Source organism: Virgisporangium aurantiacum (assembly GCF_016863635.1).
Lineage (GTDB): Bacteria > Actinomycetota > Actinomycetes > Mycobacteriales > Micromonosporaceae > Virgisporangium > Virgisporangium aurantiacum.
The window spans coordinates 57,672-114,937 of sequence record NZ_BOPG01000029.1; the positions used below are offsets into that span (position 1 = coordinate 57,672).

At 73.1% G+C, this 57,266-nt stretch carries 45 protein-coding genes (1 of these 45 only partly in view); 28 read left to right on the plus strand and 17 right to left on the minus strand.

Annotation, left to right across the window (positions count from 1 at the left end; all coding sequences use genetic code 11):
- Window positions 1–597 carry the final stretch of a family 43 glycosylhydrolase gene (locus Vau01_RS23280; protein ID WP_239151795.1) on the plus strand. Its footprint begins 912 nt before the window's first position, so only the last 597 of its 1,509 coding nucleotides appear in the window; its start codon lies off the left edge, out of view; the stop codon is at window positions 595–597.
- Between the two features lie 3 nt (window positions 598–600).
- On the opposite strand, the gene Vau01_RS23285 is transcribed toward Vau01_RS23280, so the two are convergent.
- Window positions 601–1,533 (minus strand): aldo/keto reductase, encoded by a 933-nt coding sequence (locus Vau01_RS23285; protein WP_203996288.1) that lies wholly within the window; start codon window positions 1,531–1,533, stop codon window positions 601–603.
- Between the two features lie 106 nt (window positions 1,534–1,639).
- Here Vau01_RS23285 and Vau01_RS23290 point away from each other — a divergent pair, with 106 nt between their 5' ends.
- Window positions 1,640–2,839 (plus strand): M20 metallopeptidase family protein, encoded by a 1,200-nt coding sequence (locus Vau01_RS23290; protein WP_203996290.1) that lies wholly within the window; start codon window positions 1,640–1,642, stop codon window positions 2,837–2,839.
- Between the two features lie 9 nt (window positions 2,840–2,848).
- Here the strand turns inward: Vau01_RS23290 and Vau01_RS23295 are convergent, their stop codons facing one another.
- The 3 genes from Vau01_RS23295 to Vau01_RS65695 all read right to left on the minus strand — a co-directional run bounded on the left by Vau01_RS23295 (window position 2,849) and on the right by Vau01_RS65695 (window position 8,879).
- On the minus strand, window positions 2,849–3,328 hold the full coding sequence (locus Vau01_RS23295) for an excalibur calcium-binding domain-containing protein (protein WP_203996292.1): 480 nt from the start codon (window positions 3,326–3,328) through the stop codon (window positions 2,849–2,851).
- A 180-nt stretch (window positions 3,329–3,508) separates the two neighbouring features.
- Window positions 3,509–6,916: a glycosyl hydrolase family 95 catalytic domain-containing protein gene (locus tag Vau01_RS23300; RefSeq protein WP_203996293.1), complete on the minus strand. Its 3,408-nt coding sequence runs from the start codon at window positions 6,914–6,916 to the stop codon at window positions 3,509–3,511.
- A 97-nt stretch (window positions 6,917–7,013) separates the two neighbouring features.
- Window positions 7,014–8,879 carry a helix-turn-helix transcriptional regulator gene (locus Vau01_RS65695; protein ID WP_203996295.1) on the minus strand — a complete coding sequence of 622 codons (1,866 nt, stop codon included), beginning with the start codon at window positions 8,877–8,879 and terminating at the stop codon, window positions 7,014–7,016.
- 183 nt (window positions 8,880–9,062) lie between these two features.
- On the opposite strand from Vau01_RS65695, the gene Vau01_RS23310 reads away from it, so the two are divergent.
- From Vau01_RS23310 to Vau01_RS23320, 3 genes are all read left to right on the plus strand, one after another.
- Entirely contained in the window at window positions 9,063–9,902 is an 840-nt protein-coding gene (locus tag Vau01_RS23310) for a CPBP family intramembrane glutamic endopeptidase (RefSeq protein ID WP_203996297.1), read from the plus strand.
- Between the two features lie 118 nt (window positions 9,903–10,020).
- Complete coding sequence (locus Vau01_RS23315) at window positions 10,021–11,361, plus strand: cytochrome P450 (RefSeq protein ID WP_203996299.1); 1,341 nt, start codon at window positions 10,021–10,023, stop codon at window positions 11,359–11,361.
- The gene (locus Vau01_RS23320) at window positions 11,361–12,200 is read left to right on the plus strand and encodes an SDR family oxidoreductase (protein ID WP_203996301.1); all 840 of its coding nucleotides are present in this window, start codon (window positions 11,361–11,363) and stop codon (window positions 12,198–12,200) included. Before Vau01_RS23315 ends, Vau01_RS23320 begins: the two co-directional genes overlap by 1 nt.
- A 3-nt stretch (window positions 12,201–12,203) precedes the next feature.
- Here the strand turns inward: Vau01_RS23320 and Vau01_RS23325 are convergent, their stop codons facing one another.
- Together Vau01_RS23325 and Vau01_RS23330 are read right to left on the minus strand one after the other, a co-directional pair.
- Window positions 12,204–12,872, minus strand: a complete 669-nt coding sequence (locus Vau01_RS23325; RefSeq protein ID WP_203996303.1) for a TetR/AcrR family transcriptional regulator — start codon at window positions 12,870–12,872, stop codon at window positions 12,204–12,206.
- A gap of 9 nt (window positions 12,873–12,881) precedes the next feature.
- Entirely contained in the window at window positions 12,882–15,338 is a 2,457-nt protein-coding gene (locus Vau01_RS23330) for a helix-turn-helix domain-containing protein (protein WP_203996305.1), read from the minus strand.
- 121 nt (window positions 15,339–15,459) lie between these two features.
- Between Vau01_RS23330 and Vau01_RS23335 the strand changes: the two genes are divergently transcribed.
- From Vau01_RS23335 to Vau01_RS23380, 10 genes are all read left to right on the plus strand, one after another.
- Window positions 15,460–15,654: a hypothetical protein gene (locus Vau01_RS23335; RefSeq protein ID WP_203996306.1), complete on the plus strand. Its 195-nt coding sequence runs from the start codon at window positions 15,460–15,462 to the stop codon at window positions 15,652–15,654.
- A gap of 4 nt (window positions 15,655–15,658) precedes the next feature.
- A complete protein-coding gene (locus Vau01_RS23340; protein ID WP_203996307.1) occupies window positions 15,659–16,228 on the plus strand; it encodes a TlpA family protein disulfide reductase in 570 nt (189 codons plus the stop codon).
- Window positions 16,225–18,030, plus strand: a complete 1,806-nt coding sequence (locus Vau01_RS23345) for an ABC transporter ATP-binding protein (RefSeq protein WP_203996308.1) — start codon at window positions 16,225–16,227, stop codon at window positions 18,028–18,030. The genes Vau01_RS23340 and Vau01_RS23345 overlap by 4 nt, the downstream gene beginning before the upstream one ends.
- 193 nt (window positions 18,031–18,223) lie before the next feature.
- On the plus strand, window positions 18,224–18,493 hold the full coding sequence (locus Vau01_RS23350; protein WP_203996309.1) for an acyl carrier protein: 270 nt from the start codon (window positions 18,224–18,226) through the stop codon (window positions 18,491–18,493).
- Between the two features lie 29 nt (window positions 18,494–18,522).
- Entirely contained in the window at window positions 18,523–19,407 is an 885-nt protein-coding gene (locus Vau01_RS23355; protein WP_203996310.1) for a hypothetical protein, read from the plus strand.
- A 5-nt stretch (window positions 19,408–19,412) separates the two neighbouring features.
- Window positions 19,413–19,829 carry a holo-ACP synthase gene (acpS, locus tag Vau01_RS23360; RefSeq protein WP_203996311.1) on the plus strand — a complete coding sequence of 139 codons (417 nt, stop codon included), beginning with the start codon at window positions 19,413–19,415 and terminating at the stop codon, window positions 19,827–19,829.
- Window positions 19,822–20,028 carry a hypothetical protein gene (locus tag Vau01_RS23365; protein ID WP_203996312.1) on the plus strand — a complete coding sequence of 69 codons (207 nt, stop codon included), beginning with the start codon at window positions 19,822–19,824 and terminating at the stop codon, window positions 20,026–20,028. Before acpS ends, Vau01_RS23365 begins: the two co-directional genes overlap by 8 nt.
- Window positions 20,028–22,016 (plus strand): asparagine synthase (glutamine-hydrolyzing), encoded by a 1,989-nt coding sequence (asnB, locus tag Vau01_RS23370; RefSeq protein ID WP_203996313.1) that lies wholly within the window; start codon window positions 20,028–20,030, stop codon window positions 22,014–22,016. Before Vau01_RS23365 ends, asnB begins: the two co-directional genes overlap by 1 nt.
- Window positions 22,013–23,023, plus strand: coding sequence for an NAD(+) synthase (gene nadE / locus Vau01_RS23375; RefSeq protein WP_203996314.1), 1,011 nt, complete (start codon window positions 22,013–22,015; stop codon window positions 23,021–23,023). The genes asnB and nadE overlap by 4 nt, the downstream gene beginning before the upstream one ends.
- Before the next feature lie 5 nt (window positions 23,024–23,028).
- Complete coding sequence (locus Vau01_RS23380; protein ID WP_203996315.1) at window positions 23,029–23,637, plus strand: acyltransferase; 609 nt, start codon at window positions 23,029–23,031, stop codon at window positions 23,635–23,637.
- Between the two features lies 1 nt (window position 23,638).
- On the opposite strand, the gene Vau01_RS23385 is transcribed toward Vau01_RS23380, so the two are convergent.
- Both Vau01_RS23385 and Vau01_RS23390 read right to left on the minus strand, forming a co-directional pair.
- Window positions 23,639–25,399: an asparagine synthetase B family protein gene (locus Vau01_RS23385; protein WP_203996316.1), complete on the minus strand. Its 1,761-nt coding sequence runs from the start codon at window positions 25,397–25,399 to the stop codon at window positions 23,639–23,641.
- A gap of 2 nt (window positions 25,400–25,401) precedes the next feature.
- Window positions 25,402–26,499 (minus strand): hypothetical protein, encoded by a 1,098-nt coding sequence (locus Vau01_RS23390; RefSeq protein WP_203996317.1) that lies wholly within the window; start codon window positions 26,497–26,499, stop codon window positions 25,402–25,404.
- Between the two features lie 296 nt (window positions 26,500–26,795).
- On the opposite strand from Vau01_RS23390, the gene Vau01_RS23395 reads away from it, so the two are divergent.
- Window positions 26,796–27,431: a hypothetical protein gene (locus Vau01_RS23395; protein ID WP_203996318.1), complete on the plus strand. Its 636-nt coding sequence runs from the start codon at window positions 26,796–26,798 to the stop codon at window positions 27,429–27,431.
- A gap of 30 nt (window positions 27,432–27,461) precedes the next feature.
- Here Vau01_RS23395 and Vau01_RS23400 read toward each other — a convergent pair whose 3' ends face one another.
- A complete protein-coding gene (locus Vau01_RS23400; RefSeq protein WP_239151796.1) occupies window positions 27,462–30,047 on the minus strand; it encodes an ATP-binding protein in 2,586 nt (861 codons plus the stop codon).
- 151 nt (window positions 30,048–30,198) lie between these two features.
- Here Vau01_RS23400 and Vau01_RS23405 point away from each other — a divergent pair, with 151 nt between their 5' ends.
- Together Vau01_RS23405 and Vau01_RS23410 are read left to right on the plus strand one after the other, a co-directional pair.
- Entirely contained in the window at window positions 30,199–31,068 is an 870-nt protein-coding gene (locus Vau01_RS23405; protein ID WP_203996320.1) for a hypothetical protein, read from the plus strand.
- A gap of 63 nt (window positions 31,069–31,131) precedes the next feature.
- Entirely contained in the window at window positions 31,132–31,953 is an 822-nt protein-coding gene (locus tag Vau01_RS23410) for a HEAT repeat domain-containing protein (RefSeq protein WP_203996327.1), read from the plus strand.
- Here Vau01_RS23410 and Vau01_RS23415 read toward each other — a convergent pair.
- Window positions 31,950–32,933 (minus strand): DUF5937 family protein, encoded by a 984-nt coding sequence (locus Vau01_RS23415; RefSeq protein ID WP_203996329.1) that lies wholly within the window; start codon window positions 32,931–32,933, stop codon window positions 31,950–31,952. The genes Vau01_RS23410 and Vau01_RS23415 overlap by 4 nt on opposite strands.
- 67 nt (window positions 32,934–33,000) lie before the next feature.
- Here Vau01_RS23415 and Vau01_RS23420 point away from each other — a divergent pair, with 67 nt between their 5' ends.
- Both Vau01_RS23420 and Vau01_RS23425 read left to right on the plus strand, forming a co-directional pair.
- Window positions 33,001–34,206, plus strand: a complete 1,206-nt coding sequence (locus Vau01_RS23420) for an MFS transporter (RefSeq protein WP_203996331.1) — start codon at window positions 33,001–33,003, stop codon at window positions 34,204–34,206.
- A 52-nt stretch (window positions 34,207–34,258) separates the two neighbouring features.
- Window positions 34,259–37,333 (plus strand): AfsR/SARP family transcriptional regulator, encoded by a 3,075-nt coding sequence (locus Vau01_RS23425; RefSeq protein WP_203996333.1) that lies wholly within the window; start codon window positions 34,259–34,261, stop codon window positions 37,331–37,333.
- On the opposite strand, the gene Vau01_RS23430 is transcribed toward Vau01_RS23425, so the two are convergent.
- Window positions 37,328–37,816: a S26 family signal peptidase gene (locus Vau01_RS23430; RefSeq protein WP_239151797.1), complete on the minus strand. Its 489-nt coding sequence runs from the start codon at window positions 37,814–37,816 to the stop codon at window positions 37,328–37,330. The genes Vau01_RS23425 and Vau01_RS23430 overlap by 6 nt on opposite strands.
- Complete coding sequence (locus tag Vau01_RS23435; RefSeq protein ID WP_203996334.1) at window positions 37,810–38,022, minus strand: hypothetical protein; 213 nt, start codon at window positions 38,020–38,022, stop codon at window positions 37,810–37,812. The genes Vau01_RS23430 and Vau01_RS23435 overlap by 7 nt, the downstream gene beginning before the upstream one ends.
- Before the next feature lie 267 nt (window positions 38,023–38,289).
- Here Vau01_RS23435 and Vau01_RS23440 point away from each other — a divergent pair, with 267 nt between their 5' ends.
- Together Vau01_RS23440 and Vau01_RS23445 are read left to right on the plus strand one after the other, a co-directional pair.
- Window positions 38,290–38,793 (plus strand): sigma-70 family RNA polymerase sigma factor, encoded by a 504-nt coding sequence (locus tag Vau01_RS23440; protein ID WP_203996335.1) that lies wholly within the window; start codon window positions 38,290–38,292, stop codon window positions 38,791–38,793.
- Complete coding sequence (locus tag Vau01_RS23445; protein ID WP_203996336.1) at window positions 38,783–40,258, plus strand: TolB-like translocation protein; 1,476 nt, start codon at window positions 38,783–38,785, stop codon at window positions 40,256–40,258. Before Vau01_RS23440 ends, Vau01_RS23445 begins: the two co-directional genes overlap by 11 nt.
- A gap of 199 nt (window positions 40,259–40,457) precedes the next feature.
- On the opposite strand, the gene Vau01_RS23450 is transcribed toward Vau01_RS23445, so the two are convergent.
- Window positions 40,458–41,387: an ADP-ribosylation family protein gene (locus tag Vau01_RS23450; protein ID WP_203996337.1), complete on the minus strand. Its 930-nt coding sequence runs from the start codon at window positions 41,385–41,387 to the stop codon at window positions 40,458–40,460.
- 366 nt (window positions 41,388–41,753) lie between these two features.
- Between Vau01_RS23450 and Vau01_RS23455 the strand changes: the two genes are divergently transcribed.
- Entirely contained in the window at window positions 41,754–42,311 is a 558-nt protein-coding gene (locus Vau01_RS23455; protein WP_203996338.1) for a GNAT family N-acetyltransferase, read from the plus strand.
- Between the two features lie 127 nt (window positions 42,312–42,438).
- Here Vau01_RS23455 and Vau01_RS23460 read toward each other — a convergent pair whose 3' ends face one another.
- Window positions 42,439–43,815 carry a chymotrypsin family serine protease gene (locus Vau01_RS23460; protein WP_203996339.1) on the minus strand — a complete coding sequence of 459 codons (1,377 nt, stop codon included), beginning with the start codon at window positions 43,813–43,815 and terminating at the stop codon, window positions 42,439–42,441.
- Between the two features lie 127 nt (window positions 43,816–43,942).
- On the opposite strand from Vau01_RS23460, the gene Vau01_RS23465 reads away from it, so the two are divergent.
- A complete protein-coding gene (locus Vau01_RS23465; protein WP_203996340.1) occupies window positions 43,943–46,741 on the plus strand; it encodes an AfsR/SARP family transcriptional regulator in 2,799 nt (932 codons plus the stop codon).
- A 13-nt stretch (window positions 46,742–46,754) separates the two neighbouring features.
- On the opposite strand, the gene Vau01_RS23470 is transcribed toward Vau01_RS23465, so the two are convergent.
- Window positions 46,755–48,929, minus strand: coding sequence for a DUF6745 domain-containing protein (locus Vau01_RS23470; RefSeq protein ID WP_203996341.1), 2,175 nt, complete (start codon window positions 48,927–48,929; stop codon window positions 46,755–46,757).
- A gap of 146 nt (window positions 48,930–49,075) precedes the next feature.
- Between Vau01_RS23470 and Vau01_RS23475 the strand changes: the two genes are divergently transcribed.
- On the plus strand, window positions 49,076–49,726 hold the full coding sequence (locus Vau01_RS23475; RefSeq protein ID WP_203996342.1) for an adenylate kinase: 651 nt from the start codon (window positions 49,076–49,078) through the stop codon (window positions 49,724–49,726).
- Window positions 49,727–49,735: 9 nt separating this feature from the next.
- Here the strand turns inward: Vau01_RS23475 and Vau01_RS23480 are convergent, their stop codons facing one another.
- Window positions 49,736–53,377, minus strand: coding sequence for an SCO7613 C-terminal domain-containing membrane protein (locus tag Vau01_RS23480; RefSeq protein ID WP_203996343.1), 3,642 nt, complete (start codon window positions 53,375–53,377; stop codon window positions 49,736–49,738).
- Window positions 53,378–53,450: 73 nt separating this feature from the next.
- Between Vau01_RS23480 and Vau01_RS23485 the strand changes: the two genes are divergently transcribed.
- Both Vau01_RS23485 and Vau01_RS23490 read left to right on the plus strand, forming a co-directional pair.
- Window positions 53,451–54,098 (plus strand): VOC family protein, encoded by a 648-nt coding sequence (locus Vau01_RS23485; protein ID WP_239151798.1) that lies wholly within the window; start codon window positions 53,451–53,453, stop codon window positions 54,096–54,098.
- Between the two features lie 11 nt (window positions 54,099–54,109).
- Window positions 54,110–55,624 carry a dihydrolipoyl dehydrogenase family protein gene (locus Vau01_RS23490; RefSeq protein ID WP_203996344.1) on the plus strand — a complete coding sequence of 505 codons (1,515 nt, stop codon included), beginning with the start codon at window positions 54,110–54,112 and terminating at the stop codon, window positions 55,622–55,624.
- Here Vau01_RS23490 and Vau01_RS23495 read toward each other — a convergent pair.
- Window positions 55,578–56,498 carry a hypothetical protein gene (locus Vau01_RS23495; RefSeq protein ID WP_203996345.1) on the minus strand — a complete coding sequence of 307 codons (921 nt, stop codon included), beginning with the start codon at window positions 56,496–56,498 and terminating at the stop codon, window positions 55,578–55,580. The two genes, Vau01_RS23490 and Vau01_RS23495, sit on opposite strands and share 47 nt — an antisense overlap.
- A 199-nt stretch (window positions 56,499–56,697) precedes the next feature.
- Here Vau01_RS23495 and Vau01_RS23500 point away from each other — a divergent pair, with 199 nt between their 5' ends.
- Window positions 56,698–57,186, plus strand: coding sequence for a DoxX family protein (locus Vau01_RS23500; protein WP_203996351.1), 489 nt, complete (start codon window positions 56,698–56,700; stop codon window positions 57,184–57,186).
- Window positions 57,187–57,266 lie beyond the last annotated feature (80 nt).

Sequence of the window (57,266 nt, forward strand, 5' to 3'; positions counted from 1 at the left end):
AACATGCTGGACCCGGTTGCCGACAACACCTGGGAGCTGGACCCCAACATCCTTCAGCTGAACGGCCGGCTCTTCCTGCTCGGCACGTTCTTCACGCCCAACGTCGGGCAGCGCAACTTCATCCGGGAGCTGTCCAACCCGTGGACCGCCGCCGGCACCCGTCGCGTCCTCGCGGAGCTGAGCTCCGGTGAGGGTGGCGTCAACGAGGGCGCCGAGGTGCTGCAACGCAACGGCCGCACGTTCATCATCTACTCGGCCGTGCACTGCAGCAGCGCCGACTACCACCTGCGCTATCTGACCTACAACGGCGGCGAGCCGCTCAACGCGTCCTCCTGGGTCAAGAACCCCAACCCCGTGTTCCGCCGCAACGACGCCGCCAGCGTCTTCGGCCCCGGCCACAACGGGTTCTTCAAATCCCCCGACGGTGCCGAGGACTGGATCGTCTACCACGCCACCAGCACGCCCGGCGGCTGCAACCTCAACCGCTCCACCCGGGCGCAGAAGTTCACCTGGAACGCCGACGGCACCCCGAACTTCGGCACACCGGTGGCGCTGGGCACCACGCTGACCGCACCGTCGGGCGAACCGGCTCCGTAGGACTCAGGCGTCTTCGAGGTTGAGGTGACGCAGTTCGTCGATGGTCAGGGAGAGGTCGACGGCGGCGACCGAGTCGCGGAGCTCGTCGAGGGTGAGCGGCCCGGTCAGCGCGAAGACGTGCGCCGGCTGGCACAGCACGAAGGCGAGGGCGACCTGTGCCATGGGCACGCCCCGCCGCGCCGCCAACTCCCTGACCCGGTCCAGCCGGCGGACGTTGTCGGCGGTGAACCAGACCCGCGCCGGGTCGGTGTCGTCCGAGGCGTTCCGGTCGGTGGGGGAGTACCGGCCGGTGAAGAAGCCGCTCGCCTGACTGGACCAGGCGAACAACGCGAGACCGCTCTGCTCGTACCAGCGGCGGGTCGGCGGGTCCGTGGCGGTCAGGCAGCCTTCCCAGGGCGGTTGGCTCCAGCGGCCCAGGGAGAACTGCGGGCTGCTGGCCGCGAAGCCGACGAGGCCGTGCTCGGCGGCGTAGGTGTTCGCTTCGGCGATGCGCGCCGGTGACCAGTTCGATCCGCCGAAGGCGCGCATCTCGCCGGCTCGCAGGTGCTCGTTGAGCCGTTCCACGAACGGTCCGACGGGGACGGTCGGGTTGTCGCGGTGCATCAGGTAGATGTCGACGTGGTCGGTGCGCAAGCGCCGCAGAGACGCGTGCAGTTCCGTGGTGACCAGGTCCGGCGTGCATTCGGTGGTGCAGGCGCCCTTCCCGATCAGGACGATGTCGTCGCGGTTGCCGCGTTCGGCCAACCAGGCGCCGACCGTGCGCTCGCCGGCGCCGTTGCCGTAGATGGCGGCGGTGTCGACACAGTTGCCGCCGTCGTCACGGTAGCGGTCCAGCAGCGCGAACCAGTGCGCCGACCGCTCGGGGTCGAACATCATCGAACCGAGGACCAGCCGGGACACCGGCATGTCCAACCCGGCGACGGACGAGTACTTCACGACACCTCCCGCTCCGCTGGGGATGCTGCGCGGCATGTCCAGGGTATGCGCGGACCTGCCGGAAATCGTGGTGCGGAAGATCGACGGTTGTGCGCAAGATCTACCGGTGACGAGTCTTGATGACGAACTGATCGAGCTGCGCCGGGAGATCCACCGTCACCCCGAACTGGCCGGTACGGAGCGGGAGACGGCCGGGTTGGTCGCGGAGCAACTACGGGCGGCCGGGCTCGAGGTGACGACCGGCGTCGGCGGACACGGAGTCCTCGGGGTGCTCGACGGTTCCGCGGACGGCCCGACGGTGGTGTACCGGGCGGACATGGACGCCGTCGACACCGAAGTGGCCGCGCTGTCGTTCCCGCGGTCGGGCCGGGTCTTCGATGACGGCTTCGCCTCGCGCGTCCCCGGTGTCGCGCATTTGTGCGGACACGACCTGCACACCGCGATCGGCGTCGGCGTCGCCCGGGCCCTGGCTCAGGGTGCCGAGCCGGTACGCGGCCGGCTGGCGTTCGTTTTCCAGCCGGCCGAGGAGCCGCTGCAGGGCGCGCGGGCGATGCTCGAGACCGGGTTGGTGCAAAGACTCGCCCCGCGCGAGTGCTATGCGCTGCACTGTGCCCCGTTCCCCGCCGGCACCATCGCGGTGTCTCCGGGATACGGTCTGCCCGGGCTGGACCATATCCGGATAGTTCTGCCGGGTGGGGACGATGCGGCGGTCGCCGCCATCGCGTCCGAGGTGGCGAAACTCGACACCGTCGAGTTCCCGCAGTGCTTCGCCGACTATCACGCGCGCTTCAACGCGGTGCTGGATCCCGAGATCGCCGCCTCGATCCAGGAATCCGTGTCCGTCGCCCAGTGGACCGAGCACACGTCCGACGCGCAGCCCGTCGCCAACATCCTGCTGCGGGTCTGGCCGCAGGAGCGGTTTCCCGAGCTACGCGCGCGGGTCGAGCGGCTCGCGGCGGAGGCCGGCGGGCACGTCGAGTTCCCGGGCGACCCGTTTCCCGCCATGGTGAACTCGGCGGAGCTCAGCACGGCGGCCGGCCGGTACCTGAGCACGGCGCTGGGGCAGGAGTCCGTCCTATGGGCGCGGGCGTCCTGGCCCTTCAACTGCGAGGATTTCGCACTGTTCCTCGACGAGGCGCCGGGCGCGATGTTCTACCTCGGCGTCGCCGACGCCGGGACGGGGATGAACGGCGCGCCGCACACCCTCGACTTCGCCGCCGACGAGCGGGCGATCGGTCTCGGCGTGCGCGCCATGGCCGGCCTGCTGACCCACCGGCTGGCGCCCCGGACACACCCGGGCGACTGACGATCCCGGTCAGCTCTCGCAGGCAACACCGTCCTTGTCGCTGTCGAGCGCCGGCCGGTAGCCGGGTTCGTACGAGTACAGCGGTGCGGCGCCCGCCGCCTTCACCTCCGTGCAGTTCTTGTAGTAGACGCTCGTCGGCGGCGTCGTGGTCCCGCCGCCGCCCGCGGGTGGCTTCTTCGTGGTCGTCGTCGTCCGGGTCGGCGCCGGCGGGGTGCTGGTCGCCGTGGCCGTCGGTGCGGCAGGCGCGGTGCTGGTCGGCGTCGAGGCGGGCGTCGGCGCTGTCGTGGTGGCCGTCGTGGTCGCGATGCTGGCGACCGGTTGGGGCTCGGCGTCGTCCTGGTCGTCCTTGTCCAGCGCCGCGCCGATCGCGCCGCAGATCAGGAACGCGGCCATGATCGGCAGTGCGATCCAGAGTGCGAGGTACTTGTTCGGCGGGGTGCGCCCCGGCGGGTAGAGCCTCGGTGGGGGACTCGGTGGGGGATACGTCACGTTGGCAGACCGTAGTGAGTTGATCACTGTTGCGAATCGTCACTTCAGCCGGTCCATGCTGGCCTCACGGTGACGCCGGTTCGTCGACCGTCCGTCGATCTGCACCGCGCGGCGGAGACGGCGGAGATCGCGTTCGGCGACACCGAGGTGCCGATCCCGTACGACTGGCGGCTGGCAAGGTCAGAACGCCAGGCTCTGCCAACGGGTCACGTCGGCTGCCGACAGCGCCCGGGCGAAGATCGCCATGCGGTCGACCTCACCGGTGAGGCGTTGGCCGCCGCCCTGGTCGGCGGCGAACCGCAGTTCCCTGGTGTTGCATCCGAACACCGCCGGGCCGACCTGTGCGGTCGCCGCCACCTGGCCGTCGAGGTAGACGGTGAGGTCGCCGTCGTCGAGGGTGACCACCACGTCGACGTAGTGCCCGACGGGCACCACCGCGTTCGTCGTGACGCCCTGTCCGGCACCGATGACGCGTACCTGGTTCGACGGCGTGAGGTCGATCAGGATGCCGTCGGTGCCCGGGTCGCCGCTCGGTTGCGAGTCGAACAGCCGGCGGTAGCTGCCGCTGGTCGTCACCTTCACCTCGGCGGCGAAGGTGGCCCGGGGCAGGTAGCCGAGCCTGGTCGGTGCGGTGCGCAGGAACCTGTTGCCGTCCAACGCGAGCGCGGTGCCGGTCGGACCGTCGGCCACGTAGCCGGCTCCGCCCTGCACGGTCGCGTCGCGCCGGTAGGTCGACGCGTCGGGTATCACGTCGCCGGACGTCGGATCCCAGGCCACCAACAGCGTGTCGGGGCTCGGGATCGGGCACGGCGGCGGCACGGGCGACCGCACCGTTGCCGCGCCCGACGACGTCCAGCCGGGCCCGGTCCAGGTGCCGGTGAGTTTGGCGGTGCCGGGTTGCGCCGCCGAGGTCACCGTCGTGGTGAACGTGTACGTCTTCGCCTGGCCCCTGCGCAGCTTCGGCACCCGCACGGTCGCCGGCTCGACCGTCCACCCGTCGGGCGCGACGAGCGTCACCGTTCCGGCCGGCACGTCGCCCGCCGCCGACACGGTGACCGCGACCGGCGCGGTGTCACCGACCTCGAGTTCGGCCGGCGCGGCGACCGCGACCGACGTCAAAGCGACGGCGACGTATTTCCGGTCCTTCACAGCCTCGAACGTCACCGTGTCACCGGTACCCGAGGTGCGCACCGCGCGGCCCGTGCGCTCGTCGACCAGCGTGTACCGGCCGGCGAACAGCGGGTTGCGCAGCGTCACCGGTCCCGATTCCCCCGCGGTCACGGCGATCCGTTGCGCCGCACCGCTCGCCCACGCGACGTCGACGGTCAGGTCGCCGCGCGCCTTCAGGCCCGTCACCGAGCCTTTCGGCCACGCGCCCGGCAGCGCCGGCAGCACCTGCACCTCGCCGGTGTGGCTCTGCAGAAGCATCTCGGCGACGCCCGCGGTGGCGCCGAAGTTTCCGTCGATCTGGAACGGCGGGTGGGTGTCCCACAGGTTGGCCAGGGTGCTGAACCGCAACTGCTCGCTCAGCATCTTGTGGGCGTGGTCGCCGTCGAGCAGCCGCGACCAGAAGTTGATTTTCCACGCCTTGCTCCACCCGGTTCCGCCGTCGCCCCGCGCGGTGAGCGACACCTTCGCCGCTTCCGCGAGTTCGGGGTCGGTGAGCGGCGCGATCTGGTTGCCGGGGTGCAGGGCGAACAGATGCGAGACGTGCCGGTGCTGGTCGGTCGGGCTGTCCCAGTCGCCCTTCCACTCCTGCAACTGGCCCCACGACCCGATGCGGGTGCCCGGATCGAGCCTGTCGAGCGCGGCCCGCACCTCGGCGCGGAACGCCTCGTCGTCGCCGAGGATCGTGCCGGCGTCGAGCAGGTTGGTGAACAGACCCCACACGATCTGTTGCGACATCGAGGCGCCGGCGGTGAACTCGCCGTTCTCCGGCGAGAAGCTCGGCGAGACGACGAGCTTGCCGTCGCGCGGGTCGACCACCAGTTCGTCGATCCAGAACTGGGCCAGTTCCTTCATCAGCGGGTAGGCCCGGTCGCGCAGGAACCGCTCGTCCTTTGTGAACCGGTAGTGTTCCCAGTAGTGCTGCGCCAGCCAGGCGCCGGCCTCCGGGAACCAGAACGACTGCGGGTAGTTGTGCAGCCCGGTGAAGCCGTACGGGTTGGTCTCGTTGTTGACCACCCAGCCGCGGTTGCCGTAGATCTGTTGCGCTGTCACACGTCCGGGCGGCACCATCGCGTCGACGTAGTCGAACAGCGGTGCGGTGGTCTCCGACAGGTTCGTCGTCTCCGCCGGCCAGTAGTTCATCTGCAGGTTGATGTTGACGTGGTAGTCGGCGTCCCACGGCGGGTTGGTGACGTTGTTCCACACGCCCTGGAGGTTCGCCGGCAACGAGCCGCCGCGCGACGACGCGATCAGCAGGTACCGGCCGTACTGGAAGTACAGCGCCTCCAACGCCCGGTCGGCCGGCGAGGTGCCACCGGTGTAGGCGCGCAGCAGGTCGTCGGTCGGGAGGTCGGGCATCGCCTGGCCGATGTCGAGCGCGACGCGTCCGAACAGTTCGGTGTGGTCGCGCCGGTGCCGCTCCAGCAGGTCGCGGTAGTGCCGTCGGCTGGCCCGGTCGACATTCCGGGTGACGGACGGGTGCGGGTCGGCGCCGCGGTAGGTCGGATACGTGTCGGCGTAGTTCGTGCCGGCGCCGAGCACCAGCACCGCCGCGTCGGCCCCGCTGACGCTGACCGTGCCGTCGGCGTTGTCGGTCCGGGTGCCGCCGTCGGCCGTCACCTGGAGCTGGCTCTCGTACCTCAACCCGTTGTCGTTCAACGCGCCGGCGAACGTGATCCGGCCCCGGCTCGCTGTGGTGGTCTTCGACCGGTTGCCGGGCGCGGTGACGCCCGCGGTGAACGCCACCGCGCCGCGCGTGTCGGCGCTGACGCGCACCACGAGCACGTTGTCGGGGTTGCTGGCGAAGTACTCGCGGGTGTAGCGCACCCCGTCGTCCACATAGGACACCCGGGCCACCCCGTTGGCGATGTCGAGGCTGCGCCGGTACTGCTCGACCGGGCCGGGGTCGGCCGGCAGCCGCAACGTGAGGTCGCCGAACGTGTTGTACGACCCGAACCCGCTCTTCGGCTGGCCCAGCCGTTGCGCGATCTCGTTGGGGGAGATCCGCAGCCGCTCGTCGAGATCCCGCTGCACGTCGGCGATCGCGGTCGGCCGCGGCGTGGTCCAGTTTCCGAAGTTGTAGCCCTGGGCGGACCCGGGGCCACCGGTCCACAGGGTCTTCTCGTTGAACTGCACGGTGTCGGTGGCGACGCCGCCGAAGACCATGCCGCCCATGGCGCCGTTGCCGATCGGCAGGGCCTGGGTCTCCCAGTCGGTGGCGGGTTCGTCGTACCAGAGCGTGAGCGGGTCGGCGCGGTGGCCGTGCGACCCGGCGGGACCGGCCGGCCGGGCGGGGTCGGCCGAGGCGGCGGGGGAGAGGGCGACGGGCGGCACGGTGACGAGTGTGACCGCGATCCCGGCGGCGGCAAAGCACCGCCACCGGGCGGTCCGAGGAGAGGAGACGGCGGGAAGGTCGGGCATGAGCGTCTTCCTTCGGCGGGCATGCATCCGATGTCTTCCGGTCGACCATACGGACGAAACGCCCCTCGAACAACCCTCCTCGCCTAATACATCCGATCTATGATCCACGCACCGGCGATGGGTCGCTGCCTCCCGGTGTGCCGGGGACGGCCAGGCCGGTTTCGTAGGCGTACATCACCAGCTGGGCCCGGTCGCGACAGCCCAGCTTCAACAGCAGCGAGCTGACATGCGTCTTGACGGTGCCGTAGCCCAGGTTGAGCGCCTCGGCGATCTCCTGGTTGGCGAGCCCGCGGGCCACGGCCCGCAGCAGGTCGCGCTCGCGGTCGGTGACGCTCGCGTGCACCGGCCGCAGGGCCGGCAGCGTGGCGAACAGCTCGATCAGGCGCCGCGTGACGGTGGGTGCCAGCAGTGCCTCGCCGCCGGCGACGACCTCGATCGCGTCGAGCAGGTGCTGCGGGCGGACGTCCTTGAGCAGGAAGCCGCTCGCGCCCGCACGCAGTGCCGCGTGAACGAGGTCGTCGTCGTCATAGGTGGTCAGCATCAGCACGCGGGTCCCGCGGCAGCGCTCGTCCGCGACGATCCGTCGGGTCGCCTCCAGCCCGTCCAGGCCCGGCATCCGCACGTCCATCAGCACCACGTCGGGCCGGGCGGAGCGGGCCAGCGCGACCGCGGCCCGCCCGTCGCCGGCCTGTCCGACGACCTCCAGGCCGGGGTGCGACTGCAGCAGGAGCACGAACGCGCTCCGCACCAGTTCCTGGTCGTCGACGACCGCGACCCGGATCATCGCGGGTCCGCGCCGGTGGGCAGGTCGGCACGGACCCGGAACCCGCCGTCGGCGGTGGCTCCGGCCGTCAGGCTGCCCCCGACGGCCCGGGCCCGCTCCTGCAGCCCCAGCAGCCCGAAGCCCGGCCCGGCCGGCGTCACCCCGGCCCGTTCGCCGGTGCCGGTGGCCTCGACCACCACCCGCAGGGCCGTCGGTGCGTAGCTGATCCGCACCGTCACCGGACGGTCGGGCGCGTGTCTCACCGCGTTGGTGAGGGTCCTCCTGCACCACCCGGTACGCGGCCAGGTCGACCAGGGCGGGCAACTCGTGCGCCGTGCCGTCGACCCGCACGTCGACGCTCAGCCCCGCCTCGCGAACCCCCTGGACCAGGGTCTCCAGCGACACCAGGCCCGGCACCGGGGACTGCGCGTCGTCGCCGCCGCGCAGCAGACCCACCACCGACCGCGTCTGCGCCAACGCGCGGCGGCTGGTCTCGGCGATGACCTCGAGCGCCCGCGCGGCCGCGTCCGGATCGCCGCGCAGCAGGTGCGCGCCCACGCCCGCCTGCACCGCGATCAGCGACATGCTGTGCGCGACCACGTCGTGCAGGTCCCGCGCGATCCGCAGCCGCTCCTCCACGACCGCCTGCCGGGACGCGACCTCGGCCCGCGCGCCGGCGGCGGCCAGGAGGTCGCGCTGATGGGCGCGCCGTTGCCGTACCGCGTCCCCGATCGCGACCACCGCGACGCAGATGGCCGCGCTCGTGGCGACGTCGATCACGGCGAGATCGGGGACGCCCGCGCGCTGCAACGCGACGAACGCGACGACGACGAGGAGCAGGCCGACGACGGCCTCCCGACGGGTGCCGTGGGCCGCGACCGCGTAGAGGGCCAGCATCGTCAGGTACGGCAGCACGCCGGTGAAGTAGGAGCCGCCCGAGACGACGAACGCGGCCACCGCCACCATGGCCAGTCCCAGCAGGGGTCGACGCCGCCGCAGTCCGGTGCCGGCGGCGCCCACCGCGGTCAGCACGACGGCGATCGGGGACGCCGGCCGCAGGGCCGGGTCGATCGCGGCGACGTCGGCGCTGACCAGAACCGCGACGGCCAGCACGGCCGCGAGCACCGCCAGGACGGCGTCCACCCACTCGGGCGCGCGCCGGACCGGCAGGGATAGCACGCCGGTATCGGGCCTGGTCATGCCGCGAATGGTCTGCTCATGCCGCGAATGGTACGGACCGGTGGGGCCGCGGTCCTCCGCTTCGCGGCCAGTACCGCCTCTGTCTGCGGACAGAGGCCCGCCGCTGGTGTCGGGTCTCCCGGCAGAGGCGCCCGGGGCGGGCGGCGCGGGACGGTAAGGGCCCCCGAACAACCGGAGCCGAACGTGTTCACCACCCTGTCAGCCACCACCCGAGCGGTGACGTACTACCTGATGGCACTCACGATGTGCGTCGTGCTCGCCCTCACCTGGCCCAACGGCGAAGCCGCCGCGGTCCTCGCCATGTTCACCCCGATGCTGTCCGTCCTCCTCATGCAACTCGTGGTCACCCGCGACGGCTGGCGCCGCAGCGGCTGGACGCCGCTGGGTCTTGGCCGGCTCGGTATCAGGTTCTGGCCCGCGGCCGTCGGCCTGCCCGCGGCCATCCTGCTCGTCTCGGAAGCGGTCCTCCGACTGACCGGGCTCACCACGTGGCACCTTCCCTCGGGGTCCGACACCGTCCTGACGCTCATCGACCTGCCGGTGATGCTGGTGTTCGTGTTCTTCGAGGAGATCGGCTGGCGCGGGTACTTCGGGCCGCTGCTGGCCTCGACCGGACGACGCCTGCCGCACCTGCTCACCGGGCTGCTGCACGGCATCTGGCACCTTCCCCTGGTCTTCTTCGCCACCGGCGGGTATCTCACCGAGGGAAACCGCTGGATCATCGTCCCGATCTTCCTCGCCGTCTTCACCTGCGCGGGGCAGTTGTACGGCTGGATCCGCGAGGTCAGCGGAAGCGTCTACCCGGCCGTGATCCTGCACACCGCGTTCAACATGGGTCTCACCATCGCCGTCATCGGCACCGCCACGAACAGCCCGGACACCGTGGCGGCGGTGGGCCGCGAGGCCGGCATCGTGACCCTCGTCGCGGTCGCCGCGGCGGCGCTGTGGGTCTCGACCCGGCGGACCGCCGCCCTCGGCGACCCGACGTTCCCCGCGGTCGCCGACCGCGCGAACGTCCTTTGAGGACGATCGAAGCGCGTGGAACTCCCGGCCACTTACATGCGCGCGTGCACGTAAGTATTGACATCGTCATGGTGTCGCTCATACTCGGGACGGAGCTGTCCGAGCATTGGAGCCGCAGATGGCCTCGGCATCGACATGGGTCCGCGCGAAGTCGAAGGTGCCCGTGATCGGCGGCACGCTGGCCTACATGCACGACCCGCTGACGTTGATGCGCCAGTTGTACGCCCGCCACGGCCCGGTGGCGCCGGTGCCGATGCCCGGCGCCACGACCGCGTTCGTGCTGGGCCCGGACGCCTGCGGTGCCGTTCTGCAGAACGGTGACAAGGCCTTCGTCAACGGGTGGACGCTGCTCGTCGGGCCGTTCTTCCACCGGGGCCTGATGCTGCTCGACGGCGCGGAGCACATGCAGCACCGGCGCATCCTGCTGCAGGCCTTCACCCGGGAACGGATCGAGGGCTACACCGCGGCGCTGCACCCGGCCGTCGCCCGGGAGCTGGAGTCCTGGCAGGGCGCATCCGGCTTCCGGGCGTACCCGGCGCTGAAGACGCTGACGCTCAACCTCGCCACCCAGATCTTCATGGGCGGCCACCGGATCGGCGACCCGGCGGAGCTGGACCGGGTCAACCGGGCCTTCATCGACTGCGTGCAGGCGGCCGGTGCGATCGTGCGCAGGGCGGTTCCGGGCAACAGGTGGTACCGGGCGACGCGGGGGCGCGCGCTCCTGGAACGCTTCCTGACCGACCAGCTGCCGGCGGCCCGCGACGCGGGCGGGAACGACGTGTTCTCGGTGCTCACCCGCGTCGAGGACGAGGACGGGGCGCGGTTCAGCGACATGGACGTCGTCAACCACATGATCTTCCTGTTGATGGCGGCGCACGACACGACGACCTCGACCGTGTCGACCGCGATGTACTACCTCGGCCGCGACCCCGAATGGCAGGAACGCGTGCGGGCGGAGGCCCTCGCGCTCGGGCCCGATCCGACGGTGCGGCAGCTGAACGAGCTGCCCGACCTCGACATGGTGATCAGGGAGTGCCAGCGGCTCGTCGCGCCGGTGCCGGTGGTCGCGCGGCAGGCCGTCAAGGACACCGAGGTGGCCGGGCGCCCGATCCCCGCCGGTACGCAGACGGCCGTCTGCCTGCAGCTGTCGCACTACCTGCCGGAGTACTGGACCCGGCCGGAGACCTTCGACCCCGAGCGGTTCTCACCCGCCCGCCGGGAGGACCGCTCGCACCGCTTCGCCTGGGCACCGTTCGGCGGCGGCGTGCACAAGTGCCTCGGGATGGCGTTCTCCGACATCGAGGTGCGGACCCTGCTGACGCAGCTGCTCACCCGGTTCCGCTGGTCGGTACCGGCCGGCTACGTCCCACCCATGAGCAACGTGTCGTTGCCCTTCCCCACCGACGGACTACCGGTCGACCTGCGGGCGCTGCCCGCCGTCAGGACAAGGACATCGTGATGAGCCGAGACATCTCCACCCGCACCGTCGTCGTCACCGGCGGCGCCCGCGGCATCGGCCGGGCGACCGCCGAACGCTTCGCCCGCGCGGGCGCCCGGGTGGCCATCGGCGACCTGGACGGCGACCTGGCTCACTCGGTCGCGGAAGAACTGGGCGTCGTCGGTGACCGGCTGGACGTGACCGACCCGGAGTCCTGGCGGGCGTTCCTCGCCGTGGTCGCGGACCTGGGACCGGTGGACGTCCTGGTCAACAACGCCGGGGTGATGCCGTTGGGTGCGGTCCTCGACGAGCCTGCCACGGTGCAGCACGCGGTGTTCGAGGTCAACGTGCACGGGGTCATCAACGGAACCAAGGCGGTCGTACCGGCCATGGTCGAGCGGGGGAGCGGGCACATCGTCAACGTCGCCTCGGCGGTCGGTCGGGCCGGTGTCGCCGGTGGCGCGACGTACTCGGCGTCGAAGTTCGCCGTGGTCGGGTTCAGCGAGGCGACGCGGCACGAGTTCCGACCGCACGGCGTCGACGTCACCGTCGTGCTGCCGACGATCGTGCAGACCGAACTGTCCGCCGGCGTCCCGTCCGCCAAGGGCGTCAAGCGGGTGACGCCCGACCAGGTCGCCGCGGTGATCGTCGACGCCGTCCGCAGACCGCGCCCGGAACTGTGGGTACCGACCTGGACCCGGGGGCTCACCAGGACGATGTCGGTGCTTCCGCTGCGGGTCCGCGAGGGTCTCGCCCGCGCGATGGGTGCCGACCGGGCACTGCTCGACGCCGACCCGACGTCCCGGAAGGCCTACGAGGACCGGGCGCGTCGCGGGGCCCGGGAGGAGACGCCGAGCTGACGGTCACCCGGCGGGCTGCGAGGCCAGCAGTTGGTCGCGCGCCGCGGGCCATCTCGCCCGGAGCTGGCGCTCGCTCGTCACCGCGCGCAGCAGCCGGAGACCACGAATGGTGGCCACCGCGGTGTTCACCAGCGGCTTGAAATCCTCGCGGCGGACGAGGTCGGGCGCCACCCGCTCGGCGGCGTCCGCCAGCGTGCGGGAGACCCGGCGGTCGAACGCGACGAGGTGGGTGCGGAGCTCGCTGTCGGTGTGGGCGGCGGCGAGGAGCTGCAGGTGCGCGTCGGCCTGTCGTCCGCTGAAGATCTCCCAGAGACTGTCCAGCAGCGCGGCATACTGCGCCCGGACGCTCGCGGCCGTCGGTATCCGGGTGCTCAGCAGCTCGTCGACCATCTCCTCGGTCAGCTGCAGCAGCGCCTCGATGACCAGGTCGGCCTTGGTGGCGAAGTAGTGCGCCTGCGCCCCCCGGGTGACGCCCGCACGGGTGCAGACGTCGGCCGTCGTCAGCCGCGCGTATCCCGAGTCCGCCAGGACGTCGATGGTCGCTCTCAGGAGAGCCTTGCGGGTCACCTCGCGGCGCTCGGCCTGCGTTCGGCGTGTTCTGACCGCCGCGCCCGCGGCCCGGCCGCTTGCCGCCGGTGCCGCCGCCGATGCTCCCGCCGCGCTCCCACCCATGGCGAAAACCTACCCGCTCAGGGCGGCGAGGCGGGCCGCCACGGCGTCGGCGGCGGGCATCGACAGCTCGACGTAGAGCCGGTGGGCGCGACGCAGGAACCGGCGCGCGTCGGGTGCGCCGTCGCGCTCGGCCGCGTCGGCCAGGGCGACCAGGGTGCGGGCCTGCAGCGCCGGCACGTTCTCCCGGGTCCAGTACCGCAGCGCGCGGTGCAGCCGCGCCGGAGCCTCGCGCACGCCTTCACGGACCTCGACCTCGCCGAGGCACAGTTCGCACAACGCGAGGCCCCAGTCGTACCCGCGGCGGCGGAACACGTCGATGACGTCCGTGAACACCTGCCGCGCCTCGGCGGACCGGGCCGGCTCGCGGGCGAGCGCCTCGCCCCGCACCCGCCGGCTCTGCGCGGCGCCGATCGCGTCGCCGACCCGGTCGAACAGCGCCGCGGCCCGGGCCGCCGTGCGCTCCGCCTCGCCCGGCCGCCCGTCGGCCAGGAACACGCCGGCGAGCCCGCGCCCGACGTACGCCTGCGCGAACAGGTCGCCGCAGCCGCGGGCGACCGTCGACGCCGACCGCAGGGTCCGCACCGCCGCCGCGACGTCGCCGCGTTCCCGGCGCACGAAGCCGAGGCTCGACAACGCGATCGCCCGGTTGGCCGGAAGGCCGACGTCCGCGAGGCCGTCGGCCGCCGCCCGGAGTTCGGCCTCCGCGTCGGGCAGCCGCCCGGCGAGCCCGAGCGCGAACCCGAGGTCCTTGCCGGCCAGCGCCCCCTCGCGACGATCGGACACCTCGGTCGCCAGGTCCTTCGCCTGCCGCAGCGTCGACATCGCCCGGTCGAGGTCGCCGAGCTCGACCAGCGCCGCGCCGAGCGACCGCAGCATGGCCGCCGTACCGGTCCGGTCACCGGCGGACCGGCAGCCGGCCAGCGCCGCCTCGGACACGCGCCGCCAGTCGTCGTAGTAGGCGCAGAACTCGAAGAAGTCGGCACCGCGCCCCGCCAGGCGCCGCGCGTGGTCGGTCAGCCCGGCGTCGACGCAGGCCGGCACGAGGGCGACGAGCGCCTCGCGCTCGGCCTCGAACCACGCCACGGGACGCGGGACCTCCGGGCCGGCGGGCTCGTGGTGGTCGTCCAGGTGGAAGTGCTCGCAGTGCAGGGCGGCGCTGGCCGACCTGGCCCGGGTCAGCCAGCCGCCCGCCGCCCGGGCCAGCGCGGTGGTCCACTGTGGACCGTCCACTGTGGACTCCCGGCACTCGCGGGCGAACAGGCGGCTGACGTCGTGGAACCGGTACCGGGGCTGGCCGGCCTGGTCCGGGCCGGTCGGGTCGACCAGCCGGGAGTCGACCAGCTCCTCCAGGGCGGCGGTACCGGCCGACGGGGCGCAGTCGAGCAGCGCCGCGACGGTCCACTCCGGAAACGACCGCACGGGCAGCGCGCCGAGCAGCGCGAACGCCCGCCCGGCCGGCGCGCCCAGGCCGCGCCACACGAACCGGAGCCCGGTCCGGACGGCGAGGTCGCCGTGCCGCAGCTCGTCGAGGCGGCCGCGCTCGTCGGCCAGGCGTTCGTTGAGGATGCCGAGCGTCCACTGTGGACGGGCGGCGAGTTTCGCGCCGGCGACCCGCACCGCCAGCGGCAGCCCGCCGCACACCTCGACGAGCGCCGCCGCGGCCGCCGGTTCGGCCGCTACCCGGGCGGCACCGGCCACCCGGCCCAGCAGGTCGACGGCCACCGGCCCGGCCAGCGGGCCCAGGTCGACCGCGGCGACGCCGGGCAGCCCGGTCAACGGCAGCCGGCTGGTGACGACCGCGGCCGCGGCACCCGCCGGCAGCATCGGGACGACCTGGGTGTGGCTGACCGCGTCGTCGAGCAGGATCAGGATCCGGCGGCCGGCGAGCCGGCTGCGGAAGAGGGTGGCGCGGGCGTCGAGCCCGGCGGGCAGCGCCGACCCGTCGACGTCGAGGTCGCGGAGCAGGTCGGCGAGCACGTCGGCGGGGTCGACCGGGTCACCGGCCGGATCGCGGAGGACGGCGAAGAGCTGGCCGTCCGGGAACGCGTCGGCGACCCGGTTTCCGACGTGGACGGCCAGGGCCGTCTTCCCCACGCCGGGCGGCCCGGAGACCACGACCACCCGGGCATCGCGCAGGGCCGCCTCGATCTCGGCCAGCTCCCCGGTGCGCCCGACGAAGTCGGGCAGGTCGGCGGGGAGCTGGTGCGGGGCGGGCACCGCGGGCGGCGCCGGGGTGCGGCGGGGCCGGTACCGGGCGGTGCCCGCCCGGACGAACTCGTCGCGGACGCCACCGGTGAGGTCGAGCGCCGCCGCGAGCCGCTCCACGCTGCTCGGACGCGGCGTGCGACCGTGCTCCAGTTCCCGCACCGACCGGGCGCTGACACCGGCCCGGTCGGCCAGCGCCTCCTGGGTCAGCCGGCCCGCCAGCCGGTACCGACGCAGCAGATCGGCGAATGTCGCTGGCACGATCGGGACGCTACCGGACGCACCTGAACGTCCCCTCCAACGTCCTGGTGCCGCCCCGGTCGAGGGCCTTCGATGGAGCCGTCCGGCCGCGCCTGCGGCCGGCGGTCACGGGAGGATCCACATGACGGCAACCATCATGGCGTTGTCCGACCGCCTGCTCGGCCTGGTCGTGCCGAAGGCGACGGCGCAGGCCCGCTCCTGCAGTTGGGTGTGGTGCTACTGCTCCGGCATCTGGGGCGTGTACCGCAACTGCTGCTACAGCGGCGGCAACTACACCTGCGGACCGTGCGTGCCGAAGAACAAGTACGAGTGCTGAACCGATGCCCTACCTGGTCGTGTCCGTCGCCCTGTTCGGGCTGCTGACCGCCGTCAACCTGCTGCTCACCATCGGTGTGGTGCGCCGGTTGCGGGAGCAGACCACCGAGCTCGCCGACCTGCGTAGCCGCGCGCCGTTGGATCCGATGGGCGGCGGGACCAGCCTCCCGGTCGGTGCGACCGTCGCGCCGTTCGAGGCGGCCACCGTCGACGGGCGTACCGTCGCCCTCGCCTCGTTCGGCGAGCGGCCGCTGATCGGGTTCTTCTCCCCGTCCTGCACGCCGTGCGGGGAGCGGCTGCCCGGGTTCGTCCGGCACGCCGCCGGCCGGCCCGGCGGGCGCGACACCGTGCTCGCCGTCGTCGCCGGCGGGGGCGGGGACGACGGCTACGTCAGGGACCTCGACGCCGTGGCCACGGTCGTCGTGGAACCGGAACTGGGTCCGGTGCAGAAGGCGTTCGGCGTCACCGGATACCCGTCGTTCCTGCTCGTCCGGGACGGCGCGATCGAGGTCACCGACCACGACCTCGCCCCGGTCCTCGAGCGCGACACCGCCGTCGCGTCCGCGGCCGGTTGACCACGCGGGCCGGGCGCGCGCTCGGGCTCGCCGCGCGGGCCGCGCCCGGGCACGTGACCGGGTATCTGCTGGTGTCGATCGCCGGCGCGGGCGGGCCGCTGGCCACCGCCTGGCTGATGAAGGCCGTCATCGACCGGGTCGTCGCCGGACACGTCCCGTGGACCGCGACGGCGCTGCTCGCGGTCGCCGGTGTCGTCACCGCGCTGGTGCCGCACGCCATCCGGTACCTGCGCACCGGGACCGGCCGGCGCACCCGGCTCGCGGCGACCGGCGAGCTGTACGCGGTTGTCAACCGCTTCGTCGGCCTGCGCCCGTTCGAGGATCCGGAGTTCCTCGACCATCTGCAGGTCGCCCGCACGTCCGGAACCGGTGCGCCGGTCACGGTCGTCGACTCCGGGCTCGGTGTGGTGCGCGGCGCGCTCATGATCGCCGGGTTCGCCGGCACGCTGCTCCTGCTCGGGCCGTGGATCGCGGTGGCGGTGCTGCTCAGCGCCGTCCCCTCGGTCCATGCCGAACTGGCGCTGAGCCGGCGCCGCGCGGCGATGGTGGCCCGCGTCGGCCGGGCGCAGCGCCGCGAGATGTTCTATTCCAACCTCCTCGTCGACGTCGACACCGCGAAGGAGGTGCGGTTGTTCGGCGCCGGCGGGTTCCTGTTCGGGCGGATGCTGGCCGAGTTGCGCGCCATCGACACGGAGAACCGCCGGGTCGACCGGCGCGAGCTGGTCGTGCAGGGTCTGCTGGCGGTGGCCGGCGCGTTGGTCGCCGGCGGTCTGCTGCTGTTCGCGGTTCGGGGGACCGCGACCGGTGCGCTGACCGTCGGCGACGTCGCGCTCGTGGTCGCCGCCGTCGCCGCGGTGCAGACGGCCCTCGGCGGGCTGGTCACCGACCTGGTGACCGCGCACCAGGGGCTGCTGCTGTTCGGGCACTGGACCGCGGTCGTCGACGCCGGGTCCGACCTGCCGGTGCGGCCGGACCCGGCGCCGGCGCCGCTGCTGCGGACCGGCATCGAGCTGCGCGACGTGTGGTTCCGGTACGCCGACGACCAGCCGTGGGTGCTGCGCGGTGTCGACCTGACACTCGCCGCCGGCCGCACCACGGCGGTGGTCGGCCTCAACGGCGCCGGCAAGAGCACGCTCGTCAAGCTGCTCTGCCGGCTGTACGACCCGGTGCGCGGGGCGGTGCTGTGGGACGGCGTCGACATCCGTCAGCTCGACCCGACCGACCTGCGGGCTCGGATACGCGCCGTGTTCCAGGACGCCGTCGCCTACGACCTGACCGCGCACGAGAACGTCGCGATCGGCGACGTGCCGACGGACCCCGACCGCGGGCGCGTCGAGGAGGCGGCGCGGGCGGCGGGCGTCGACGCGACCCTCGCCGGGCTTGCCGCCGGCTACGACACACCGCTCACGAGGATCCTGCTGCCCGACGCCGGGTTCGACGCCCTGTCTGAGAGGGCGCTGTCCGGGGTGACGCTGTCCGGCGGCCAGTGGCAGCGCGTCGCCATCGCGCGCGGCGTCGTCCGCGACCGGCCCGACCTTCTCATCCTCGACGAACCCAGCTCCGCCCTCGACGCCGAGGCGGAGCACGAGGTGCACCGGCGGCTGCGGGCCCTGCGCCGGGGCCGCACGTCGCTGCTCATCTCGCACCGGCTCGGTGTGGTGCGCGAAGCCGACGTCATCGTCGTCATCCGGGACGGCCGCGTCGCCGAGCGCGGCAGCCATGACGGCCTGATGGCCGACGGCGGCACCTACGCGCACCTGTTCGACCTGCAGGCGGCCGGATACCGGGAGGTGCTCACGTGACAGGGCTTGTCGTCGGGGCCGGTGCGTCCGCTGTGGTCGGCCTGGGCCGAGCGGGCCGCGCGGAGGCCGTCAAGGCCGAGGTTTTACGGCCGATCGTCCACAAACTGACAGCCGAAGTTGCTTGTTCCGGTGCGCCGACACGAATGTATGCTCCGCTGGCGCTTCGCAGACAACAGGCAATGGAGCGGTATACGTGGAAACTCAGGTACGCACGGAACTGTTCGACTTCGTCGTCGACAACTATCTATTCGGTGACCTGTCGAGGGCCCCCCGCGACGAGGACTCCCTTGTGGAGGACGGCATCATCGACTCGACCGGTGTCCTCGAGCTGGTCGAGTTCCTCGAATCGCACTTCGGCATCGAGGTCACCGAGATGGAGACCGTGCCGGAGAACCTCGGCAGTATTTCCAGTCTGACCAAGTTCGTGCTGGGCAAGAAGGCCGGCAACGGATCGGGTCAGTAGGCCGCTCCGCCGTTTCGAGAATGCCGGCCATGGACTTCCGCACCCGACGCTGGTGGCGCACCGGCCGGCTGGTCGTCGTCGGTGCGGTCGTGGCGGTGGCCGGTGTGGTGGTGGGAGGTCTGGTGCTGCTCGACGGTGATGCGGGCGCCGTCGCCGCGGACGAGGTGACCGGCGGCGTCGGCGTGTCCGACGTGTCCGCGGCCGACCTGCACAAGGTGGCGCGCACGAGGGTCTACTTCGGACACCAGTCGGTCGGAAACAACATTCTCGACGGCGTGCCGGCGGTCTTCGCGGCCCACGGCGTCCAGGCGCCACCGATCGAGCAGCGGCGCGCCGGTCCCGATGCGGTGGGCGGCTTCGTCGCGCACTCGCCGATCGGCGAGAACACCAAGCCGATCGGGAAGATCCAGGACTTCGCCGCCGTGCTCCGCGGCGGGATGGGCCGGCACGTCGACGTCGCCGTGATGAAGCTCTGCTACGTCGACATCACCCCGGACACCGACGTCGACGCATTGTTCGCGGCCTATCGCGACACCATCTCCGCGCTGGAGAAGGACTTTCCGGACGTCACGTTCGTGAAGGCCACGGTGCCGCTGACGACGCAGCCGGGCCGGGTGGGCCGGCTCAAGCTGTGGTTGAAGAGCGACGACGGCTACGGCTCGGCCGCCAACGCCACGCGCGAGCGGCTGAACGAGCTGATCCGCACGGAGTACCGGGGCGGCAACCTGTTCGACGTGGCCGCCGTGGAGTCCACCGGCCCGGACGGCTCGCGGGTCTCGGGGCGTCACGACGGTCGCCCGTACTTCGCACTCGTCGACGAATACGCCGCCGATCCGGGCCACCTCAACGCGAGCGGCGCGCAGCGCGCGGCGGCGGCCTGGCTCGCGGCGGTCGCCAAGGCGTCCGCGAGGTAGCGGCGGTGTGCGATGGCGTCGGCACGGACATCGTCGCGGTCTCCCGGATCGCGGCGTTGATCCGGGACAGAGGGTCCGCGTTCCTGCAGCGGTGGTTCACGCCGGTCGAGATCGCGTACTGCACGGCGAAGGCGGTGCCGAGCCGGCACTTCGCCGCCCGGTTCGCGGCGAAGGAGGCTGTCGTGAAGGCGCTGCCCTTCGCCTGGGAAGGACCGCTGCCGTGGCGGTCGGTGGAGATCGTGAACGAGGCGGGGGGCAAGCCGGTGGTCCGGTTGTCCGGTGGTGTGCTCACGGCGGCGCGGAAGGCCGGCGTCGACGCGGTGCGGATCTCGTTGTCCCACAGCGACGAATTCGCGACGGCCATCGCCATGGTGACGCTGACTTCGGCTGCGGGGCCGACGAGAGGTGGGGACCGTGAGTAGGGAACAGGCCGAACAGGCCCTGGACGAGTGGCGGGCCACGCGCGATCCGGACACCGAGCCGGAACTGGAGGCGATCCGGCTGGCGATCCTGCTCGAGGACGTCCTCGGCGTCCCGCTCTCCGACGACGACATCGACCTGGCGGTCCTGTCCGACCCGGACGCCGTCGCCGACCTGCTCGCGCGTAAGGGCGGTCGCTGATGTGCGGCATCGCCGGGATGGTGTCCCTCGGCTCGCCTCCCGACCGCGACGTGCTGCTGCGGATGATGGGCCAGTTGACGCACCGGGGCCCGGACGGCTGCGGGTACTTCCGTGACGGGCACGCGGCGCTCGGGCACGTCCGCCTCGCCATCATCGACGCCGCCGGCGGCGCGCAGCCGCTGTGCAACGAGGACGGCACGCTGTGGGTCACCTTCAACGGCGAGATCTTCAACTACGTCGAGCTCCGCGAGGAGCTGCGCGGCCACGGCCACACCTTCCGGACGGCCAGCGACACCGAGGTCGTCGTGCACGCCTGGGAGCAGTGGGGTGCGGACTGCTTCCGCCGGTTCAACGGGCAGTGGGCGCTCGCCCTGTGGGACCGTCGCGAGCGGCGGCTGGTGCTGTCCCGTGACCGCCTCGGCGTCCGGCCGCTCTTCCTCGTCCGCACCCCCGGCGCGGTGCGGTTCGCCTCCGAGGTGAAGGCGCTGTTCGCGGACCCGTCCGTGAACCGGTCGTTCGACCCGGCCGGGCTCGACCAGGTGCTGACGTACTGGTCGACGGTGGCCCCGCGAACCGTGTTCCAGGGGGTCGAGCAGTTGGAGCCCGGGCACTACGCGGTGCTCGACGACAAGGGGTTCCGCACTGCGTCCTACTGGAGCATCGACTTCCCCACCCGCGGGCGGCCGGGGCCGGACATCAGGGAGAGCGCGGAGGCGTTGCGGGAGAAGCTCGTCGAGGCCGCCCGCCTGCGGTTCCTGCGCAGCGACGTCCCGGTGGGCGCGTACCTGTCCGGCGGACTGGACTCCTCGATCACGGCGGCGCTGGTCGCCCGCTACACCGATGCCCCGCTGCACACGTTCTCCCTGCGGTTCTCCAGTGCGGAGTTCGACGAGGGGCGGTACCAGAAAGAGATGACGGCGGTGCTCGGGACGCAGCACCGGGAGATCGTCGTCGGCCCGGCCGAGATCGCCGAGGTCTTCCCCGAGGTGATCCGGCACACCGAGACGCCGATCCTGCGCGCGGCGCCCGCACCCCTGTTCCTGTTGTCGAAGCTGGTCCGCGACGACGGCTACAAGGTGGTGGTGACCGGCGAGGGCGCCGACGAGGTCTTCGGCGGATACGACATCTTCCGGGAGGCCCGGGTCCGGCAGTTCTGGGCGTCGGACCCGGACTCGGCGAAGCGGGCGCGGGCGGCCGAGCTGCTCTACCCGTGGCTGGTGCGGTCGCCGAGCCGCACGCCCGCCTTCGCCCGCAGCTTCTTCGGCCGCAACCTCGACCCGGCCGACCCGGCGCTGTCGCACCGCCCCCGCTGGGACTCCACGGCGGTCCTCAAGGGAATGCTGACCCCGGACCTGTTGGCGAACACCGTGGCGGACCCGGCCGGCCTGGTCGCCGCGATGCCGGCGGGAAGCGCGGACTGGGACCTGCTGGGGCGCGGCCAGTGGCTGGAGATGGCCACCCTCCTGCCCGGCTACATCCTGGCCTCGCAGGGCGACCGCATGCTCATGGCCCACTCGGTCGAGGGTCGGTTCCCCTTCCTTGACGCCAACGTCGTCGAGTTCGCCAACGCGCTCCCGGCCCGGCACAAGCTCTTCGGCCTCGAGGAGAAGTACGTGGTGAAGCGGGCCTTCGCCGACGTGGTCCCGAAGAGCATCCTGCGCCGCCCGAAACAGCCCTACCGGGCGCCCGACGCGGCGAGCCTCTTCGCCGACGGCACGCCCGCGTGGTTCGACGACGTCACGTCGGAGCGGGCCGTCCGGGCCGCCGGCGTCTTCCGGCCCGAGATGGTCGCCCGGCTGATCGCGAAGGGCGTGCGGGCCGGCGGCGAGAACATGACCAACACCGACAGCATGCGCATCATGGCGGTCGTCTCCACCCAGCTCACCCACGCGACGTTCATCGCGGGTGTGCCGGCCGGGGCCGCGCTGCCCGAAATCCAGGTCGCCGTCGACCTGACCCGGGACGACACCAAGGAGGGCTCGTCATGACGATCCCAGACCGATCCTTCGGGCCGCAGAGCCTGCGGATCGACGCGGAGCAGGAGATCAGCCGGATCTCGGCCAGTCTCAAGTCCTACCTGACGGCGACGAAGCGCCGCGGCATCGTGGTCGCGCTGTCGGGTGGCATCGACTCCAGTGTGGTGGCCGCCCTGTGCGTGGCGGCCATCGGCAAGCAGCGGGTGTTCGGCCTGCACATGCCCGAGCGTGACTCGTCGTCGGACACGCTGATGCTCAGCCGCCTCGCGGCCGACTCCCTCGGCATCAACTCGGCGCTGGAGGACATCTCGCAGATCCTCGACGCCGCCGGCTGCTACCGCCGGCGCGACGAGGCCATCCGGCTGGTCTGTCCCGAATACGGCGACGGGTACAAGTCGAAGATCGTGCTGCCGAGCGTGATCGACTCCGACAGCTTCCGCCTCTTCTCCGTCGTCGTCGAGTCGCCGGACGGCGTGCAGACCAAGCACCGGCTGACCACCGAGTCCTACCTCGGCATCGTGGCCGCGACGAACTTCAAGCAACGGGTGCGCAAGATGCTGGAGTACTACCACGCCGACCGGTTGAACTACGCGGTCTCCGGCACGCCCAACCGGCTGGAGTACGACCAGGGCTTCTTCGTCAAGCTCGGTGACGGCTCGGCCGACGTCAAGCCGATCGCCCACCTCTACAAGACCCAGGTCTACCAGCTGGCCGAGCATCTCGGGGTGCCGCACGAGATCCGGTCCCGGCCGTCGACGACGGACACGTACTCCCTTCCGCAGTCGCAGGAGGAGTTCTACTTCTCCCTGCCGTACCAGCGGATGGACCTGTGCCTCTTCGGCAAGAACCACGGCGTGCCGATCGACGACGTCGCCGCCGCCACGGACCTGACCAGCGAGCAGGTTGTCCGGGTCTACCGGGACATCGACCGCAAGCGGCAGACGTCGGCCTACCTGCATCTGGCGCCCGAACTCGCGGCCGGTGTCCCCGAGATCGCCCACACCCGAACGGATCGGTGACGGGAATGCCGTTGTTGCAACGTCCGGTGGCCGTCGGCCGCAGCGGAGAGCAGAAGAGCGTCGGCAGCGCCCTCGCGCGCGCGGTGCTCATGACCCGCAACGACCTCGTCACGGCGGCGCGGTACTACTACCTCGTCCGGTTCGCGGGCGCCCGCCTGGTGCCGCGCGTCATGCGCTACGTCCTGTACCGCATGGCGGGCATGCGGCTGCAGATGAACAGCATCGCGCCCGGCCTCTTCGTCGGGGGTCCGGCCTCGAACCTCACGATCGGACCCGGCACGAGCATCAACGTCGACTGCTTCTTCGACTGCCTGGCCACGGTGACGTTCGGCAGCGGCGTGATGGTGGGGATGGGCGTGACGATCGTGACCAGCGACCACCCCATCGGTCCGGACGGTCGGCCGCAGGGCGAGCCGGTCGGCCGGGAGGTCGTCATCGGGGACCGGGCGTGGCTGGGGGCGCGGTCGATGGTCCTTCCCGGGGTGACCGTCGGCGAGGGAGCCATCGTCTCCGCCGGCTCGGTCGTCACGCGCGACTGCCGCCCGTTCGCCGTCTACGCCGGCGTCCCCGCCCGCATGGTGGGCCAGGTTCAGGCCCAGCCGACCGAGGAGTGACCTACCGCGCCGCGCCGAGCAGGTTGACGAGGAACGCCACCGTGGTCGGCTGGGCGGGCACGGTGCCGGCGAGCACCCCGTCGAGCCACTCGGTGCGCAGCGCCGGCACGTCGTAGAGCGCCCGGCACGCCGCCGGCTCGGCCCGCCAGTGCGCGAGTACCAGGGCGGCGGTCTCGGCGGCTCCGAGCTGTGCCCGCCGGCCCCGGGTCAGGCGCTGACGCACCTTGCGCACCATCTTGCGGGCGGTGACCGCGCGGGTGGACAGCCGGGTGAGCGTCGAGCGGTCGGCGAGCCGGGCCGGCACGAGGCCGGAGTCGAGCGGGATGCGGGCCAGGTCCGGGTCGAGCCGGCGCATCAGCCGGCCGAGGAGCATGGAGTCGCGTTTGTCCCCGGGCGCGACGGCGAGCGCCAGCTCGATGAAGCGCCGGTCGAACATCGGGTTGATGTAGTGGCGCCGGATCGCGGCGACGGTGCCGTGCGCGCCGGCCCAGCGGTGCATGCGGTGCATGAGATAGAAGTCGTCGGTGGCGCGCAGCCAGTCGCCCGGCGCGAAGAGGCCCTGCAGCGTCGCCGTCGTGGTCTCGCGGGCCTGCGTGAGGAACGCCGGATCGAGCGCCTCGGCCTCGACGGCCTCGTTGCTGAACAGCCGCCACCGGGCCAGCCGCTCGACGAGCTGTGGCGAGGTGGTGGCGCCCGCGGGCTGCCCGGCGTAGTAGAAGCCCCGGGCGACCTCGCCGCCCAGCCCGGCGAGGCGGTGACCCTGCTCCAGCCGGGCCTCGGCCAGCAGCAGCGGTGCCAGGGCCAACGGGCTCGCCGCGCACTCCAGTTCCCGGGCCGCGGTCAGCGTCAGTGTGTGCGCCTCGGCGGGCGTCGGCGGGAGCTGCTCGTCCTGTCGGTGCACCTCGTGGACCATGCCGAAGCGCGCGGCCAACCGGGCGGCGATGACGACGTCGGGGGTGCCGGGGTCGCCGAGGGTCAGCGCCCGCAGCCCGGCCCGCTGCTTCTCCGGGATCGCCGCCAGCAGGATGCGCGAGTCGTGGCCGCCGGTGAGTTGGAGGATCGCGTCGGGGTGGTCGTCGACGTAGGCCGCCTCCCATCGGCAGAGGATCTCCGCCATTTCCTCGACCGCGCTGTCGAGCGACGGCGCGGTCGCGGGCCGGGCCGGCGCCTCGGCGTAGCGGCGCAGTTCCAGGACGCCCCGGTGCAGGGAGGCGATCGTCGCCGGCGCGAAGGTGTGCACGCCCGCGAAGATGGTGGCCTCGCCGACCTGCCAGCCGATCAGCGCCTGCGCGCCGAGGCCGACCGGGTCGAGCGCACCGCCGGCGAGCACCGACAGGGCCCGGGCGCTGGTGGACACGGCGGCGACACCGGGTCCGCGCCACCAGTACAGCTGATGGAAGCCGAGCCAGTCACCGGCGACGACGATCGGGGCGCCGGCCGCCGGGCGGTGTGCGGCCGCGAACGGCGGAAGAAACGCCGTCAGTGACCCGCCGCCGTCGGTCAGCATCCGCGGCAGGTCGGCCGTGGCGACGTCGCCGGTACCGGTGCGGGAGGCCCGGCCCAGCCGCACCGTGAACGCGGCGCCGGGGTCGACCTCGTCGCCCGCGTCGGGGCCGGCGAAGGCGATCCAGCCGTCGGCGGCGTGACCGAGCACCGGGTCGACGTCGGCGGCGCTGCGCAGGCAGGCCACCGCATCCCGGTCGACCCGGCGCACCGCGTCGGCCGCGTCGGGCCCGAACGTGACGGCCAGGAAGGCCTTCAACGTCAGTTCTCCGACCGCAGAGGGGTCCCGTCGTCCCAGCGGTTGTTCTCCCACCGGTTGCCGGGCCGCGACGGGTCGAAGCTCGTCACCGCACCCCAGTAACCGCACTTCTTGTTCTTCCCGCGCTGGACCACGTTGTTCACGAAGACGATGGTGTTCACGCCGCTGGCGTACTCCTTCTTCGACGAGCCGCCGTAGACGCAGTACGAGATGCCTTCGTTGGCGCCGAACAGGTTGTCCCGCAGGGTGATGTTGGAGATCGGGCCGAAGTCGGGGTAGAGGTTGATGTCGCCGGAGCAGCCACCGCCCTGCTCGTTGCCGGGGTTGTCGCAGATGATCGTGTTGTGGATCAGCGTCGCATTCGTCTTGCCGTCGGTCGAGACGTCGTTGGCGAGGAACGCGCCCAGGTGCCAGTCGGAGCCGGCCGGCATCTGCTGGCCGTGCAGGTAGGAGTCGCGGATGTCGCAGTTGCCGGCGCACGCCACCGACGTCTGTCCACCGTGGATGTTCGAGCGCCGGATCGTGATGTTCGTGCTGCCGACCGCGGCGCGCCCGACGAGGCCGGCGTTGACCTCGGAGTCCTCGAGCGTGAACGAGAACGACTGACGCTCGGTGGTCACGAGAATGCCGTTGATCTTGCTTTTGCGGATGACGACGTTCCTGGCCCGCACCTCGAAGGTGTCGCAGTTGACGGTTTTCGCCTCGACGACCGTGCCGGTGACGGTGATGGTGCACGGCCCGCTGTAGTTCGAGAGTTTGGTGCCGGCCGGAACGCCGGTGTTGCTGGCGTCGGGGTAGCCGTTGTAGCGCGGGGAACCCGCGGCCGAGGACGAGGGGTGCGCGCTGGCCGACGCGCTGGGCGAGACGCTGGGGACGCTGCTGGCGTCGCTCCCGGCGGGCTGCGCCGCGGCGCCGCCGGCCGTCGACGAGTCTGCGCCACGGGGGGAGCCGGCCGACGCGTCGGCGGATGTCGTGTTGAGCCGCACGACGCCGTAGCCCGTCACCGCGACCGCCACGACGGCGACCGAAGCGGCGGCGGCCACCACCTTGCCCCGCGACCAGAACGTCCGTCCCGACGACGGTTGCGCGTCGTCTAACACGCTTGCCCCCTCCATGCCGGTCGGTCGCTCACGACCGAACCGGACAATCTCTTGTCGCCAGCTGCAGGTGCGCCGCCCGCGAACATACAGTGCCCACGCGGAGCCGACAGTCGGCCGAGCGACCAAGACTGCCCCGCGACGCATGGCCGTTCCGGTGCTCTCGAGCAACCGTGTGGCCAACCGTCACACGACGGACAGCGCCGCGAGCGCCGGAAGTCGGCCGAACAGGTCGGGGAGGTCGCGCACGCCGTTGCCCACCGACTCGTGCGACACCCCCCGAGGTAAGGTCCCGATCTGTGACAGCACCCGGTTTCGACCTGTCCAGGATCATTGCGGAGCGCATCGCCGGGTTGCCGGTCGACGCGCAGCGGCTCATCGGATTGGGAAGCCTCCAGCGGTGCTATGCGACCTTCGTACGCAGTGTGGAGTTGCATCCGCACCGGGCGGCCTACCGGCCGGCGATCGAGGCGGGGCTGGCACTGGCGTGGGCCCGGGCCGAGGGCCAACCGGTCGACGAGGACGAGTGCCGCACCGTGGCGGCGGAGTTGCGATCGTTCGATCCGTCGAACCCGGAGGCCCCGGAGCACCTCGGTGACGACTCGTGGGTCGTTCTGACCTACGGCGGCCTCTCCGACGAGCTCGACCTCACCACGTTCGCCACGTGGGCCGAGTATGCCAAGGCGATCCGCCCGACCGCGGCCAACCTCATGTTCGCCATCTACGGCCGGGCCGAAGCGCGGGCCGGCCGTTCGGCCAGGTTGGCCGAGAAGACCAGCGCCTCGGGGTTCCTTCTCGACCTCGCCACCCAGGTGCGACACCACGAGTGGCTGCGGTTCCGGACGGTCGACAACGAGATCGTCCGGCGCATCCGCGCCGACTCCGAGCGGGTCGGCCTCGAACTGGCGAGCATCGTCGACGGGTGGCGGGCTTAGGGCCGGTGTCGAAGTCCTGACCGGGCTGCGTCAGCCGGTGAGGAGGCCGAGGTCGCGGGCGCGGGCCACGGCCTCCTTCCGGGTGCGGCTGCGCAGCTTGGTCATCGCCGCCGCGACGTGACTGTCCACTGTGCGCACCGACACCACGAGGCGGCCGGCGATCTCGGCGTTGGTCAGGCCGCGGGCGAGCAGCCGGACGATCTCGGCCTGGCGTCCGGTCAGCCCGGCCGGGTTGACCCGGGTGGTGAGCGTCGGACCGCGCGGGATCCGGGTGCCTTGTTCCCGCAGCCGTTCGCGGACGAGCCGGGCCAACGGTTCGGCCCGGAGCGTCTCGAGGACGGCGAGGGCGGTCAGGTGGTCGTCGGTGTCCGGGCTTTCGGTGAGGGCGAACGCGTACTCGTAGCGGTAGCCGGCCACGCGCCAGGCCTCGGCCGCGTCGCGCCAGCGGCCATCGGCCAGCAGGGCGTACGGGTGGGTCAGGCCGTGCCGGTCGACGGGGCGTCCGGCCCGACCCAGCCAATACGCCAGTTCGGCCCGGACGCTGGCGGAGCCGAATCCACGGGCAAGCTCGTAGGCCTCGGCCAACTCGTCGGTTGCGCCTCGCTCACCGACAGCGGCGGTGAGCATCGCGGCCTCGGCCAGTGCCGCGGCCGGCGGGCCGAGCCACTGGGCCTCGCCGAGGGGGACGGCCGTGAGCCAGGCCGCGCGCAGCGTCTCGACCGCGCCCGGTTCACCGCGACGCAGCCGCGTACGGCCGATCACCGTCAGCGCGGCGCAGCGCACGGGTGGCGACGCGTCGAGGGCGTTCGCGGCGGCCGACTCCGCCTCGTCCCAGTCGCCGGAGGCGAGGTGCACGCTGCCGAGCGCCACCTGGAGGTACCGCCAGTACATCAGGAACTCCGTGCGTTCGGCGAACTCGATGCCGTCGGCGAGGCGGCGCCCGGCGGTGTCGAGCCGCAGCAGTTCGAGGTCGTGCAGGATGAGGTTGACGTACGCGCGGCAGGCGTGCTCGGTCTCGTCGGCGGCGAGCGCGACCCGGAGACTCTGCTCCAATGTGGACAGTGAGGCCGCCTCGTCGATTCGCCGGAGCGCCATGCCCCGGTTGTTGAGCGCGTGCGACAGCGTCGCCGGGTTGTCCTTCCCGAGCGCGATCGCCCGCTCCGCCGCGACGATGGCCTCCGCGTCGCGTCCCGCCAGTGCGTGCAGTTGCGACTTGTTGCTCAACGCCATGGCCAGCAGGTCGTCGTCGCCGGTGGTGGTGAGGACGGCGATGGCCTCGTCGGCGGCGGCGTTCCCGGTCTCCGGATCCCCGGCCCACCAGGAGATCCGCGAGAACCAGCGCAACGACGCGCCGTAGGCGCGCGGGTCGCCGCCGTGGCGCAGGTCGACCGCCCGCCGCTGCGCCGCCTGGACCTCGCCGGCCGGCGCGTTGATGGTGTAGCTCTCGACGGCGAGACTCTCCCACAGGTCGGCCTCGGCCGCCCGATCGAGCACGGGATGCTGGTCGAGCACCAACCGCAGGTGCGCCACCGCCTCCCGGTGCGCACCGGCGGCCGCCGCCTCCCGGGCCGCGACCGGCCCGTACACGACGACCACGTCGGAGTCGCCGGCCTGCGCCGCGTGGTGCACCACCCGCGACACGTCGATACCGGGCCGGGCCAGGATCGCGGCGAGCACCCGGCGGTTCGCCGCCATCCGGCGGGTGGCCGGCATCGAGTCCGCGATCGCGCGGCGGGTCAGTTCGTGGCGGAAGCTCACCTGCTCCGGTGTGACCGTGAGCAGGCCGTGCTCCTCGGCCGGGGCGAGCACCGCCGGACCTGCCCCGACCAACGCCTCCACGAGCCACCGCCGCACCGTCGACGGGACCACGGCGAGATGTTCCAGGGCGTCGGTCGTGGCCGGGTCGAGCTGCGCCAGCTTGGCCTGTACCGCGTCGGCGATCGTCGTCGGCACCGCGGTCACGTCGCCGGCGGCGAGGATCTCGGCGACGAAGTACGGGTTGCCGGCGGTGACGGCGAACACCTCGTCGGCGTCGGCGCCCGTCGCGGCGCTCAGCCGGCGTACCGCCGAGACGGTCAGCCGGGCCAGGCGCAGCCGGCGTATCCGGCTCGACCGGGACGCCAGCCCGAGCAGGTGCCGGAGCGGGTGGTCGGGGCGCAGTTCGTCGTCGCGGTAGGTCAGCACCAGCACCAGCGGCAGCCGCGCGGCGCGGCGCACCAGGTAGCGCAGGACGTCGAGGGTCGCCTCGTCGGCCCAGTGCACGTCTTCGACCACGAGCACCGTCGGCTGGTTCGCCCACCCGAACTCCTCGCGCAGCGCCTCCAGCACCTCGCCGCGGTCACCGCGCCGCAACGCGGCGGTCAGCGCCGGCCCGACGGCGCCGATGAGGTCGCGCAGCGGACCAAGCACCCGCGGCGTGGCGAGGTCGTCGCAGTAGCCGACGAGGAGACGCGTCTCCGCCGGCAGCACACCCCGGACCGCCTCGACCAGACTCGACTTCCCGATACCGGCCTCGCCGCAGACGAGCAGCACGCAACCGGCTCCCTGTGCGGCGTCACGGGAGGCTTCGGCGAGGGCGGCCAGTTCGTCGTCGCGTTCCAGGATCGTCCTGCCCACGCCGCCATTCTGGCCGGAGACGGTAGATCGCCGGTCGCTTAAGTCGGTAATGCGCCGCACGGTTCGGTAGTCCGTCGCCGATGCGCCCGGTGGGCGGCCGCCCGTAGAACTTTCTCCGGCACATTCGTTTCCGACGGAAGGAAGAAGCACCGTGCAAACACTCAGATCGGCCGCCGTGGTGGTATTGCTCGCCACGGCGGCGCTGTTCCAACTACCCGCCGGCCCGGCCGCGGCGAGCGTACCCATCGGGGCCCTCGACGTGGAGGAGAGGACGATCTCGGGAGCCACGGGCTCCACCGTGCGGGGCACGGTCTCGTGCCCCGAGAACACGTTCGTCATCAACGCCCAGGCCGATTCGGGGTTCCTCGGGTCCCTGTCGACACAGCCGGATCAGCGGACGGTCGAGGTGGTCGGTCGGATCATCAGCGGCCATCCGTTCAACTTCATGTTCGTCCGGGCCACCTGCCTGCCGGTCGGCTCGATCCCGGGCATGTTCCCCATCTCGCAGCTGTTCCCGGCCGGTCCCGCCAACACCCTGCGCACGGGGGCGATCTTCTGCCCGCTGGGTTTCATCAGCTTCGCCGGTGGTGGCCGCTTCGTCCGGCCCGACGGGTCGACGAGCACCGACGCGTCCAGGATGGTGTCCAACGCGCCGTCCGGCTCCGAGAACGGCCGGGGCTGGACGTTCGGCGCCCAGACCGCCAATGCCGGTGACAGGTTCGAGATCAGGACCATGTGCGCGCCGGCGCAGGGCGGGTTCGTGAAGCAGAACCACCGGGTCCCGCCACGGGGCGAGTCCGCGCTCGTGCGGGTCGAGTGCCCGAGCGGCTTCTTCGCCATCGCCGGTGGCCCGTACCTGTCGAAGCCCGACGGCACCGAGTCGCCCGGGGAGACCTTCGTGTCGGAGCAGCCGGATCTGCTCAGCCTGCACGTCTGGGACGTCGGCGGCACACCCGACAGCCAGGCGGTCCCCGGAACGAAGGTCGTGTCCGTCGCGAACTGCATGCCGTCCCGGCAGTAAGGACGTAGCTCCACCGGGCGCCGCGCATCGTCGCGCGGCGCCCGTCCGGCGGACAATGGAAGGGTGACCTGGTTCACCGCCACCGTCGTCACCGACGACGGCGAGATCCCGTTGCGTGACCTCCCGGTCGGCGAGGTGGTCTCGGCCGCGCTCACCGCCGGCCCCGACGACGGGTGGCAGTACGTCAGCTTCCTGCACCTGCGCGGCGACCGGGAGACGTTCGACGCGGCCCGGGCGCTCTGCCGGAGCGACGAACCGGCGCGGCGGGCGCTGGGCGCCGACATCCTGGCGCAGTTGGGCGCGGTCACGGTGACGTCCGCCGAGGAGACCGCGAGCGTCCCGGTCGAACAGCGGCCGTTCCGCGCGGCGTCGATCACTCTGCTGCTCGACGTCATCGCCGACGAGACCGACGAGACCGTGCTGCCCTCCGTCATCGGCGCGCTCGGCCATCTCGGCGATCCGCACGCCGTCGGCCCGATCGCCCGGCACCGCGAGCACCCCGACGTCGAGGTGCGGTGGATGGTGGTGCAGTCCCTCACCCACTTCGCCGACGAGGACGACGCCGCGCTGGCCCACCTGATCGAAATGACCGCCGACCCGGCGAGGAGGATCCGCGACTGGTCCTGTTTCGGCCTGTACCAGACCGGCCGGGACACGCCGGAGGTGCGGGAGGCCCTGCTCGCCCGCACCGACGACACCGACCCGGTCACCCGCGGCGAGGCGCTCCGGGCACTGGCCGCCCTCGAGGACCCCCGCGCGGTCGAGCCGCTGCGCGCCGCCCTCGCCGCGCCGGCGAACCCCGCCGACGACCCGTCGGGCGAGTCGGCCGCGTTGCTCGAGGAGGCGCGGGAACACCTCGCCGGGTACATGACGGACCCGCGCTAGATCACGCCGTCGAGAAGGGCCGAGCCGAGGTCCGTCGTCAGGTAGAGCACGCCGCGTCCGGTGCGGTCCGCGGCCACCAGGCCGCTGTTCTTCAGGACCCGCAGATGCTGCGACACCGCACTCGGCGACACCCCGAGTGCGCGGGCGAGGTCGGTGGTGGTCGCCGGTGACCGCAGGGCCTCCAGTAGCTGGGCGCGGGGACGGCCGAGCAGCCGCACCGTGCTGCCCGGCGCGGGCCGGGTGCCGACCGTCCACAATGTACCGACGCCGCGGGCCGGGTAGCGCAGCGTCGTCCGCGTCGTCGTGTGCTGCTTGACCATCACCCACGGCGGACCGAGGACGACGGGCAGCAGCACCAGCCCACCGGGCGCCGTGACGACGCGGTCCCGGCCCGGCCAGCGCGCGATCGTCAGCCGCCCGTCGTGCCAGTGCAGATCGGGATGCAGGTCGGCGAACAGCCGCGCCGCCCCGCCCGCGGCCAGTTGCCTCGCGCGGTAGGCGATGTCGGCGTCGAGAACGGCCCGGATCCGCGGCCAGTGCGGCGCGATCAGCCGGTCGTGCGCCTCCCGCAGTTCGGCGGCGATCGCGCGCAGCCCGGCGGCCGGCCGCGCGGCGAGGTCGGCCGTGCCGGGCGGCGGGTCGTCGCCGAACACCCGTCGCAGGCTCGCGCGGACCTGGCGCGCGGTGGTGCGCCGCATCGCCGCGAGGTCGTCGTCGATCGTCGTGCCCGCACCGGCCGGGGCGGGCAGGAGGAACTGCGGCCAGCCCGGCCGGTCGTGGACGATCAGCGGCCACGTGCGGGCGAGGGCCAGCGGTCGCACGGCCAGTTCGTCGGTGGCCCACCGGATCCAGCGCAGGTTGACCGCCTGCCGTCCCCGGTCGCCTAGCTGCTGGAGCCCGGAGATGGTCTCCGACATGGGCGACACGGCGAACCGCGTCCCGGCGAGATCGGAGACGCTGAGATCGAGGGTGAGCGGCACGCGTCCCATTATTTAGCGCACGGCTACATGGTGTCGCCGTCGGTGGCCGGCCGTGACGATTCCCCTCATGTCCGAAACCGTTGCCGACGAACGCCTGCCGGTCGCCTACCGGCGGCTGTGGGGGGCGTCCGTGGTGAGCAGCGTCGGCGACGGCGCGTTCGTCGCGGCTGTTCCGTTGCTGGCCGTGACGATCACGCGGGACCCGCGCCTGGTCTCGCTCGTCGCGGCCGCGACCTACCTGCCGTGGCTGCTGCTGTCGCTGCCCATCGGCGCGCTCGTCGACCGGCACGAGCGGGTCGGCCTGATGTGGCGGTCGCAGGCCGCGCAGGCGACGGTCGTCGCGGTGATCGCGGTGCTGGCGCTCACCGGGACGGCGAACATCCCGCTGCTCGTCGCGTTGGTGTTCCTGCTCGGGACGGGCGAGGTGCTGTTCGGCAACGCGGCGCAGGCGGTGCTGCCCGACATCGTGCCGAAAGCGTTGCTGCACAAGGCGAACGGCCTCCAATCGGCGGCGACGACGGTGGGCCAACTGTTCGTCGGCCCGCCGGTGGGCAGCGTCCTGTTCGCCGTGGCCGTGGCGCTGCCGTTCGGCGTCGACGCGGTCTCGTTCGCGTTGTCGGCCGCACTGCTCGCGACGCTTCCGCGTCGCCGTCACGCCGCCCCGCGCGTGCCGATCCGAACGGCCATTGTGGACGGTCTGCGCTGGCTTCGCCGGCACCGCCTGCTCCGCACGCTCGCCTGGCTGCTGGGCGTCAACAACTTCTGCTTCCAACTCGGCAACGTGACGCTCGTGCTGCTCGCCACGCAGACGCTGGGTCTGAGCGCACGCGGCTACGGACTGCTGCTCGCCGGCGCCGCCCTCGGCAGCGTGCTCGGCGGCCTCGCCAACGCCCGGATCATCGCCCGCGTCGGGCCGCGTGCCGCGCTGCTGGCCGCGCTCGTGACGAGCGTGGTCGTCTTCCTCGCCATCGGCGCCGCGCCGAACGCGGTCGTGCTCGCGGCCCTGCTGGCGGTCAACGGCTTCATGATCACGATGTGGAACATCGTCACCGTGAGCCTGCGGCAGGAGATCGTGCCGGCCGGGCTCCTGGGCCGGGTCAACAGCATTTACCGGATGGTCGGCTGGGGTCTGATTCCGCTGGGCGCCCTGGCCGGCGGCTTCATCGCCTACCGGTTCGGGCTCCGCGCCGGCTATCCGGTGGCCGGGGTGCTCCGCGGGATCGCGCTGTGCCTCGCCCTGCCGGTGCTCCGCACGGCCGCACCCGGGCGCTGACCCGCCCGGTGGAGACGATCTGGTGGACGGCGACGGATAGGCTGCGGCCGTCATGGAGTTTCGGGTACTCGGTCCGCTAGAGGTGCTGGGCGGCACTGAACCGATTGCGCTCGGCCGACGCCGGGGCGAGCGTTGCCTGCTCGGCCTGCTGCTGCTCGACGCCGGCGCCGTCGTGCCGCTCGATCGGCTGCTCGACCTGCTCTGGGACGGCGACCCGCCGGAGGCGGCGCGGGGCACGGTCAAGACCCATGTGGCCCGGCTGCGGTCGGTGCTCGATCCGCACCGCGACGGGCGCCTCGGCGTACGGCTGCAGCGCCGGGGCGAGGGATACCTGGTCGACGTCGACCCGGACGCGGTGGACGCCCACCGGTTCCGGCAGCTGAGCGCCCGGGCGATGCGCGCCAGCGGAGCCGAGGACCGGTCGACGATGCTTCGCGAGGCGCTGCGGCTGTGGCGCGGTCCGCTGCTCGCCGACGTCGCGTCCGACCGGCTGCGCGACCGCGTCGGTACCGGTCTGGCCGAACTGCGTCTGTCGATGCTGGAGGAGTGGGCCGAGGCCGAGCTGGATCGCGGCCGGCACCGCCAGTTGATCGCCGAGCTGGTCGATCTCGTGCAGGCGCATCCGCTGCGGGAGCGGCTGGTCGGTGCGCTGATGCTGGCGTTGGGGCGGGACGACCGGCAGGCCGACGCGCTGGCCCTGTACCGGCGGACCCGCGACGCGCTGGGCGAACAGCTCGGCCTGGACCCCGGGCCGGAGCTGCGCGGCCTGCACGATCAGATCCTGCGCGGCGATCCGGCACCCGCGCCGGCGCCGACCGGCTCAACGCTGACCGGCCCGGTGCCGACGGCGCCCGACGCGGAGCACGTCCGGCCCGCCCAGCTGCCCGCGCACACCAGGCATTTCACCGGCCGGGGCGGGCAACTGCGGGAGCTGGACGCGGTCCTGGCCGAGGTCACCGGCGGCACCGGACCGGCCGTCGTGGTGATCTCCGCGGCGGCCGGTACCGGAAAGTCCGCGCTCGCGGTGCACTGGGCGCAGCGGGTCCGGCACCGGTTCCCCGACGGCCAGCTCTACCTCGACCTTCGGGCGCACGCCGCCGCGCCCGCGCTGCGACCGATCGAGGCGCTCGCCGCGCTGCTGGCCGCGCTCGGACTGCCTGCCGAACGGGTCCCGACCGAACCGGACCAGGCCACCGGCGTCTACCGCAGCCTGGTCGCCGATCGCCGGCTGTTGATCGTCCTGGACGATGCGCTGGACCCGGAGCAGGTACGCCCGCTGCTACCCGGTGGCCCGACCGCGATGGTGGTCGTCACCAGCCGCCTGCGGCTCGGCGGGCTGGTCGCCATCGAGGGCGCCCAGCGCCTGGCGCTCGACGTGCTGGACCGGGACGAGGCCGTCGCGCTGATCGGCGCGGTGGTCGGCGCGGACCGCATTCGAGCCGAGCCGGACGCCGTGCACCGGCTGGTCGAGGTGTGCGACCGGCTGCCGCTCGCCCTGCGGATCGCCGCGGCCAACCTGGCCGACGAGCCGGACACGGGCGTCGCGGCCTTCGTCGACCGGCTGGCCGGCGCCCGGCTCGCCTCGCTCCGGGTGGACGGGGACGACCGGGCCGCGGTACGGGTCGCGTTCGAGCTGTCGTACCGCCGGCTGGACGCCGCCGTCCGCCGGATGTTCCGACTGGTCGCCCTGGCGCCGGGGCCGGACGTGACCGCCGGTACGGCCGCCGCGCTCGCCGCGGTCCCGCCCGGCCGGGCCGCGGCACTGCTGGCGGTGCTCACCGACGCGCACCTCGTCCACCAGGTCGCCGCCGACCGGTTCCGCATGCACGACCTGGTCCGGACGTACGGGCGGGAGCGCGCCTCGGCCGAGGAGGGAGACCGCGGGCGGGACGCGGCCACGGCGCGGCTGTTCGAGTGGTACCGGATGGCCGTCGACGAGGCGGCCCGCCGCCTGTACCCGGAAAAGCTGCGCCTGCCCCCGCCCGAGGCGGAGACCGATCCGGGGCGCGTCCCCGCCCGGCATCCGCCGCGGTTCGGCACCGAGCCCGCGGCGCTGGCGTGGCTCGACGCCGAACGGCCGAACCTGGTCGCGGCCGTGGTGGCCGCCGCGGACACCGGGCCGCACCGGTACGCCTGGCTGCTCGCCGACGCGTTGCGCGGTTACTTCTGGCTGCGGATGCATCTCGTCGACTGGAAGACGGTGGCCGAGGCGGGCCTGCGCGCCGCCCGTACCGCGGTCGAGCCGGCGGCGGAGGCGGCCGCACACCTGAGCCTGGCCGATCTCGACACCTTCCGCAGCCGGTATCCCGACGCCATCGCGCACTACGAGCGGGCACTCGCCTTCACCCGGGCAACCGGCTGGCTGATGGGTCAGTCAGCCGCACTGGGCAATCTCGGCAACGTCTACTGGCGGTCCGGGCGGCTGGCGGAGGCCGCCGAGCACTACACGAGCGCACTGGACATCGATCAGCGGACGGGTTGGCGCGCCGGACAGGCCGTGAAGCGGGGCAACCTCGGCAGCGTGTGCCGGGCTCTCGGTCGGCTGGACGAGGCGCGCGAACACTACCTGGCGGCGCTGGCGCTCGACGTCGAGGTCGGGTCCCGCAATGCCGAGGGCGTCGACCTCGGCGATCTGGGCGACGTGTACCGCGCGCAGGGCCGGTTGGACGAGGCCCTCGATCACGCCACCCGCGGGCTCGCCGTGCTGCGGGCGGTCGGTGACCGGGGCAGCGAGGCGGAAACGCTGCGCATCCTGGCCGAGATCCACCGCGACGCGGGCCGGCACGAAGCCGCGCTGGAGGCCGCGACGGCGGCCCTCGCCCTCGCTCGGGACACCGGCGAGCGCCGTACCGAGACCGACTCGCTGAACACCCTGGCCACCGTCCACACGCAACTGGGCCGTCCTGCGGCGGCGCTCACGCTCCACGAGCAGGCGCTCCAACTCGCCCGGGAGACCGGCACGTACCCGGAGGTGGAGGCGTGCCTCGGCCTGGCCGCCGCGCACCGGCGACTCGGGACGCCGGACCGGGCCGACGAGCACCTGCGCCGGGCCGCCGACCTCTCCCACCGTTACGGCTACCGCCTTTTGGCCGAACGGGCCCGCGACGCGCTCGACGCCACGTCATGAGCCGCTGCCGACGACCACTCCGAGCACCCGGTCGTGCGGGAGGAAGCCGAATTTTCGGGAGTCGTTGGGGTGGCTCAGGTTGTCGCTCAGCACCGTGAGGACGCCCGACGGCACGCGACCGTCGACGGTGCGGCACCGCTCGGGAATCCCGGCCGGCACCGGATCACCCGCCGCCGCCGTGCACCTCTTGATCATCCAAATACGGCGGTCCCGCGCCTGTATCCGGTATTTCCCGTCGGCGTCCGGGTGTTCCAGGACGACGATCTGGCCGCGCCGCACCCGGGCGCCCGGCGTGCGCCGAACCATCACCCGATCTCCGTCGCGGAGGGTCGGCGCCATGCTCGCACCGCGGACGGTGACCACGACGAGCCGTCGGCGCGCCGTCCACAGCGCCGCGCTGATCGCACCCACCAGTCCGATCGCCACGAACGGGCCGGCCCGGCTCGCCACCGACGGCGAACCGGGCCGGCGGACGATCAGCACGCGCCGCCGGCGTATGCCCAGTACTGGCGGTAGACGTAGCAGCCCTCGAACCGCTCGGTGTAGCAGTTCATCAGTTTCTGCGCCTGGCCGCCACTGCACCTGCGGGCGCCGGTGTCGCAGCAGCTCCCACAGCACGCCGCCTGCGCGTCCAGCTTCGGCACGAACCTGCCGAGCAGGCGTTCACCGATGCGCTCCAGACCCTTCATGCCCTCCCCTTTCGGTCGCCCGCGAAGCACCCCCGTGGCGCTTCCCGATCGCACGAGCGTGCGGCATCACGGTTGACACGCCTTGGACACGATCCCGTGCCCGGCGTCAGGTGCCTGTGACGGGCTGGCGGGCCGAGATGCCGTTGGTGGTGATGAGGATGCCGGTCGTGGCGCCTCGGTCGACGACCCGTTGATGGCGGCGATGGGGCTGGCGTGGTGAGGTGGTCTTGCGGGTGCGGAGGGAACCGATCCGGCCGGTTGTGCGCCATGCAGGATGTGGCGGTGGAGTTGGCGGCGCGTCGGGACGAGGCGTTCGATCGGGTGTATGCGGCGCAGTACTCGACGTTGGTCCGGCTGGCATACCTGACGACGGGTAACGCGGCGACGGCCGAGGACGTGGCGCAGGACGCGTTCGCCGACTGGTTGCGCCGTTTCTCCGAGGTGCGCGACCCGGCCGCGTACCTTCGCCGGGCGGTCGTGTCCCGCTGCACGTCCTGGGTGCGGCGGCGGGTGCTCGAACGCCGCCACGGCTCCGTACCGCCGATCGGCGCGTCCGACCGGGCGGCCACCGCGCCGGACGCGGACACCGCGGCGGTGCGGGCCGCCCTCGGCAGGCTCAACCCACGCCAGCGTGCTGCCGTGTTCCTCCGCTTCTACCTCGACCTGCCGGAGGCCGAGATCGCGGCCGCGCTCGGCTGCCGTCCCGGCACGGTGAAGTCGCTGCTGCACCGTTCCTTCGGCGTTCTCCGGGAGCACCTCGATGAGCACTGACCTGAACCGCCGCATCGCCACCGCGGTCCGGACCATCGTCGACGACCTGCCGGTGCGCCCCCCGGCCGCGGCAGCGGTCCGGGCCCGCGCGGCGCGCCAGGCCGCCGGCCCGGACGAGCCGTTTCCGGTACCTGGGGAAGCCCGGCGCCGTGTCGGTTGGGCCGCGCCGGCCATCACCGCCACCGCGGCGATCATCGTGCTCCTCGCGATCGCGGTGCTGCTGCCGGCGCTGCGCCCTGGTCCGACCGGGGAGCGGGCGGGCGCGCCGGCGGGTGCGGCGAACCTGCCGAGAGAGTTCGCCGGCATGTCGTTGCTGACCGCGCCGGTGTCGGACGCGCCTGCCGGTCCGGCCGTCGCTCTGTACCGGCAGGGCTCGCTGGGCACCCGCCTGGGCACCGTCCAGGTGGTCGTCCTCGGCGTGGACGGGCGCACGTACCGCCGCCTCGACCTGGCCGAACGCCGGGGTGCAGACGGTCCCGACGGCGAGTACGAGCCGGCGGACGCGCTGCTCGCGCCCGACGGCTCGAAGGCCGCCGTCGCCGACCCCACCCGGGTGCGGGACTGCATCGAGGTGGTGGACCTGCGGACCGGCCGGACCACCCGGTACGGCCTGGACCCGCCGGTCGCGGTCCGGCTGCTGGACTGGTCGCCGGACGGCCGTTGGCTCGCGCTGGTCGTCAACGACGACCCGCCCGACGGGTTGCGGGCTCCCGGCAACCCCGCGGTACTCGACACCACGACCGGCGCGCTACGCCGGTTCGACCGGCTCCGGTCCACGGAGTCGTGGGACGGCGCGTCCTTCTCGCCCGACGGTACCCGGATCGCGCTGGCCACCACCGCCGACGATGGCCCGGTCAGCGAGGGCGGCGGCCGCGTCGTCCCGGCGATCAGCATCGTCGACCGCACCGGGACGGTGCTGCGGACCCTGCCGGTGCCGGCCTCCGCCGCGTTGCTGTCGGCCGCCGCCTGGTCACCGGACGGCCGGCTCCTCGCGATGTCGGAGTCGACCCCGCAGGGCTACCGGCTCGCGTTCGTCGATCCGACCGGCGAGCGCGGACCGGTGCCGGCGCCCATGCAGAACTCCGCCGTCCCCGTGGGCTGGCGCTCACCGTCCACGCTCCTGGCCGTTGCCGACAGCGCCGGCGACGCTCTCGACATCGTCGAGGTGCCGGTCGACGGCGGTCCGATCCGCCGGCTCAGCCGCGTCTCCGCCGGGATCGGCGGCCTGGCCCGGCCGGGTCAACTCCAGGTCGCCGAGGCGCTGGCGGCGCAGGCGCGGGTGGGCGACGCCGGCCCGGCCCGGCGGGGGCCGTGGCCATTGTGGTGGTGGCTCACCGTGGCCGCCGCGGCGACGTTCGTCGGGTGGCGAGTGGTGCGCCGGGCCCGTGCACGCCGCAGGCCGGCGATGACGGCGTCTACTTCCGCGCCGGACTCGATCCGTTCCACGTCCCGACGCCGATCGTGAACACGATGTCGACGGCGACCCGCTCGGCGACCGGGGCGCCCGGGACTGGGCAGTCCGCGACTACCGCACCGACCTGGCCGCTGCTGCCGTGCGCGGCGCGGCGGGCGGCGACGCACGGTCCTCGCCCTGAGCGTCGCCGCCGGCCTGTCCCGCCGCCGTGGCACCGTGATCTCCCTGGGCCCGCTGCCCTGACCGCGGTTCAGCGGATCAGGATGCCGACGTCGCGCAGTCCTGAGTTGGCGGCGTGTACCTCGACGATCTCGGCGATCGCGTCGCGGCCGAGGAGGCGGTACCCGTCGGCGCGCAGCCGGCGGGCGACCTCGCGGTCCTCGTCGCCGGCCAACCAGTGCAGCTCCCCGCCGACCGCGAGGGCCAGCGCGGGCCGCCCGGCCGCCAGTTCCGCCTCGGCGTGCGCGATCCACGCCGCGGCCTCGGCCCCACCCGCGCGCAGCTCCTTGAGGCGGGCGCGGGAGCGGCCGAGCTGCGGGTCCCCGGCGTCGCCGGGCAGCTGCGGAAAGACCGAAACCGCAGTGTTCTGCCGCTGGAACCCGGCCCACCAGACGGGCCCGTCCGCCTCGACCGCCTCATTGTCCGCGTCGACGAACCAGTCCAGCGTGTCGAGCAGCGACCGCATCTCCGCGGAGGCCTCGTCGCCGTGGTCTTCCAGCACCGTCCTGGTCAGCCCGTAGAGCTCGCCGAGCAGCGTCCGGTACCCGCTCGTCCAGGTCTCGGCGCTGTCCCGGGCGTAGTTGTGCACGATGAGGGTGGGCACCTCGGCCGGGTCGTCGTACCAGAGCCCGTAGTGCAGCCCGTCGCTGCCGCCGCTGAGGACGGTCACGAACTCGGGTGGGTCGCACAGGTAGCGGCCGTGCAGGCGCTCGTCGAGCCCGTCGCGCGCCCGCAGCCCCAGCCCGTCGTCGGCGAAGTACTCGGTGAGCCCGAACGGCCAGACCATCAGGTCGTTGAGGGCCGCGCGCTCGGCGTGGTCGGCGCTCTCCCAGAACGCGCAAAAGACGGCCAGGTGGCGGGGGAGGCGGAGGCCGTAGACCCGCTGTACCCGCTCGGCCACTGCCGGGTGCCGCTCGTACATCTTGTTCAGCGCCGCCCGGCGCCGCGCGTCATGGTCCACGACGCATGGTAGAGCCGAGCCCGGCATCCCTGGTACGGGTGCAGGCCATCGGCACCGTCCGGGTCGGCAATGCGGCCTGTTACGGCGCCTGCTGGACGTGGATCGCGTTGCGGTGGCCGGTTCGACGTCGCCCGGTGCACGGTCGGGCGGATGATGCGCCAGGCCGGCCTCGTGGGCGGAACGTCGCGTAGGATGATGCGCGAGGTTCGATCTTCGGACCGATCTCCGGACGTTGCCCTGGACCACGGCGGCCCCATCTCGAACCCATTTCCGAGGGGTGGATGCCGTGGCGCTCCCCGATCGACCCTGGCCGCCGGCAGCACCAGCTACACACGCGACACCGCAACGCAACCGGACCCACCCTCGATGACCGGTCGGCGGAGCGGCGGCCAACGCCCACAGCCGGACCGGGGGAGTGGTGAGCTGCTGCTCACCGATGGCACGCCGGCCCGGCTGCGGGCGTTGGCGGTCACCGACCGTCAGGTGTTGCAGGATCTCTACGCGGCGCTGTCGCAGATCTCGCGGCGGGGCCGCTTCCAGATGGCGCCGCCGCGGCTCAACAACCGGATGCTGGACCGCCTGGTCGGCGACGTCGACCAGCGTGACCATGTGGCCGTGCTCCTCCTGGCACCCGCAGGTCGCGACGAGACCGCGGTCGGTGTCGGCCGCATGATCCGCTACGCCTCGGACCCGACCACGGCCGACATCGCTATCGCCGTGGCGGACGACTGGCAGGGCAGGGGTGCCGGTTCGGTACTGGCCCACGCTCTCGCCGCGAGCCGGCCGGCCGGCGTGGTACGTCTCGCCACAGTGGTATCGGTGGGCAACACGGCGTCTCTGGCGACGTTGGCGACGCTCGGCACCGTCGCTGTGGTCGCCGTCGGCGGCGCCCAGTACGACGTCACGGTGACGCTGGATCCGTAGCCGCCCGGAGGGTTCATCTCAAGTGAACCGAGGATGTGTTCGCCTCGGCGGCCGGGCCGGTTCGGGCGGGTGGGGCCGCGCACGTAGGCGGGGTCCTACGTGCGCGGGCTGCCCGGGACTCGCCGGTTCAGGTGGTGTTGATGTGTACGCCGACGAGCGACATCGCCGAGCGCAGGTCGGCGAAGAACACGTTCATCGAGCACGTGCGGCCGGAGGGGACGTAGCCGACGCACGGCCGTTCGTATGCGCCGGTCCGCATGCCGCTGATGATGCCGCGCGCCGCCAACCGGCCGTCGCTGCGGACGCTGACGACCGGCCCGCCGCTGTCGCCGTTGCCGTTGATGGCCTGCCCGAGGGCGTGCTCGGCGTCGGCGAGGTTGGTGACCCGGCCCACGCCCTGCGACGGCGGGTCGTACGTGATGGTCTGGTTGAGTCGGCGGATCCTGATCAGGTCGGCATTGGACGGGCAGATCGTGCCGGAGTAGCTGCCGGACAGGCAGATCCGGTCACCGACGTTGTTGGAGCTGTCGCCGCCGATCGACGCTCCGATGTAGGCCCCGGGGTCACCTGTCGGCGGGTTGATGTGCGCACCCCAGTAGATGGCGCCCTGTGAGCCTTCCGGAGTCTGGATGAGCTGGACGTCGCGGTCGGTGCGGCGGCCGGCGGCGATGGTGGATCCGTAGACGAACTGGGCGATGCTGTTGTTGGCGTCGAGGTACTCCCAGCTGCCCCAGGTGCCCTCTCCGCAGTGGGCGGCGCTGAGCAGGTACGTCGACGCGCCGTTGTTGCCGGTCACCGCGAACGCGGTCGAGCACCGGTAGCCGGAGGCCCGGTTGAGCACGACGCTGCCGCCCCAGTGCGGGAACGGGTCGTACATCCGGGTGGTGAACGCGACCGGAGCCGATTCGGTCACGTCGAGGGCGTAGGCACTGTCCAGGGCGGGAACCGCGGACCGGGCCGAGACCGCGGCGGTGCCCGTCGGCAGGCCCGAGATCTCTGCCGACAGCCCGCTGCCGTCCGGCTTGGGACCCAGCACCATCGACCGCTGGCCGGTGCGGGCGCCCCGGAACAGCGGCTGGCGGGACATCCGGTCGACCTCCGCGAGCAGCTCGGCTTCGGTGTATCGGGACGGCTCGACGGTGACGGTGAGCCCGTCGGCGCCGGCCCTGGCGATGCGCGCCGAGACCGCGGCCGGGACGGTGCCCCGCCAGTACAGGCGCAGCGCCCGGTGCTCGGCCTCGACGATCAGGCCGCCGAGTCCGGTGTCGCGCCGTGACGGCGCGGCGGCCCGGATGTCGTCGGCCAGCCGGTCGAGGTCCTCCTGGACCTTCAGCAGGGCGCGGGACCGGTCGGTGAGCCCGGCGAGAATGGCGTCCGCCGCGTCACGTTTCGCGCGGTCGGGGCCGTCGGCCGGGCCGCCCGGAGCGGCCGCGGCCGGGGAGGCGGTGGCCACCAGCACGACGGCGCCCACCGCGACGAGGGCATGACGAATCCGCGCTGACATCGGCACTCCGATGATCGACAAGGTGTCTCCTTCCCATACATGGGCATCGACTTCGCCGTATCGTGACGGCAGCGACTGGTCGACAGACTGGTCAGTTACCTTGAATCGCAGGTCACGGGGGAGATCGATGCAGGAGCATCGCGTCCTTGGATCGGTCGATCTGGTAGTGGACGGCGCCGACGTGGATCTCGGCCCGCCCCGCCAGCGATGTGTGCTCGCCGCGCTCTACCTCAGCCACGGAGAGCCGTTGTCCGCCGCACGACTGATCGAACGGGTCTGGGGCGAAGAGCAACCGCTGCGCGCCGACGAGGTCCTCCACACCTACGTGTCGCGGCTGCGCCGGATCCTCCGGCGACACATCACCCACCCCATCGAACGCGACGCACACGGGTACCGGCTCGCCATCGACCGCGACCTGATCGACTGCTGGCGGTTCCAACGGCTGCTGGCAGCCGGCCGCGACGCCGCGGCGCAGGACGCGGCGGGCGCCGCCGAGCTGTACCGCCACGCGTTGGCGTTGTGGCGCGGCGAAGCGTTGACCGGCGTCTCGGGAAGCTGGGCGGCGCGCGCCCGTGATCACCTCGAACGGCTGCGGCTGGCCGCCTGGAGCGAGTACTTCGACCTCGAACTGCGGGCCGGTCGGCACGCCGACGTCGTCGACGAGCTCACCGCTCTCACGGAATCCAATCCCGACTCCGAACCGCTGGTCGCACAGCTGATGCTGGCGTTGTGTCGCACCGGGCGCCGCGCCGAGGCATTGACCGCCTATCGGCGTCTGCGCACGGCGACGGTCGAGCTGCACGGCCTCGAGCCGGGCGAGAAGGTACGCGCGCTGAAGGCGGCGATCCTCCGCGACGACCCGGACCTGCACCGGACCGGGGCGCCGCCGCGCCGCCCGGCGGCGGCGGACGCGCCCGTGCCGGCCCAACTGCCGCTCGACCCGGTCGGGTTCGTCGGGCGGCGCGCCGGCCTGGCCTGGCTCGACGAGGTCGCCGCCAGCAGCGCGCGGCACCCGACCTCGGTGGTGATCGCGGCATTGTCCGGTGCGGCCGGCACCGGCAAGACCACGCTCGCGGTGCACTGGGGACACCGGGTGACGGACCGGTTCCCGGACGGCCAGCTCTGCATCAACCTGCGCGGGTTCGACCCCGCCGGCCCGGCCCTCGCGCCGTCGGACGCCATCCGCCGGTTTCTCGACGCGCTCGGCGTTCCACCGTCCCGGATCCCGTCCAGCGTCGAGGCACAGGCCGACCTGTACCGGAGCCTGCTGGCCGGTCGACGGATGCTGGTGCTGCTCGACAACGCGCGGGACGCCCAGCACGCCAGGCCGCTGCTGCCCGGCGCACCCGGCTGCGTCGTGGTGGTCACCAGCCGCGACCAGCTGGCCGGCCTGGTCGCCACCGACGGGGCGCGTCCGCTGCCGATCGGGCCGATGACGGCCGTCGAGGCGCGGCAGCTGCTGACGGCCCGCCTCGGCCCGGCCCGGACCGGTACGGAGCCACGCGCGGTCGACGACATCGTCGACGGCTGCGCACGCCTTCCGCTGGCGCTGGCCATCGCGGCCGCCCGCGCGCTCGTCCAGCCCGACCTGCCGTTGTCGACATTGGCGGCGGAGCTGGGCGATCGTCGGCACGCGCTCGACGCCCTGAGCATCGACGGCGGCGGTGCCGACGTGCGCGCGGTGTTCTCCTGGTCCTACCACGCGCTGAGTACGGGCGCGGCACGGCTGTTCCGCCTCCTGGGCCTGCATCCCGGTCCGGACACGTCCGCCGCGGCCGCGGCGAGCCTGTACGGCGGCCGACCGGCGCAGGTGCACGGCCTGCTGGCCGAACTGCACCGCGCCCACCTGATCACCACTCCCGCGCCGGGGCGGTTCGCCATGGCCGAGCTGCTGCAGGCGTACGCGATGGAGCTGGTCGAACGGGCCGAACCCGACACCGGGCGGTCGGCGGCCACGCGCCGGCTGCTCGACCACTACCTGCACACGGCCGACGCCGCCATGTCCCGGCTCGATCCGCACCGGCACCGCGTCGACCTCGATCCGCCGGCGTCCGGGGTGACCGTCGACGACCTCGCCGACGCGGCCCAGGCACATGCCTGGCTGGCCGCGGAGCACCAGGTGCTGGTCACCGCCGTCCACCACACCGCCGCGGCCGCGATGCATCCGTACGCGTGGCAGCTGGCCGCCGTGGTCGGCCGCTACCTGGACAACCGTGGCGACTGGCACGCGTGGATCGCGGTCGAACAGGCCGCGCTGTCGGCGGCCGAGGCAGCCGGAGATCGGGCCGCGCAGGCGTACACGCACCGGATTCTCGGCCGCGCGTATGCCCAGACCGGCGCCTACCCGACCGCGCGGACCCACTACGACGCGGCGCTGCGCTCGTACGGGGACCTCGGCGACCGGTCCGGTGCGGCCGCCGCGTCGTTCAGCCTTGCCTGCGCCCTGCACCTGGAAGGCCGGTTCCGGCAGTCGGTGCCGCACGCCCTGCGCGCACTGGAGCTGTACCTGGCCGCCGGCAACCGGGCCGGCGAGGCACGCAGTCGAAACCTCGTCGGGTACACCCATGCCATGCTCGGTGACTACCACCGGGCCCTGGCCGAGTGCGAGGCGGCGCTGGCGATGGTCCGCGAAATGGACGACCGGTACGGGCAGGCGGCGACGCTCGACAGCATCGGCTACATCCACCACCACCTCGGCGACCATGCCCACGCCGTGTCCTGCTACCGCCGTTCGCTGGCGCTGTACCGCGCGGCCGGCGACCGGTTCAACGAGGCCGACGTCCTCAACCACCTCGGTGACGCGTACACCGCGACCGGCCGCGTCGACCGGGCGGCCGACACGTGGCGGCAGGCCCTGCGCATCCTCGACGAGCTGGACCATCCAACCGCGGAGGACCTGCGCGCGAAGCTGCGTGCCCGGTCCTAGCCACGCGCGTGGGTCACATCGTCGAGGGGACCGACCACAGCCGTGCGGAACCCCTGTCGTGGGCGGTGGCCAGCCGTAGCGAACCGTCCACCACGCCGAGGTCGGCGGACCGGACATCGCCGGCGTCGGCGGAGAACTCGGCGACCGTCCGGTGCGGGGGCCGGTAGATCCTGAGCCGGGTGCGCCTCAGGTGGTAGTGCCAGGTCTCGGTCGCGGTGGCCAGGTAACCGGTGCCGTTCACCGTCGCCATGGCCACCGGTCGCTCGTTCACCGTGAACTCCGTGCGGGCGACCTCGGCCGAGGTTTCGACGTCCAGGTAGACCACGAGAAACTCGTCGTGATCGGGGCCGTGGGAATCGGCCCCGCATCGTTCCGTCAGGACGGCTCCGAGCACCGTTCGCCCGTCGACGACACCGTGCAGCAGCGGCGCGGTGAACGCCGCGAAACGGTCGCCCTGGCAGGTGTCGCTGGCCGCGCCGGCGTCCTCGCCGCCCCAGGTCTGCAACTGTTCGCCGGTTGCGACGTCCCACAGGCGCACGGTGAACCAGTGAGCGGCGGCGAGCGCCGTCCGGCCGCCCACCCGGACCACCGCCAGGCCCTTGACATCCTCCTCGTCGTCCCGGTGGAGGGTTCGCACGTGCTCGCCGGTGGCGGCGTCCCACAGGTCCACCCGACCCAGCCGCCAGGACCGCTCGACGGAATTGGACGCGGTGGCGAGGACGTCCCGGTCGGCCGCGGAGCCGACGAAGGCGATGTCGACGAAGGCGATGTCGACCACCGTCCCGTCGTCGACGGTGACCGTGGTCATCGGTGCGCGGTCGGCGAGGTCCCACACCGTGACCACCCGGTCGTGGCCGCCGCCGGCCAGCACCGGCCGACCGCCGACCCGGCCGAACGCCAGGACGGCGACGCCGCCGGAGTGTCCCCCGAGGACGAACAGCCGGCGTGGTCCGAGCGGATCCCACAGCACGACGGTGCCGTCGGCGCCGTCGGTGGCCACCACCGGGCGGCCGTCGAGCTCACCGAAGGCCACCACGTTCGCGTGTTCCGGCCCGGTCAGGCGGACCGACGACTCCCGCCACCACTGCCGGCCGGAATCCGCGTCCTGCCGCGTCTCCGGGGGCCGCCCGTGCGTGTTCGGCCGGCGCGGTCGATAGTCCTCGCCCCGCCGACGGACCCATTCGGCGGCGTCCTCGACGGTGGGCCGGCCCGGTTCGACCCGCCACACGGCCGCCTCGCGCGCCGGGTCGCCGCCGGCCAGTTCCACCATCCAGATGTCCTCGGGATCCACGGCCGACTGCGTCAGGTGGTAGTCCGCCTCGTATTCGCGGATCCGCCACAGCGTCCCGTGGTTGTCGGTGTCCAGCCGTTCCGCCGGCACGTTGGCCAGCATCCACCGGTATCCCATGCGTTCCGCGATGGCCTGGCGTACCTGCGATCTCTCTTCGTCGAGCCAGTCCGCGCCCGTCAACTCGCCGGTGCCGACCCGCCGCGGTACCCGGACACCGTGCCGGGCGTACACGGCGAACCCGTCCGGATAACGCACCGCCGGCCCGTCCGGGTTGTGCGCCCGGCCGTGCCGGTCCCGGACCAGCGTGTCGGGGCGCTCGGTGAGCACGACCGTGCCCCGGAACACCCACCACCAACCGACGCGCGAGGCCACCCGCATCAGGTCGACCGGCGGTTCCGCGCCGTCGACGCCGAGCCGGGCGAAAAGATCCTGGACGCCCAGCTCCGACACGTCGTGCTGGCCCCAGGTCGGGTAGGGCAGGACGGCCGAGTGGTCCCGGAGCTCGTCGCCGATCAGGTCGTGCCAGCGTTCGCCCCAGTGCCTGAGCGGAGTGGAGACCTCGCGGTGGATCGTGTCCAGGGTCGGTTGCGACGCCCAGCCCGTCGCCCGGTGGTCGAACCGGTTCTGTGCCCGGCGGATCACGTCGGCGACGGGGGACGTCAGGTTGTGTCGCCGCATGGCGACGGCCGCGGCCAGTGGCGAGTCGAACCACAGGACGCGGGACGGGTGCGGTAGGCCCGCCCGCCGGTAGGCCGCCCGCACACCGGCGAGCGCCTCCTGGCGATCCGCCGGACCGGTTGCGGTGCCGACGGCCATCCACTCCTCCCGCACCACCCGCAGCAGCGCCTCCTGCTCGGCGGACAGGTTCACGAGACGGAGCGGTTTCTTCCCGGTCACCGCCGGAACCTACCGCCCGGCGCGGGTCGGCCGGTCGCCGGTAGGAGGCCCGGCGGTGGGAAAGCGTCTACGATCGGCGCAGTCGCGGCGCGGGCAGGGCGGTCGGCGCGGTAGCGGCGCCGGCCGGCGCCGGAGGGAGGCGCGTGATGCGGGTGCTACTGGTGGCCCCTCCCGGGGCCGGCAAGGGAACCCAGGGCGCGCTGATCGCGACGCACTTCGGCATCCCGCACATCGCCACCGGCGATCTGTTGCGCGACCATGTGGCCCGGGAAACCGAGTTGGGTCGGGCGGTGCGCGATCGGCTCGACCGGGGTGAGCTGGTTCCCGACGAGGTCGTGCTGGACATGGTCGCCGCCGCGGTCGCCGAGGCGAAGGCCGCCGGCGGCGGTTACGTGCTCGACGGCATGCCGCGCAACATGACGCAGGCGCGGGCACTGTACGAGATCGGCCTGAGCATGGAGATGACCGCGAACGTGGCCCTGCACCTGAAGGCCGACGACGAGGAGCTGATCCGCCGGCTGCTGGCCAGGGCGGCCCTGGAGGGCCGGTCCGACGACACCGAACCGGTCATCCGTCGACGGTTGGCCCTCTATCACGAGGTGACCCATCCGATCGTGGGCTGGTACGCCTCGCGGGGCATCCTGGTCTCGGTCGACGCCATGCGGCCGATCGACCGGGTCGCCCGGCAGATCCTCACCGCCCTGGAGGCGATGCGGTCGCTGGTCGAGTACGTGCCCGAACACGCGCGACGCCCCGTCGACCTGACCGGTCTGGGTGCGGCGTTCGGCCGGAACTGACCCGCGCATTCAGTGCATGCGGCCGACGGCGCCCACCAGTCTGGCCAGGTCGCGGCGGCGGCGTTCGTAGGTCGTCGCCACGGCAACCAGGGCCAGGCCGGCGGCGGCGAGCGGGGCCCAGCGCGGGATCAGGTCCCACACGAGGGCCACCTCGTGCGCCGCGACCACCGCCAGCACGGCACCGCCCACCACGAACGGTGCCCGTAGCCGCCACCGGGCACCGATCAGCACCACCGCCACCGCGGCCACACCGAGCGCGAGCCGGCGCAGCGGCATACCCGGTCCGGGCAGGACGACGGCCACGCTCGGCGCGAACGCCGCGATCAGCGCCGGCCCGTACGCCGTCCAGCTGGACAGGCCCGGCCGGCGCCGCGCGGCAAGCCAGCCGGCCAGCCCGGCCACGGCCGCGGCCGGCACCGTGTAGGCCTCGATCAGCGACACGTCGTTGTCGGCCAGCAGCAGCCAGTACGCCACGAGTTCCACCGCGGTCGCGGCGACGACGCGGTAGCGGCGCGCGTCGGCGCTCTGGCCGCGCACCAGTGCCCGCAGTCCGATCGCGAGTCCCCACAACACGCAGACGCCGGCGGCGGCTCCGATGTGGCCGATGGTCAGCAGGACGGCGACGGTCGCGGCCGCGTGGGCGGCCGCCTCCAGGGCACGTGCCTCGATGACGCGCGTGGGCGCGGCCGGTTGCCGCCACGCCTCCAGCGCCGCGGCGATCGCGAGCGCCGACGCCGCGGCGAGCAGCACCCGGTAGGCGATCAGGTGGGTCGCGAGGTCGACGGCCGCGCCCGAGGCGTAGGCCAGCGCCGTTCCGCTCGCCGCGGCGGTCAACCACCCGGCGACGCGTGCCGCGCGCGTCCGGCCGGCTCCACCGCAGACGGCGGCGACCACGACCACCGCGCCCAACGCGGCGAGGGTCATCGCCCGGGTGGCCAGCGAGCCGGCCAGGCCGGCGCCGACGCCGCAGACGGCCAGCACCCCGGCAACCGGCGGCCACGGCCGGCGGGCCGGCGGCATCAGCGCGAGCAGCAGCAGCGAAGCGAGACCGCCGGCGAGGCTGATGATCGGCACGGTCGGCCAGGGGGCGTCGAGCGCGGTGGCGGCGGCCAGCGCGGTGAGAGTCGCGGGCGGCAGGGCCACCCGGGTCACCGTCCACAGTGGACCCGCGGCGGGGCCGGATCCGTACGCCCATCCGAGCAGGGCGGCCGCCACGGTCAGGATCCCGAGGGCGACGGCCGCCGGTCCCGGTTCGAAGGCGGCGCCGGCGTCGAACCACGGGGTGGACCGGCCGGGTGCCAGCCCGGTGCCGGTGACGGTGCCCGTCCACACCTCGGCGAGCCAGCGGTACGGACCCGCCAGCACGGTCAGCACGGTGGGCGTCACCGCAACGACCGCGACCGCCGCGACGGGCACCGCGGCGGTGAGCAGCCGCCGCGCCGCCGCCCGTCCGGGCGCCCGTGCCACCACGACGGCGCACAGCACGGCCAGCGCCGCGACCACACCGAACGGGGCGTCCGGAACGGCGATCGCGGCCGCCGTCACGCCGAACCCGGCCGCCACCGACGCGTGGGCGGCCGCGCCGGCGAATGACGACGCCGCGACCCGCGGCACCAAAGCAGCTGGTTTGTCGCCGAGTGAGGCGACGACCAGCCAGCCCACGGTCGCGACCAGCCCGGCGACGGCGCACGCGAGCGCGACCGGGGTGTCGAGGATCCGGACCGGTCCGGCGACCACCTCCCCGAGCGCCGCCGCCAGCCCCGGCACCGCCAGGACGGCGACCGTCACCGGGACGGTGCGGACCACCGGCACCCGCGCCAGCGCCGCGGCGACCCCGCAGACCACGACGACGAACCCGAGCACGGCGGCGGTGCTGCCGGCGCGTCCCAGGCCCGCCGGGACCGCGTGCGCCACCAGGACCGCCGCACCGGTGCCGAACACCGCCGCCGACCGCGGCCGCGACACGCGGGCGGCGATCACGAGGACCGCGGCCAGGACGCAGTCGACGAGCGCGGGGGTCCACCACGGCAGGGCGAACACGGCCGGTCCGGCCAACCCGACGAGGACGCCGGTTCCGACGCCTAGGGTCACGAAGTGACCGGGTGCGGTGTACCGACGGACCAGAATCGCGACCGCGGCGGCGACCACGACGATCGTGGTGGGGAGTTGCCAGTCGGAGACGGTGGGGGTCCGGAGCGCGGCGTGCCAGGCCGGGAAGCCCCGGACGGCCGTCGACGCCGCGGCGTGGACGACCAGGCCGGCGATGACGAGGCCGACCCAGCCGGCGACGACGAGCGCTCCCACGGAGGGCCCGGTCACCAACCAGCCCGACCGGGTGGCGTCCGGGCCGGCGGTCGCGTCCGTCCGGCGGGCGATGACCGGGCCGGCGGTGGTCAGGGCGACGGCGAGCGTCACCAGTGCCGTTGCGGTCAGGCCGTGGTCGGGCCAGGCGAGCGCGGCCGCCCACACCGTGGCGCCGGCCCAGCCGACCACGGCGAGCGACGCCAGCAGGGCGGGCACCGTGCGGCCCGGGGTCCGGGCGGCCGCGAGCATGACGACGGCGGCGACGACGGTCGCGGCGCCGGCGGCCCGGAGCGCGTCCGGCGGCGATTGGGCGAACGAGAGGGCCAGCAGGGTGAACAGCGCGGCCACGCCGCCCGCGACCGCGGCGAGGACCCAGCCGAGGACCCGCCGGGCCACCGTCACGCCGTCGTCGCCCACCGGCGGTGCCTCAGCCGGTGCCACCACGCCGCGCGCGCCGATGCTCGCGGCCATGATGTCGAGCGCCGCGAGCACCGCGAACACCACCGCCCACGCCGCGAGGCCGGGTCGGTGCGTGGCCACCAGCAACGGGACGACCGGCTGGGCGACGAGGAGGGCCGCGAACCTGGGGCCGGCCAGGCCGGTCACCGCGGCGTATCCGGCCGCGACGACCACCGTGCCGGCGGCGACGAGGCCGGCGTACGTCGTGGGGTCCACCGCGTCCGCCAGGCCCGCCAGGTTGACGCGATGGGCGGCGTAGCCGTCCAGGACCACGAGGAGGAGTCCCAGCGCGGCGAAGGTCTCGGCCGTCGCGGTCAGGCGCCGGCGCAGGACCAGCGGGGGCACGAGCATCGTCAGCACGGTGACGGTCGCCAGGATCGCGGCCCTCCCGCCGACCCCGAAACTGGCCCAGGCCACCGCCGTGAAGACGATCGCCGCGCTGCCCAGGAGCAGGCCGCCGAGGATGAAGAGCAGGTTCTGGACGGTCCGCGGCGATACCTCGGGCGTCGGCCCGACCTCGTGCCGGCCCGGCCACGCCTCCGTGCCGACCGGTACCGTGCCGGCCGGTGCCGTGCCGGCCGGCGCCTGAGCACGTCGGGACCGGGCCGCGCCCAGCAGCACCTGGTACCGGCCCTGCGCCGCCCGAACCTCGCCCACCAACTGGACGTGGTGACGGTAGGCCGCATCGGCCGAAGCGGTCAGGGTCCGGATCCGGGCCGACAGGTCGGCCAGTTCCCGCCCCTCCGGCTCGGGCGGACCGCCACAGTTGCCGCACCCGAGCACGACGTCGGCGACGGCACCGCATCGCGGACACGCGTACGCCGTCGAGAAGTCACCAGCAAACCCCACCATGGCGACCAGCTTCGACGGTTCGGGCTCGGCGGGCATCGGTACGGATACTCAGATCCGCCGGCCTTGTACCTGACGAAGGTCTTGAATGTCTGCTCGGCCGAGGGGCACAATGCGCGCGACACGACGCAGGGAGGTCGCCAACATCATGTCCGCGAACGGCACCAGCGCCCTGAAACTCGAAGTGGTCACCATCCCCGTCGCCGATCTCGACCGCGCGAAGGCGTTCTACGAAGGCCTCGGGTGGCGGCTCGACGCCGACTTCCCGCTCGGCGGCGGGCGGGCGATCCAGTTCACGCCGCCCGGATCCGGTTGCTCGATCCATTTCAGTCCCGCGTCGGCGGCGAACCCGGCCGGTTCGGCCCAGGGTCTGTTCCTGATCGTCACCGATCTCGACGCCGCCCGCGCCGACCTGGTCAAGCGCGGGGTCGAGGTCAGTGACGTCTTCCACTTCACGCCCGACGGGCGCGAACCGGGACCGGCACCCGAGCGGGCCACCTACAACTCCTACGCCGGGTTCACCGATCCCGACGGCAACGGATGGCTGCTCCAGGAGATCTCCACGCGGCTGCCCGGCCGCATCGATCCGGGGACGACGTCGTACGCGTCGGTGAGCGAGCTGGCCGCCGCGCTGCGCAGGGCGGCGGAGGCGCACGGGGAGCATGAGAAGCGCCACGGCGGCGAACGTGACGAGAACTGGCCGGACTGGTACGCCGAATATCTGGCCAGCGAGCAGGCCGGCACCGAACCACCCGAGTAGGGATTCCGCGAATGAGCGCGTCGGTCGACCCGGACCGCACCGAGTGGGACGTGATCGTCGTCGGCGGCGCGGCGGCCGGCGAGGTCGCCGCGCAGTACGCGACGCAGTTCTCCGGCCTGTCGGCGGTCATCGTCGAGAAGGAACTCGTCGGCGGGGAGTGCTCGTACTGGGCGTGCATGCCGAGCAAGGCGCTCCTGCGTCCGGTCGAGGTCCGAGCCAACGCGGGTGACCTCTCCGGGTTGGGCGTCGGAGCGGTCGACGCCGCGGCGGTCCTCGGCCGCCGCGACGTCGTGGTGAACCACCTCGACGACGCCTCGCAGGTCCGGTGGGCGCTCGGCGCCGGCATCGACGTCGTCCGTGGCCGGGGACGCCTCGACGGTGCCCGCGCCGTGGTGGTCACCGGGCCCGGCGGCGGCGAACGCCGGCTGACCGCGCGGCACGCCGTCGTGCTCGACACCGGCAGCACGCCGCTCGTGCCACCCGTACCCGGGCTGGCCGAGGCGCGGCCGTGGACCTCCCGCGACGTCACCAACCTGCACGAGATCCCCGCCCGCGTGGTGCTGATCGGCGGGGGTGTCGTCGCCTGCGAGGCGGCGACCTGGCTGCGCGGGCTGGGCGCCGGGGAGGTCACGATCGTCCATCGCGGTTCGCGGCTGCTGGCCAGGAACGAGCCGTTCGCGGGTGACCTCGTCGCCGACGCGCTCCGCGCGTCCGGGGTCGACGTCCGGCTCGGGGTCTCGGCGGTGAAGGTACGCCGCGACCGGGTCGACGACCCGGGAATCGGGCACGTGCGGGGGAGCGAGGTGACGGTGCACCTGAGCGACGGCGGAACGGTGGTCGCCGACGAGGTCGTGGTGGCGACGGGTCGCACCCCGAACTCGGCCGGTCTCGGCCTGGAATCCGTCGGCCTGACGCTCGGCCCGGGCGAACCGGTTCCGGTCGACGACCACCTGACCGTGCCCGGCGTCGACGGCGACTGGCTCTACGCGATCGGTGACGTGACCGGACGCGCGCTGCTGACGCACATGGGCAAGTACCAGGCGCGCATCGCCGGCACCGTGATCGCCGACCGGGCGGCCGGACGACCCCTCGACGACGGGCCGTACAGCGTCCACACCGACGTCGTCGACGACGGCCGGGTTCCGCAGGTCGTCTTCACCGATCCCGAGGTCGGTGCCGTCGGCCTGACCGAGGCCGAGGCGCGCGACCGGGGTCTCGACGTCGAGGTGGTCGAGTACGACCTGGCCCAACTGGCCGGCACGTACGTGCTGCGCGAGAACTACGTCGGCCGCGCGAAACTGCTCGTCGACCGGTCGGCCGACGTCGTCGTGGGGGCGACCTTCGCCGGAACGGGCGTCGCCGAACTGACCCACTCCGCGACGACGGCCGTCGTCGGCAGGATCCCGGTTCCGGTGCTGTGGCACGTCGTGCCGAGCTATCCGACCGTCAGCGAGGCGTGGCTCCGGCTGCTGGAGACCCTCAACGCCCAGCGGAACGCGGCGACGGTCCGACCACGGCGCGGGTGAGGGCGATCGCGATCGGGGAGCGGTCGGTTCGCCAGACGTGGCGCTCCTCGTACGGCCAGGCGTAGACCGGAAAGTTGTCGCTGCAGAGGTCGACGATCCGCGGCTCGTCCAGGTCGTCGGCGGCGGCCCGGTACAACTGGTCGATCCGCGGCGCGATGACGCCGTAGTCCATGATCCGGGCCAGGTAGTTCTCGTCGGCGAGGACCGTCTCGATGCCGGCCCGCATCAGGGGGTACGTGTTGGGCAGCACGTTCTGGAGGGAGAGGAACAGGTCGGCGGCGCGGCGGCGGGGGTCGCCGAGGAACCTGCCGAACGCCGCGAGCCGGCCGAGCGCGAGTCGGGGGCGGATCAGCAGGCAGTGCGCGTATATGACGCGGAGCAGTGCCACGTCCATGAAGAATCTTTCCAGCGGACCCTCGTCGCAGACGAGGCCGCGGTGCCGGAGGTAGCCGGCGACGATGCTGGCGTTGTGGGCTCGGTACCACGCCTGCGGGGTGGGGCGGCGCAGGAAGGCGAGCCAGAGTTCGACACCTTTCGTCGTGGCCGGGCCGGCGGCGCCGTTGCACAACAGGTCCGCTTCGGCGGCGTCACGCAACAGCGACTCGTTCACCGCCCGCCACCACGGACTGCCCGGCTGAGCCGCGTCGACCGGCGCGAGCACGCCGCACCGGATCTGCCATCGCATGAAGGCGACCTCCGCCCGCCGGTACGCGCGGATACTGCGCCCGTCGGCGCGCTGGTCGTAGAAGCCGGCCGCCAGTCGTAGCCGTCGAGCCGGATCGTCCCGGACGGCCGCCACCAACCGGTCGGCCTGCAGGGCGGCAGGCGTCGACCCAGCGGGGTCGGGACGGCGGCCACTCTCCGGTTCTGTCATGGCCTGCATTCTGACAGCGCCTGCCTGGGTGAACCCCGCCATCGGCAGCTACGGGGTGCGTAGCGCGTCAGCGCCGGTGTACGCACCGGGACGCAGTGGGGGTGTCGTCGGTCGACCGATTCCCGTCGACGGCCGGGCCGGCAGGGTTACAGCCATGCCGGGCTCCGCCCGGAGCCGTTGCAAACAAGGGGGAATCGTCGTGACCGTCACCACCGTCCGTTCATCGCAGACCACGAGCGCTGCCGTCACCGAGCGGCTCACCGGCTGGCTGGCCGCGCACAGCGTCACCCTGCTGCGGGTCAGCCTGGGGCTGGTGTTCCTGGGCTTCGGTGCGCTGAAGTTCGTCCCCGGTGCCTCGCCCGCCGAGGCGCTGGTGACGCGCACCGTCGACACGCTGACCCTCGGCGTCGTCTCCGGCACCACCGCGATGGTCATCACCGCCGTCCTGGAGACGTTCATCGGGTTGACCCTCGTCACCGGCATCGGCCTGCGGGCCGGGCTGGTGGTGCTGGCGGGCTCGCTGATCGGCATCATGTCGCCGGTCGTGCTGTTCTTCGCGGACATGTTCCCCGGCGGCACGCCGACGCTGGAGGCGCAGTACGTGCTCAAGGACATCGTGCTGGCCGCGGCCGCCGCCGTGGTCGCGGCCAAGGCACTCGGGGCCCGCTACGTCGCGCCACACCGGTGACCGATCCGATCCGGCACGGCCGGACGCCCGCCCACACCGGCGCGCGTCCGGCCGTCGTCAATGCGGGTGGCGACAGATTT

Coding starts and splice junctions, on each gene's coding strand:
- Vau01_RS23300 (WP_203996293.1), bottom strand. CDS start 6,916: ATGCCCGACCTTCCCGCCGTCTCCTCTCCTCGGACCGCCCGGTGGCGG.
- Vau01_RS65695 (WP_203996295.1), bottom strand. CDS start 8,879: ATGACCAGGCCCGATACCGGCGTGCTATCCCTGCCGGTCCGGCGCGCG.
- Vau01_RS23315 (WP_203996299.1), top strand. CDS start 10,021: ATGGCCTCGGCATCGACATGGGTCCGCGCGAAGTCGAAGGTGCCCGTG.
- Vau01_RS23320 (WP_203996301.1), top strand. CDS start 11,361: ATGAGCCGAGACATCTCCACCCGCACCGTCGTCGTCACCGGCGGCGCC.
- Vau01_RS23325 (WP_203996303.1), bottom strand. CDS start 12,872: ATGGGTGGGAGCGCGGCGGGAGCATCGGCGGCGGCACCGGCGGCAAGC.
- Vau01_RS23335 (WP_203996306.1), top strand. CDS start 15,460: ATGACGGCAACCATCATGGCGTTGTCCGACCGCCTGCTCGGCCTGGTC.
- Vau01_RS23340 (WP_203996307.1), top strand. CDS start 15,659: ATGCCCTACCTGGTCGTGTCCGTCGCCCTGTTCGGGCTGCTGACCGCC.
- Vau01_RS23355 (WP_203996310.1), top strand. CDS start 18,523: ATGGACTTCCGCACCCGACGCTGGTGGCGCACCGGCCGGCTGGTCGTC.
- asnB (WP_203996313.1), top strand. CDS start 20,028: ATGTGCGGCATCGCCGGGATGGTGTCCCTCGGCTCGCCTCCCGACCGC.
- nadE (WP_203996314.1), top strand. CDS start 22,013: ATGACGATCCCAGACCGATCCTTCGGGCCGCAGAGCCTGCGGATCGAC.
- Vau01_RS23380 (WP_203996315.1), top strand. CDS start 23,029: ATGCCGTTGTTGCAACGTCCGGTGGCCGTCGGCCGCAGCGGAGAGCAG.
- Vau01_RS23420 (WP_203996331.1), top strand. CDS start 33,001: ATGTCCGAAACCGTTGCCGACGAACGCCTGCCGGTCGCCTACCGGCGG.
- Vau01_RS23425 (WP_203996333.1), top strand. CDS start 34,259: ATGGAGTTTCGGGTACTCGGTCCGCTAGAGGTGCTGGGCGGCACTGAA.
- Vau01_RS23435 (WP_203996334.1), bottom strand. CDS start 38,022: ATGAAGGGTCTGGAGCGCATCGGTGAACGCCTGCTCGGCAGGTTCGTG.
- Vau01_RS23440 (WP_203996335.1), top strand. CDS start 38,290: ATGCAGGATGTGGCGGTGGAGTTGGCGGCGCGTCGGGACGAGGCGTTC.
- Vau01_RS23445 (WP_203996336.1), top strand. CDS start 38,783: ATGAGCACTGACCTGAACCGCCGCATCGCCACCGCGGTCCGGACCATC.
- Vau01_RS23455 (WP_203996338.1), top strand. CDS start 41,754: ATGACCGGTCGGCGGAGCGGCGGCCAACGCCCACAGCCGGACCGGGGG.
- Vau01_RS23460 (WP_203996339.1), bottom strand. CDS start 43,815: ATGTCAGCGCGGATTCGTCATGCCCTCGTCGCGGTGGGCGCCGTCGTG.
- Vau01_RS23465 (WP_203996340.1), top strand. CDS start 43,943: ATGCAGGAGCATCGCGTCCTTGGATCGGTCGATCTGGTAGTGGACGGC.
- Vau01_RS23475 (WP_203996342.1), top strand. CDS start 49,076: ATGCGGGTGCTACTGGTGGCCCCTCCCGGGGCCGGCAAGGGAACCCAG.
- Vau01_RS23480 (WP_203996343.1), bottom strand. CDS start 53,377: ATGCCCGCCGAGCCCGAACCGTCGAAGCTGGTCGCCATGGTGGGGTTT.
- Vau01_RS23485 (WP_239151798.1), top strand. CDS start 53,451: ATGCGCGCGACACGACGCAGGGAGGTCGCCAACATCATGTCCGCGAAC.
- Vau01_RS23490 (WP_203996344.1), top strand. CDS start 54,110: ATGAGCGCGTCGGTCGACCCGGACCGCACCGAGTGGGACGTGATCGTC.
- Vau01_RS23495 (WP_203996345.1), bottom strand. CDS start 56,498: ATGACAGAACCGGAGAGTGGCCGCCGTCCCGACCCCGCTGGGTCGACG.